General features: G+C 62.7%; 42 protein-coding genes and 1 tRNA gene. 21 read left to right on the forward strand and 22 right to left on the reverse strand.

The features are described 5' to 3' along the window. Positions 1-429: 429 nt before the first annotated feature. The 12 genes from QZY44_RS11880 to QZY44_RS11935 form a co-directional block, all read right to left on the reverse strand. The gene (locus tag QZY44_RS11880) at positions 430-1,887 is read right to left on the reverse strand and encodes a class I SAM-dependent DNA methyltransferase (RefSeq protein ID WP_295446457.1); all 1,458 of its coding nucleotides are present in this window, start codon (positions 1,885-1,887) and stop codon (positions 430-432) included. Positions 1,888-1,896: 9 nt separating this feature from the next. After that, positions 1,897-2,298, reverse strand: a complete 402-nt coding sequence (locus tag QZY44_RS11885; protein WP_295446459.1) for a type II toxin-antitoxin system VapC family toxin — start codon at positions 2,296-2,298, stop codon at positions 1,897-1,899. Further along, a complete protein-coding gene (locus QZY44_RS11890) occupies positions 2,286-2,549 on the reverse strand; it encodes a hypothetical protein (RefSeq protein ID WP_295446461.1) in 264 nt (87 codons plus the stop codon). Before QZY44_RS11890 ends, QZY44_RS11885 begins: the two co-directional genes overlap by 13 nt. 36 nt (positions 2,550-2,585) lie before the next feature. Next, positions 2,586-5,069, reverse strand: coding sequence for an EcoAI/FtnUII family type I restriction enzme subunit R (gene hsdR / locus QZY44_RS11895; RefSeq protein WP_295446463.1), 2,484 nt, complete (start codon positions 5,067-5,069; stop codon positions 2,586-2,588). A gap of 463 nt (positions 5,070-5,532) precedes the next feature. Beyond that, positions 5,533-5,688, reverse strand: a complete 156-nt coding sequence (locus QZY44_RS11900; protein WP_295446465.1) for a hypothetical protein — start codon at positions 5,686-5,688, stop codon at positions 5,533-5,535. Beyond that, on the reverse strand, positions 5,685-5,945 hold the full coding sequence (locus tag QZY44_RS11905; protein ID WP_295446467.1) for a hypothetical protein: 261 nt from the start codon (positions 5,943-5,945) through the stop codon (positions 5,685-5,687). Before QZY44_RS11905 ends, QZY44_RS11900 begins: the two co-directional genes overlap by 4 nt. A 482-nt stretch (positions 5,946-6,427) precedes the next feature. After that, on the reverse strand, positions 6,428-7,501 hold the full coding sequence (locus tag QZY44_RS11910; protein ID WP_295446469.1) for an MBL fold metallo-hydrolase: 1,074 nt from the start codon (positions 7,499-7,501) through the stop codon (positions 6,428-6,430). Further along, positions 7,498-8,088 carry a hypothetical protein gene (locus tag QZY44_RS11915; RefSeq protein WP_295446471.1) on the reverse strand — a complete coding sequence of 197 codons (591 nt, stop codon included), beginning with the start codon at positions 8,086-8,088 and terminating at the stop codon, positions 7,498-7,500. Before QZY44_RS11915 ends, QZY44_RS11910 begins: the two co-directional genes overlap by 4 nt. Before the next feature lie 3 nt (positions 8,089-8,091). Continuing rightward, on the reverse strand, positions 8,092-8,802 hold the full coding sequence (locus QZY44_RS11920) for a hypothetical protein (protein WP_295446473.1): 711 nt from the start codon (positions 8,800-8,802) through the stop codon (positions 8,092-8,094). Positions 8,803-9,376: 574 nt separating this feature from the next. Next, positions 9,377-9,820, reverse strand: a complete 444-nt coding sequence (locus QZY44_RS11925; RefSeq protein ID WP_295446475.1) for a hypothetical protein — start codon at positions 9,818-9,820, stop codon at positions 9,377-9,379. Continuing rightward, positions 9,795-10,187, reverse strand: coding sequence for a helix-turn-helix transcriptional regulator (locus QZY44_RS11930; RefSeq protein ID WP_295446476.1), 393 nt, complete (start codon positions 10,185-10,187; stop codon positions 9,795-9,797). The genes QZY44_RS11925 and QZY44_RS11930 overlap by 26 nt, the downstream gene beginning before the upstream one ends. Further along, on the reverse strand, positions 10,180-10,524 hold the full coding sequence (locus QZY44_RS11935; RefSeq protein ID WP_295446478.1) for a type II toxin-antitoxin system RelE/ParE family toxin: 345 nt from the start codon (positions 10,522-10,524) through the stop codon (positions 10,180-10,182). The genes QZY44_RS11930 and QZY44_RS11935 overlap by 8 nt, the downstream gene beginning before the upstream one ends. 509 nt (positions 10,525-11,033) lie before the next feature. Here QZY44_RS11935 and QZY44_RS11940 point away from each other — a divergent pair. The 15 genes from QZY44_RS11940 to QZY44_RS12010 all read left to right on the forward strand — a co-directional run bounded on the left by QZY44_RS11940 (position 11,034) and on the right by QZY44_RS12010 (position 21,515). Continuing rightward, positions 11,034-12,155 carry a site-specific integrase gene (locus tag QZY44_RS11940; protein WP_295446479.1) on the forward strand — a complete coding sequence of 374 codons (1,122 nt, stop codon included), beginning with the start codon at positions 11,034-11,036 and terminating at the stop codon, positions 12,153-12,155. 60 nt (positions 12,156-12,215) lie between these two features. Next, entirely contained in the window at positions 12,216-12,434 is a 219-nt protein-coding gene (locus tag QZY44_RS11945) for a hypothetical protein (protein ID WP_295446480.1), read from the forward strand. Then, positions 12,431-12,781, forward strand: a complete 351-nt coding sequence (locus QZY44_RS11950) for a type II toxin-antitoxin system PemK/MazF family toxin (RefSeq protein WP_295446481.1) — start codon at positions 12,431-12,433, stop codon at positions 12,779-12,781. The genes QZY44_RS11945 and QZY44_RS11950 overlap by 4 nt, the downstream gene beginning before the upstream one ends. A gap of 48 nt (positions 12,782-12,829) precedes the next feature. Continuing rightward, entirely contained in the window at positions 12,830-14,119 is a 1,290-nt protein-coding gene (locus tag QZY44_RS11955; protein ID WP_295446482.1) for a hypothetical protein, read from the forward strand. A 222-nt stretch (positions 14,120-14,341) separates the two neighbouring features. After that, positions 14,342-14,893 (forward strand): hypothetical protein, encoded by a 552-nt coding sequence (locus QZY44_RS11960; RefSeq protein WP_295446483.1) that lies wholly within the window; start codon positions 14,342-14,344, stop codon positions 14,891-14,893. Between the two features lie 116 nt (positions 14,894-15,009). Beyond that, positions 15,010-15,273: a hypothetical protein gene (locus tag QZY44_RS11965; RefSeq protein WP_295446485.1), complete on the forward strand. Its 264-nt coding sequence runs from the start codon at positions 15,010-15,012 to the stop codon at positions 15,271-15,273. Between the two features lie 2 nt (positions 15,274-15,275). Further along, positions 15,276-16,520, forward strand: coding sequence for a ParB/RepB/Spo0J family partition protein (locus QZY44_RS11970; protein ID WP_295446486.1), 1,245 nt, complete (start codon positions 15,276-15,278; stop codon positions 16,518-16,520). Then, positions 16,513-17,157, forward strand: a complete 645-nt coding sequence (locus QZY44_RS11975) for a hypothetical protein (protein ID WP_295446488.1) — start codon at positions 16,513-16,515, stop codon at positions 17,155-17,157. Before QZY44_RS11970 ends, QZY44_RS11975 begins: the two co-directional genes overlap by 8 nt. Next, complete coding sequence (locus QZY44_RS11980; protein ID WP_295446490.1) at positions 17,154-18,224, forward strand: hypothetical protein; 1,071 nt, start codon at positions 17,154-17,156, stop codon at positions 18,222-18,224. The genes QZY44_RS11975 and QZY44_RS11980 overlap by 4 nt, the downstream gene beginning before the upstream one ends. Beyond that, positions 18,217-19,716 (forward strand): DEAD/DEAH box helicase family protein, encoded by a 1,500-nt coding sequence (locus QZY44_RS11985; RefSeq protein ID WP_295446492.1) that lies wholly within the window; start codon positions 18,217-18,219, stop codon positions 19,714-19,716. Before QZY44_RS11980 ends, QZY44_RS11985 begins: the two co-directional genes overlap by 8 nt. A 73-nt stretch (positions 19,717-19,789) precedes the next feature. Further along, a complete protein-coding gene (locus QZY44_RS11990) occupies positions 19,790-20,185 on the forward strand; it encodes a DUF5681 domain-containing protein (protein ID WP_295446494.1) in 396 nt (131 codons plus the stop codon). Then, positions 20,182-20,385, forward strand: coding sequence for a hypothetical protein (locus QZY44_RS11995; RefSeq protein ID WP_295446496.1), 204 nt, complete (start codon positions 20,182-20,184; stop codon positions 20,383-20,385). Before QZY44_RS11990 ends, QZY44_RS11995 begins: the two co-directional genes overlap by 4 nt. Then, the gene (locus QZY44_RS12000) at positions 20,357-20,761 is read left to right on the forward strand and encodes a hypothetical protein (RefSeq protein WP_295446497.1); all 405 of its coding nucleotides are present in this window, start codon (positions 20,357-20,359) and stop codon (positions 20,759-20,761) included. The genes QZY44_RS11995 and QZY44_RS12000 overlap by 29 nt, the downstream gene beginning before the upstream one ends. 257 nt (positions 20,762-21,018) lie before the next feature. Then, positions 21,019-21,252, forward strand: a complete 234-nt coding sequence (locus tag QZY44_RS12005; protein WP_295446499.1) for a hypothetical protein — start codon at positions 21,019-21,021, stop codon at positions 21,250-21,252. Further along, positions 21,249-21,515 carry a hypothetical protein gene (locus tag QZY44_RS12010; RefSeq protein WP_295446501.1) on the forward strand — a complete coding sequence of 89 codons (267 nt, stop codon included), beginning with the start codon at positions 21,249-21,251 and terminating at the stop codon, positions 21,513-21,515. Before QZY44_RS12005 ends, QZY44_RS12010 begins: the two co-directional genes overlap by 4 nt. A gap of 443 nt (positions 21,516-21,958) precedes the next feature. Here QZY44_RS12010 and QZY44_RS12015 read toward each other — a convergent pair. The 5 genes from QZY44_RS12015 to rpsU form a co-directional block, all read right to left on the reverse strand. Then, positions 21,959-22,034, reverse strand: a tRNA-Ile gene (locus tag QZY44_RS12015). Positions 22,035-22,084: 50 nt separating this feature from the next. Continuing rightward, complete coding sequence (rpoD, locus tag QZY44_RS12020) at positions 22,085-23,941, reverse strand: RNA polymerase sigma factor RpoD (protein WP_295446503.1); 1,857 nt, start codon at positions 23,939-23,941, stop codon at positions 22,085-22,087. A gap of 151 nt (positions 23,942-24,092) precedes the next feature. Continuing rightward, the gene (gene dnaG, locus QZY44_RS12025; RefSeq protein ID WP_295446505.1) at positions 24,093-25,838 is read right to left on the reverse strand and encodes a DNA primase; all 1,746 of its coding nucleotides are present in this window, start codon (positions 25,836-25,838) and stop codon (positions 24,093-24,095) included. Between the two features lie 21 nt (positions 25,839-25,859). Further along, a complete protein-coding gene (locus tag QZY44_RS12030; protein ID WP_295446507.1) occupies positions 25,860-26,303 on the reverse strand; it encodes a GatB/YqeY domain-containing protein in 444 nt (147 codons plus the stop codon). 164 nt (positions 26,304-26,467) lie between these two features. Continuing rightward, positions 26,468-26,683: a 30S ribosomal protein S21 gene (gene rpsU / locus QZY44_RS12035; protein ID WP_100920841.1), complete on the reverse strand. Its 216-nt coding sequence runs from the start codon at positions 26,681-26,683 to the stop codon at positions 26,468-26,470. Positions 26,684-26,854: 171 nt separating this feature from the next. On the opposite strand from rpsU, the gene tsaD reads away from it, so the two are divergent. The 3 genes from tsaD to QZY44_RS12050 all read left to right on the forward strand — a co-directional run bounded on the left by tsaD (position 26,855) and on the right by QZY44_RS12050 (position 30,326). Further along, positions 26,855-27,892, forward strand: coding sequence for a tRNA (adenosine(37)-N6)-threonylcarbamoyltransferase complex transferase subunit TsaD (gene tsaD, locus QZY44_RS12040; RefSeq protein WP_295446509.1), 1,038 nt, complete (start codon positions 26,855-26,857; stop codon positions 27,890-27,892). Between the two features lie 344 nt (positions 27,893-28,236). Next, positions 28,237-29,088 carry a hypothetical protein gene (locus tag QZY44_RS12045; protein ID WP_295446511.1) on the forward strand — a complete coding sequence of 284 codons (852 nt, stop codon included), beginning with the start codon at positions 28,237-28,239 and terminating at the stop codon, positions 29,086-29,088. A 77-nt stretch (positions 29,089-29,165) separates the two neighbouring features. After that, on the forward strand, positions 29,166-30,326 hold the full coding sequence (locus QZY44_RS12050) for a nucleoside hydrolase (protein WP_295446513.1): 1,161 nt from the start codon (positions 29,166-29,168) through the stop codon (positions 30,324-30,326). 166 nt (positions 30,327-30,492) lie between these two features. Here the strand turns inward: QZY44_RS12050 and QZY44_RS12055 are convergent, their stop codons facing one another. From QZY44_RS12055 to QZY44_RS12075, 5 genes are all read right to left on the reverse strand, one after another. Beyond that, on the reverse strand, positions 30,493-31,707 hold the full coding sequence (locus QZY44_RS12055; protein WP_295446515.1) for an MFS transporter: 1,215 nt from the start codon (positions 31,705-31,707) through the stop codon (positions 30,493-30,495). After that, entirely contained in the window at positions 31,708-31,920 is a 213-nt protein-coding gene (locus QZY44_RS12060) for a type II toxin-antitoxin system HicA family toxin (RefSeq protein ID WP_295446517.1), read from the reverse strand. It abuts the gene before it with no gap. Further along, entirely contained in the window at positions 31,917-32,126 is a 210-nt protein-coding gene (locus QZY44_RS12065; protein WP_295446520.1) for a type II toxin-antitoxin system HicB family antitoxin, read from the reverse strand. Before QZY44_RS12065 ends, QZY44_RS12060 begins: the two co-directional genes overlap by 4 nt. Before the next feature lie 419 nt (positions 32,127-32,545). Further along, on the reverse strand, positions 32,546-32,992 hold the full coding sequence (locus QZY44_RS12070) for a hypothetical protein (RefSeq protein ID WP_365304137.1): 447 nt from the start codon (positions 32,990-32,992) through the stop codon (positions 32,546-32,548). A 46-nt stretch (positions 32,993-33,038) separates the two neighbouring features. Continuing rightward, positions 33,039-36,215, reverse strand: coding sequence for a DEAD/DEAH box helicase (locus tag QZY44_RS12075; protein WP_295446524.1), 3,177 nt, complete (start codon positions 36,213-36,215; stop codon positions 33,039-33,041). Positions 36,216-36,393: 178 nt separating this feature from the next. Here QZY44_RS12075 and QZY44_RS12080 point away from each other — a divergent pair, with 178 nt between their 5' ends. The 3 genes from QZY44_RS12080 to QZY44_RS12090 all read left to right on the forward strand — a co-directional run bounded on the left by QZY44_RS12080 (position 36,394) and on the right by QZY44_RS12090 (position 40,962). Then, positions 36,394-37,734 carry a heterodisulfide reductase-related iron-sulfur binding cluster gene (locus QZY44_RS12080; RefSeq protein WP_295446526.1) on the forward strand — a complete coding sequence of 447 codons (1,341 nt, stop codon included), beginning with the start codon at positions 36,394-36,396 and terminating at the stop codon, positions 37,732-37,734. Positions 37,735-37,737: 3 nt separating this feature from the next. Then, entirely contained in the window at positions 37,738-38,322 is a 585-nt protein-coding gene (locus QZY44_RS12085; protein WP_295446528.1) for a DUF3501 family protein, read from the forward strand. Between the two features lie 276 nt (positions 38,323-38,598). Next, positions 38,599-40,962, forward strand: coding sequence for an ATP-binding protein (locus tag QZY44_RS12090; RefSeq protein ID WP_295446530.1), 2,364 nt, complete (start codon positions 38,599-38,601; stop codon positions 40,960-40,962). The last annotated feature ends 64 nt before the right edge of the window (positions 40,963-41,026 follow it).

Raw genomic sequence — 41,026 nt, forward strand, 5'->3', positions numbered from 1 at the left:
GGGGCGCTTTGGGCCGCTGGAGCGGCCAAGACTGCATTCCCACGCTGGAGCGTGGGAACGAGGCAACGGGCCTCAGGGCGCCGGGCGCCCGACACATGCGTAACACCGCCGGAGCGGTGTCATGAGGAGAGAAAAGAAAATCGTCGCGCGCCGCGACGGGCCGCGGGGGTGGCCAGAACTGCATTGCCATGCTTGAGCGATTGGGCAAGTATTCAACGCCGCGACTTGCCGTGGCCGTAGCCCGGATGGAGCGCAGCGGAATCCAGGATGCTCCGGCAAGCCAGTGATCCGGTTTCCCGCGAACTCGTCCCCGGATTCCGCTGCGCTTCATCCGGGCTACGCCAGGCACGCTCCGAATACATTTACCCTTTCCGGAGCCTGGGGCCGAGATAGATATTTCTTGGCGTGCTTGGCGGCTTGGCGTGAGGCTCATCTTAATAGCGCCTCTGCCAAGATGCCTTTCAGTTGGTCGCGCAACTCGGCGGCCCTTTGTTCGTCCTGCTCCAGCTTGGCCAGCAGTTCCTCCGGGTCGCCGTGGTCGTCGGCGACGGTGTGCGGGTTCTTGCAGTCCAGGTTGTAGCCGCGCGCCTTGATCGCGTCTATATCGACCCGCCAGGCCTGCTCGGTCTCCTGCCGGCCCTGTCGTTCGGGTCCGCCCCACCAGTCCACGCAGCCTTGGAAGTGCTCGACCCGAATGGGGCGCGTCATGGAGTAGGCCTTCTGGCCCGCGGGGATCGGGTGCTCGTAGAACCAGACGTCCCGCGTCGGCTCGCCCTTCTCGAAGAAGAGCAGGTTGGTACCGATGCTGGCGTAGGGTTTGAAGACGCTGTTGGGCAGACGCACGATGGTGTGCAGGTTGCACTCCTCCAGCAGATGTTCCTTGAGCCGGGTCTTCACCCCCTCGCCGAACAAGCTGCCGTCGGGCAACACGATGCCGGCGCGACCGCCGGGTTTGAGCAGCCGGATGAAGAGTGCCAGGAACAGGTCCGCGGTCTCTTTGGTACGGAACTGGGCCGGGAAGTTGGACTCGATGCCGTCCTCCTCTTTGCCGCCGAACGGGGAATTGGAGACGATGATGTCCACCCGGTCGCCCTGGCCATAGCTGATATAGGGCCGGGCCAGGGTGTTGTCGTGGCGCACGAAGCTCGGGTCTTCGATACCGTGCAGCAGCATGTTGGTGACGCAGAGCATGTGCGGCAGTTGCTTCTTCTCCATTGCACGCAACCCGGCCTGCAACGCCTGCTCGTCCTCGGGCCGTTTCACATAGTGCTCGCGCATGTGGCGGATTGAGCAGGTGAGGAAGCCGCCGGTGCCGCAGGCGGGGTCATAGAGAATCTCGCCCGGCTTGGGGTCGATGCGATCGACGACGAAGCCGGTGACGGCGCGGGGGGTGTAATACTCACCGGCGTTGCCGGCGCTTTGCAGGTCGTTGAGCAGTTGCTCGTAGATGTCGCCGAAATGGCGGCGGGAGGACAGGTCGTTGAAGTCCACGCCGCTGATCTTGTTGACCACCTGGCGCAGGAGCTGGCCCGACTTCATGTAGTTGTAGGCGTCCTCGAAGACGGCCCGCACGACCCGGGCGCGGTTGGCATAGGCGCCCAGCGCGGGGAGGCCCTTGAGGGCGGGAAAGAGGTCGTCGTTGATGAAGTCGAGCAGCGTATCGCCGGTCAGGCCTTCCGGGTCAGCCGCCCAGGCGCGCCATTGCAGACGATCGGGGATGGGCGAACGGTAGTCGTCGCGCATGACCTCCAGTTCCTGGTCCTGGTCGTCGATGATCTTGAGGAAGAACATCCAGCAGAGCTGGGAGAGGCGCTGGGCGTCGCCGTCGACGCCGACATCCTGGCGCATGATGTCCTGGATGGATTTTACGGTCGTTCTTGCTGACATTAATCGACCTTATTTGAGCAGGCTGCCGCCGAGTTCCGGATAGTGGACAAAAAGCCCATCGACGCTGGCGAGCATGGCGCCATATTCTAAGGCCGTAGCGATAATCATTCGATCGAAGGGGTCACGATGGGCCGGGGTGAGATGAACTGCGCGCGTCGCTATGGCGGGCGTCAAAGAAAAGAGCTCAACCCCGGCCGGCTCCAATGCATCTGAGAACCACTCAGTCATCGGACACTTCAAGCTGATCCGGCCGCGGCTCTCCGCCAGGGCAATCTCAAAGCAAGAGACGGGCGAGACGGCTACTCGCGTAGCCGTGGCGATACGTTCGATCCATGCCGCGGGATATTTCCCCGTATTGCCGTTAACATACCAAAGCCAGACATGGGTATCCAGGACAATTATTTCAGACATTCCCAATCCTCCTCATCTACCAGAGGAGAAAGGATGTCGCCAAGGATTTCAACTTTTCCGGCCAGGGATGCGGGAGGAGAACGGCGTCTCGTCTTGGTACTGTTATCAAACATAATCGTGACGATAACCCGGGCCGACTCGACATTCGGTTGCTCATCGAGCCAATTCAAGTGCCCTTTTTCATAGATGGCCTCATAGCTCTTCAGCATATCTTTCACCTCTTTGGTGTTTATCGTCAGACGGGTCAGCATTTTCCTGCGCCTGCGCCTGAGCATGATGACTGATATTCATGCCACATCCTCATAGAGCGCCGCCTGAAGCTCATGCACGGCTTGCTCGAAGCCGGCCTTGGTGCCGAATGGCTTGATGAGTTGGAACGGCGTGCCCATGGCGCTGAAGGGCGGAATCTCCAGTACGCGGACGTTGTCCAGACCGGCGACGATGCCTTCGTCCTGGTACTTGGCGAGCAGCGTCTCCAGGACGGCGCGGGCCTGGGGACCGTACTTGGCGAAGACCGTGCCCTGGTTGAGCTTGCCGGCGCGCTCGCGGCGGGTGAGCGGGGGCTGGTCGAAGGCGATGTGACAGATCAGGTCGAAGGGGTCCAGGTCCTTGCCAACCTCATCCAACAGGGGGGCGAGCAGCAGCCCTTCTTCGGCCAGTTCCGCGATGATGACCTCCTTGCGCTCGGTGGAGCGCCAGCGCCGCAGAAATTGGTCAAGACTCGCGTACTGGCCGCGGATGGCGCGCCGCGAGTAGTCGCGCAGGCTCTCGGTGACGAGTTTACCGTCTTCGTCGAGATACTCGACACGCTCGGTGAGGACCGTGACCGGTTGGCCCTTGATGTAGTACTTGGCGGGCGCTTCAGCGACTCCGGGCGGCAGGCCGATGTCCGGCGGTTGCGGGTCATCGACGATCGTCTCGTCCGGGCCTGGCTCCACCGGGATGGGCTCCTCGCCCTCGTCGACCAACGGCACATCATCCGGCGGGATCGGGGGATCGCCCTCACCGGGCTCGTAGATTTGCACCGGCTCGCCGTCGAAGTCCGGGTCGGCGAAGTGGTTGGTAGCCTTGCGGAAATCGACCAGGGTGAAGTAATACTTGTTGGTGTCCTCGTGTACCCGCGTCCCGCGCCCGACGATCTGCTTGAACTCGATCATGGAGCCGGCTTCGCGATCCAGCACGATCAGGCGACAGGTCTGAGCATCCACCCCGGTGGAGAGCAGGCGCGAGGTGGTGACGATCACCGGATATCTGGACTCCGGGTCGATGAAGTTGCCGAGCTGGGCCTGGCCGTCGGGGTCGTTGCCGGTGATGCGCATGACATACCGGTTGTTCTGCTGGGCCAGGTCGGCGTTCTCGTTGATCAGGGCCTGACGCATACGGGCGGCGTGCTCGGTGTCGACGCAGAAGACGATGGTCTTCTGGAAACGGTCGCCGCTTTGCTTCAAATAGTCCGAGACCCACTTGGCGACGCGCTTGGTACGCTCGTCGATGACCAGGACCCGGTCGAAGTCCTTCTGGTTGTAGTGGCGGTCGTCGATCCGGTGGCCGTTCAGGTCGTGCTCGTCGGGCGTCGGGCGGTACCCCTCCACATCGACGTCCAGGTGCACCTTGATGACCTTGTAGGGGGCCAGGAAGCCGTCGCGGATGCCCTGCTTGAGGGAGTAGCAGAAGAGCGGTTCACCGAAGTAGTGGATGTTGGAGACATACTCCGTCTCCTTGGGCGTGGCGGTGAGGCCGATCTGGGTGGCGCTACTGAAGTAGTCGAGGATCTCGCGCCAGGCGGAATCCTCCGCGGCACTGCCCCGATGGCACTCGTCGATGACGATGAGATCGAAGAACCCGGGCGAGAACTCGCGGAAGAGTTTCTGCCGCTCCTCGGGGCCGGTGATCGCCTGATAGAGGCCCAGATAGATCTCGTAGGCGGTGTCGATGCGCCGGGGCTCGTTGCTGCCGCAGGAGCGCTCCAGGGCCGTGGTCAGCTCGGAGGTCGTGCCATCGGCGCGTTCGATCGTCCGGGCAGAGGTGCTGAGCTTCGCCATGGCGGCCCCGAAGGGCCGGAAGTCGTTGACCATGGTCTGGTCGATCAAGACGTTGCGGTCGGCGAGGAAGAGAATGCGCTTCTTGCGCCCGGCCTTCCACAGCCGCCAGATGATCTGGAAGGCGGTGTAGGTCTTGCCGGTGCCGGTGGCCATCACCAGCAGGATGCGGTCCTGGCCCTTGACGATGGCCTCGACCGTCGCATTGACGGCGTTGCGCTGGTAGTACCGCGGCTCTTTGCCGCTGCCGTCGTCGTAGTAGGGTTGCAGGACGATGGCCTGCTGGGCGGGGGCCAGGCCCTTCCAGGTGCAGTACTGCGCCCATAGGCTGAAGGGGCTGGGGAAGGCGTCCAGGGCGAGCCGGGTCTCCAACCGGGCACTCTGGCCGGTGCGGTCGTGGAAGACGAAGGCGTCGCCGTTGGTGGCGAAGACGAAGGGCACGTCGAGCGTGAGCGCGTAGTCGAGCGCCTGCTGCATTCCGGCGGCCACGGGGTAGCTATTGTCCTTGACCTCGATCACCGCGATCGGGATGCCGCAGTAGTAGAGGATGTAGTCAGCGCGCTTGCCCTTGCCGCGGGTCACCAGCTTGCCGCGCACGATGATGCGGCCCTTGGTGAAGTAGACCTGCCGGCGAATGTGGGTGATCTCATCCCAGCCGGCCAGGAGCAGGGCCGGATTGATGAACTTGACGCTGATGTCGTCTTCGCTCAGGGTCTTCTTGTTGACGGCCATACGACTCCGACACCCTTGTGGATTTCAGTCACCAGACGGCGAAGCGCGATTCTCCCACAAATGCGAGGGCAAGACCTATCAGAGTTGAGCTCGGCCGCTCGGACTAGGGGTGGAAGGCCCAAGCGCTGTCGGCCCAATGGCCGGCCTGACGGACTGACTGACGCCGTCCTCTACCGGTAGGCCAGGCCCCGCCCGCTTCCGCGGCCTTGGTCTGCGAATGGGTTGGAGGACCTTGAGGGCGCCCGCAAGGGCCTGGTCGAGCCGGGCCAGGACGACGAGCGCACCTTATGGTCGGGGCTGTCGCTGTCCGGCTTGGCAGGGGCCTATGGCGATGATGAACCGGACTATGGCCCGGCCGATGTGAGGCCAGCGGTTCACTCTGAAAATTCGATGGTCAGATTTTTGAGATCGAGAACGGCTCCAGCACGAAGCAATGCATCCAACCCTAATATCCCATTCATTCTTAAACCATAATACCAAGAGGGGCGACAGAATCAATGGACAGCAGCGTGGTGGCCGAACCGGTATCGACCAAGATATCATCGATCTCAAGTCTGACGCCGCGATAAACCAAGGTCACCGGCACAAACAGCAAAGCTTCGCGGAGTACCAACTTCATGCGCCTGTCCTGATACCAATCCAGCGCCGCTCCTCGATCCGTAAATCTTGGCGACTAGTGTGTACGAACACAAACTCCCGGGCGGGATAGGACCGATGAAGACGCCGGTAGGCGGCAAAGGCGGCGGCGCCATCGGGACATTTTTCAACCACGGTCATGTCATCGGCGACGAATACGTCTCCCTCCTCATGGAATTGAATCGCCTCGACGACCAGCCAGTCATTTGGATGCTCGGCTTGCACCTCTGTCCACTTCATTTCTAGCTCCGGGCGCTACAGAAAAGTGTCGATCTTTTTGGTCTCATTCTGCGGATGTCCGTGCACGGAAGTTAGGGAGATGATTTTTCCAGCGAAGTCGGGGGTTCCACCTTAAGCGACGAGCGACGAGGGGTCACGAGCGACGAGGGGTCAGGTCTTGCAATCCAACAGCGATGAGACAATGGAGGATGTATGATTGGAAGACCTGACCCTGCCCGCTTAAGGACCCGGCGCGGTTCGCCAGTGCTGACCACCCCCCGGTTATGGCACTGGCGCAGGACGGCAGCGCGGACTTGGCCCCGGAGTTCCTCACGGACCTGCTGCACGAGCGAGCCGTGAACGCCACGAATTGTAATGCGGCGCATCGGGAACACCCAGCAAGCCAGCACAAGGGTCTGTGGCATGTGTTTGCTCTGGATGACGGCCAGAGAAATCGTGTTTCCAGGTTCCGTCGCATGCCAGGCAAGATTTGCTTGAGCGAATCAGAGTCGCTGTGCATTAGCAAAGCACTCGACATTCCAATGCGCCCCTCCAAATGGCTTGCGTAGCCGTATAGTACCGAAGCCGGGGTTAATTTGGCTGAGATTCTTACAGCGGTCTGCAAGTCGCTTCACCTGAGTGCTATTCATTTTCGGCTTGCGAGTTACACCGGAACTAATATATCCGTGGGGTGTGCAGTTCCGAATTCTCGCTTTGTCATCATCCGTCGGAAGTTTATGTCGCCCGAGGTTAAAAGGAGTAAGGGCAGCAATTGGCAAAGGCTGCAAAAGCGTCGTCCAGATCCTCTCCATATCTCCGGTATAGGAGCCATGATGAGAAACCTTGTATGCAGTGGCCTGTTTTCGATTACTACACCATTTATCAGCAACCACTGCCGACCACCCTAAAGCATCGTGCTCCTCAAGATCTGAGCCGAGTAAAATCGCATCATCGCCAAGATCAATATGAGTGGCTATTGCTTCGATATTTGGATCAAGTTCCGGCGCATGGCTAATCGGAGTTCCACCACTTTTCCGCGGCAAATAATGCGCCATATGCGCAATAAATTGACTATGGGCGGCTTGTACGGGTGACAACGCGGTCGCCCTAATCGTTCTGCCCAACATCGGCACCTCAAGAATAATTGAGCGCTGATGCACATAAAAAACATTTTCACGCTGCTGAATGACTTGGTAAAGCTCGGTAGTGCCGCGAGCCTGTCCCGGAGCAACGCTGCCGCTATAGGCGGCCAGAAACGACGTAGCTTCTTTGTCGTTAAAAACGGATGAAATAATAAAATCCGCTAGCGGGTATCGCGCTGCGAGTTGGGAAATACCTCGAACATGATCATCGTGCCAATGCGAAGCTACGATGGCGCGAACGTGATGCGGGGATACACCCAGAGCCTCAAGGTAAGCGGCAGACGCTGGCGCGCATGAATGGTCAGCATCAATACAAGAATCAACCAGCATCCAGTTATTTTCACCAACGTGGATGGCGACTGCCTCCCCAAAGCCTGGGCCGAAGAGCGTGACCTCTACCTCGTTGACGGCAGGCCCCTTCCCATAGTCCGTCATTCGGCGAGTGGTCGTCCCTTCATTTTCGAAAGCATCAACTGAGCCTCGCACTCAATTTGCCGAACTTGCTGTCTGCTCCAAGAAGGCAGCCGACGGAACCGCAATTCTTGCGCGTTTTCGATGCTTCCGCTTTTTGTCTTCCTATAAAGAGTTAGATAAAATATTGCTCCTGGAACAACAAGTTCCCGATCCTGCTCATGCACCCACTGCAATTCAATTTCACCGGTATGGGCTGGCAAGCTACCGATCTTTGCATTTAGCAAAACGTCCATGACCCCCTCATGGAGACGCACACGGATGACCCTTCCTTCCCATAATTGAATTACAGTAGAATCCAAGGAGGCGGTAAGTTGCTTTGCGGCAATTACCGAAGGAGCGGAGATGGGTTTATCCGGTACGTCAGTTCTTGCTAGCAGCGCGTGTGGCGTCTGCTTTTCCGTGAGGTAAAGATCGAAATCAGTGGTCGTTACTTGACCACGCGCCGCATCGAAGCGCCGAAAAGACTTGCCCCGGCGGTGGAGCGGTATGGGGGCAGTCCCCCTGTTCGCCTCATTCGTAGTCAGAGGAAACTGCGTTAGAGTGTTCACTTACTACTCCTCTGGACTCGCAAGCGCTTTGGATATCACTCCATCAAAGACACGTAAAGCATCCTTCCATGATGACTCCCAGTCTAGGGTAACGATCTCTACAGCGCGCTCTGCGGATGTCTGATTATTGCTTTCATTAGCACTAACTTCATGGTGGTCGTTATATGACATAAGCACGCCAAACTTGATGCGCTCAGATGGCTGAACGGTTATGGCCTTCGCGTCGCCTGTCTGAGGCAGCTTTCCACGTTTCGTCTGCCGAATCAGAATTGTTAAATTACTAAGTCCAGCAGAACTGTTCTCGTCCGGGTAGAGTTCATTCCAAATGGTCTTGGGGGCCAGCACATCGCCGACGCGGTGATAGTCATTCTCGGTTTGAAGCCGGTAGTGCCCTACGTAATTTAATCCAATGGCGGTTATGGGCGTATGGGGCAATAGCGTCAATGTACCTGCCGCCAGATCAGTGAAAGCTGGAGACAGGGCGCCCTTACTTTGAAGTACAAACTGATTCTCCAGAACCTGTATCGTAAACCAATCCGTTTCAAACACCGATATCTGGTGAGAAACCATCATTGATGGCGCCTGACGAGCCGCAGACGAATCCTCAGCGCCTAAAAGCCCGTTATTCTCCAGCCAGTCGGGGGAGAATATTGCTGGGTTGAAGGCGCCGCGGGCGACGATCGTCGAACCAAAGATTTCAGGTGTGAGTGCCACTTCCTGTCCAAAACACGGCGTAAAGGGATTATCTTAATGTTAAGCCCGATTATTACCAGAAATGACTCAACCAAAACGGCAAATTTTAGAGGAAATTCGGCGCAGCTTATGCTCGAAAAAAGCGTGGGGCAATGTTACCCCCGAAGAGTGAACAATCAAGGCGCATGACAGATAATTCAAGGCTAGGAGCCTCCCGGACTCGCGGAGGCCCTTCACACGCTAAATTTGAGACGTTCGATCTGCGCGCGGAAGCCCCAAATTTCCCTTAGGACCACCAGAATCGATCACCGATTGACCCGATCAGCGGGATCGCCCCGAAAGTCCGACAGGCTGCTAGCATTGTTACCCGGTACCAAGGGATTAACCATCATAGTTTGTGTTACCTAAAGTGCATGTATTAAAAGGCTTAAAAGATTGCGCCACGGGTCCGTGGCGCACTCACGGCGCAGTTGAGAAAAAAAGGGGGTCAAAACCGGGCCGGGTTGCCAGTCTTGGGGCGGGTATCTCGGATGTCTCGGGTATCGCTGGGATCGCGGAACCCGGTCGGGGCTGTCGCTTGGGTGGAGTCTAAGGGTCAGCAGTCAGGCGAATCTTCCGAAGCCGGAATCTGGTTAAGGGCAGCGGTTTGCTGGTAAGTCATCGGCCCGAACAAAAAAGGACCCCATGGCCCGCGGGCCGTGATGCTAGCAAGGTGTTCGCGGATCGCCCCTACCAGCATGTTAAACCCGGTTGTTTGCGCCATTGGGAGCGCTGCCTCGCAGGGCAGATCAGGGGCGGCAACCAAGATAGCAAAGGCATTGATCGAAAAGAAGTAAGGTGGGTTTTCGCTTTTGGATTCGTCAAGCGTGACAGTCAATTCCAGGGCGAAAGCGTCCTCCCTGCCTTCGATCGGCGAGCACGACAGCGATGGCACGATCAGACTGCCGTCGCGCGGGCCGGTCGGGGCGTGGCCGGGGTTTGCCCTGACCACAGTTTCCGTGAAGAAATAGCGGTCAAGCCGCAACGGGAAGGTACCCATGCGCCCCCTTAGTGGCATGGCTCGCCCAAACCGACGCGGCAGCGGCAATTGGCTCCGGCTCGTTCCGCACGATACCTAACCACTGCACGCGCGCGTATCGCGGCGTAAGGTGTAAATGGAGCGTCCCGTCTACCGCGGCGGCAAGTTCGACCATGCTCTTGATTGTCAGGTTGCTGTCGCCGCGCAGAATTTTGGTGACATAGGCTTGACTGGTCCCTAGCCTGTGCGCAAGGTCGGTCTTGGATATGCCTTGCTGTTTCATGCGCTGCTCAACGCACACGGCAAACCCGATCTTAGCGTCTTCGGTCAGATAGTCGGTATCGTCGGCGAGATCACGATACCACTTAAGGGCGGCCATCTCACTCATTGTCCTTCTCCATAACGTTGATTTGTCCGACCTTCTTTGCGGTCAGATAGCGGTTTTTCGCAGCGACCGCCGCGGTTACCTCGGCGGGTTTCACCTTCTGGGACTTCTTGACGGTGCCGTGTGTCAGAACCGTCAGGTGTTCTTCGTTGTCCATGAAGCAGAACACACGCAAGGCGCCCTTGCGAAATTCCCAAATGCTCTCTTCGCGGTTTGCCAGGTGGAACTGGTCTTCCGTCAAGCCTTGGCGCCCATGTTCTGCGTACCGCCGGAACAGCGCTTTGAAGCCCTTTGCGCTAGCCGCCATGTTGGCTGGCTGCTCCTGCAAGAACGTCAGCACACAGTCATCGCCCAAGACGCAGGCGACAATCCGTCGATTTACATGCTCCAAGATCCTTAGGCGCAAAATCTTAACTCATAAGTTAAGTACAGGCGAAGAAAGTTTCAAGGGCCGGCGTCTTCCGTCTCTCCCGCCCCCCACACATGACGCGCGAGGATCAAGAGTCGCACCTGATCGGCCCTGGCGGTCTGTCAAGCTGGGCGCGCCTTGTGGTGGAGTGTTGCCCTTGAGTGCGCCCCAAGTGCGCCACGAACGGGCAACTTGTGAAAAATTGGTGGGCCGTCAAGGATTTGAATTTTGGACCAAGGGATTATGAGTCCGATGCCCCCTCAACCACTGCGCAGCTTACGGGGATATTTATCGGCCAAAGTACCAACTGAGGTACCACCACACTGTAAAAATACGCTATGCTTAGGCCATGCGCAACCACGCGAACGGGGGCGCAAGTGAAACCCCGAAGGGAGGCAACCCAACGGGGCTTCGGTCACCACCGGCTGAGGCAACAGCACATGGCAACGATCACGAAGTTACAGCGTCCCGACGGGACTGTCTACAAGGCCCGGATTCGCCGCCACGGCGCCGAGGGCGAAACCTCCCGGACCTTCAAGACCCGCAACGCCGCCGAACGGTGGGCGCGCAAGGTCGAGTCGGGCATCGAGCAAGACGACGCCGGCTTGGTCAGTGTGGCCCAGAAGCACACCCTCACCGAGGCGATTGACCGCTACCGCCGGGAAATCCTACCCGAGCACAACGCGAGCACGATCCCGAACTACACACGGCATCTGGCTTACTGGGACAACGCGCTTGGCCAACTGCGCCTGTCCGACCTGACCGCCGCCAAGATCGCGGCTTGCCGTGACGACCTGGCAACGGTGCCGATGCAGGGCAAGACGCCTGAGTCGGCCCCCACCTGCCGGACCCCCGCCACCGTGCGCAGATACCTCGCCACCCTCGCCGCGGTCCTCTCCGCGTGTCAGAAGCAATGGCACTGGCTGGCTGATACCCCCATGCGGCAAGTCAGCAAGCCGAGCGTCAGCAACGCCCGTTCGCGGTTCTTGAGCGAGGATGAATTGCACCGGCTGTTGACCGCCTGCAAGGAGTCGCGCAGTCCCGACCTGCTGTTGGCGGTCCTGCTGGCGGTGACGACTGGCGCCCGGCAAGGCGAAATCCTTGGGCTGCGCTGGAAGGATGTAGACCTGACCGCGGGTGTCCTGCATCTCCGGGTAGACAACGAGACCAGCACCAAGGGCGGGATTCGTAGCCTGCCGATCGTCTCCCAGGTCCGCCCCCTGCTGGCCGACCGACTGACCGCTTACCGCCAAGGCAAGGTCGCCGACCTGACGGGTTCAGGTCTGGTGTTCCCCAGTCGGGTGAGCCTCAACCACCCGGTACAACTGCGCAAGCCGTTCGAGAACGCCTTGGTGCGGGCCGGGATCGAGGGCTTTGTGTGGCACGACCTGCGGCACTCAGCCGCCTCCTTCATGGCCGCGAACGGCGCGAGCCTGCTGGAGATCGGCGCGGTACTCGGGCACAAGTGCGCGCAGACCACCAGCCGCTATGCCCACCTGACCGAGCAGGCGAGCCATGCCCTTGTTCGCGGCACGGCCGACAAACTCTTGGGAAGCCGGTAGCGCCGCGCCCAAGTCCCGCCCGCGTTCCGCATCACCCAACCCCCACCCCGAGATCAAGACATGCCCAGCGTCACACTCAAGGCCCACTTCGATGGGCGGTCGATCCTTCTGGATGAGCCCTACCAAATTCCGTCCAATGCCCGCTTGCTGGTCACTCTGGTGGAGCCGACGCAAGACGACGAGCGCACCTTGTGGTCGAGGTTGTCGCTGTCCGGCTTGGCGGGGGCCTATGGCGATGATGAACCGGACTATGGCCCGGCCGATGTGAGGCACCAATGAATGAGGGTGACGTGGTGTTGGCCCCGCTGCCGCAAGCCGACGGACGCCTGAAGAACCGCCCGGCCGTTGCCCTGCGCCGTCTGCCGGGCTTCGGGGACTGGCTGCTGTGTGGCGTCAGTACCCAGCTTCGGCAGGAGATCGCCGGGTTCGATGACCCGATCCGCCCGGGGCATGTGGACTTCAACGCCAGCGGACTCAAGGCGCCCTCGCTGATCCGTCTCGGGTTCCTGGCGGTAGCACCAGAGGCCAAGCTGCTGGGGAGCATCGGCGCCTTGGACCCTGAACGGCATCGGCGGTTGCTGAATCGGCTGTGTGACTATTTGGCGAACCGGCCGGTTGGGGCCTGATTCCGTGTCGATCCTGCACATCACCGGCAAATTGCATAGGCACCAAGAATGCAAACCTTCACGGCCGTAACGGATGAGAGTCTTGCCGCCACGATCGCGCGAGCCAAATCCCGCGTGGTCCTGGTTACCCCTGGCATCTCCGAAATCGTCGCCCAGGCAATCGACGCCCTGACCGCGACGCCGGACCAGCCCAAGGTTGTCGTGATTCTTGACCCCGACGAAGACGCCTACCGGGTCGGCTACGGCGATCCGAAGGGCATCGAACTGCTGCGCACCCTGGTGGAGCGGCCGAACATCACATTGCGTTCCCAACGGGGTCTGCGCATCGGCGTACTGATCGCAGACGACAACATCCTGTTGTGGGCGCCGACACCCAAGGCCGTCGAAGGCGATCGGGCCGCCAGTGAGCCGAACGGCATTCGACTCGACCGCACAGCGGATGTGTCGGCGCAACTCAATCAGGCCGTGGGGTCGGATGACTCTAACGCCGTACTGACCGGGGCAGATATCGGCCGTGAAACGCTCAATGCGGAACAGGTTGCAGTGACCGTGAAGGCACTCGCGGCAAATCCGCCGGCCCCGGTCGATCTGTCCAAGATTGCCCGGGTCTTCTCCACCAAGATTCAGTTCGTGGAGTGCACCCTGCGCGGCGCCCAGTGGACAGAACGAGAGACCAAGGTGTCCAGCCTGTTGCTGAACGCGGACGTTCCCGAGGGCCTCAAGGAACTGTTCGACACCAAGATTCGACCGTTCTCAAAACAGGCCGACGTTGCAGTAGAGGTTCAGGCGATGGTGCGGGGTCAATTGGCATTCGACGCAGCCGGAAAGCCCATCATGGATTTGCGCACTCAGGCCGAGATCAGGCAGGACTGGGATGACATCCTCAAGCGCTACCTGCGACGGATGCGCAGCTTTGGACTGTTGATCCGGCGCGCGGACAAGCCCGCATTCGAGGCCGAAGTTGCCGCTTTCCAGAAGGTCCTTCAAGCGTGGGTCAAAGGCTTCCGCAAGGAGATCGAGAAGGACGAAAAAACCCTGGTAGCGGAGATCACGGGGCTGATCATGGCCCGCATGGCGGCCAAACCCAATTCCGCAGCGCCGCAGATGAAGCGCGATGCGGTCGAGACGATGATCCGCGAGGGCATTCAAGGAATGCGGGTCATCGAGCCATCGGTGAAGCTGGTGTTCAAAGATGTGTCCTGGGAGTCCACCGGCGATCCGGAGTTTCGCAAGGCGCTCGGTGAGGTTCTGCCCAAAGAGGACGCACAGGGATGGTTCAAAGTCTACGCGGCGGCCCCGCAACGGGGGACGGCCGACCTGTTCTCGCAAGACGGCTAGCCCCGTTCCGGGCGCAACGGAAGGCACAGAAACCGGCCCCGGGGGTGCGCGACCCCCCCGAGGCCCTGACCACCACCAACCTGGACGCGAGGCTCGGCAATGGCTGAGGATGACTCTCACCCGCCTGGGTGGAAATCCCGACGAGATAGGATGGATCGAGGGCGGGCACTCGCGCAGGCTACCGCGCGCGTTGCAGATTTACCAGATTCCGAGATCGAGGAGTTGAAGGAACGTTTTGGATTCCATCCGGGTTATCAGGTCGGTTACCTGCGCTCGAACATCGAGCAGGCGGCAATTTTCTTTTTCAGTTATGAGCCCCCCGCAACCGCAAGGCAAGAAAAAACACGCCTGGAGCGCTTGAGCAAGGCAGTTGACGATCTTCTGAGGGAGCTGGGACCTAACCGCGTGGACTTCCCGGACATAGAGCCAATTGGCATTAGGCGCCCTCTGTTTGCGCTACGGGACGCAGCAAGGAAACGAGCGGCTGAATTGGCGCAGCATCCACCCAAGCGTGGACGGAAAAGAGAGCTAGGGATACAAAGTTGGGTCCTGCACCTTCAACATACCTATACGCAAGGCACCGGGAGCAAGGACAGATACACATGGGATGAAATCGAAGGCCGCTACCGTGGGGGGTTGGTGGAGTTCCTGGAGTCTGTGGCGTCTCTATGCGGAATCGATGAAGGCGTGTCCAATTCGTCAATCGGAGACACAATCAAAGACCTTTCGGCAGAGGGAAAGCTTTACGATAGCGCCAGGCACCGCCAAGGGTAGGAAATCGACCCGTTTGCAACGTTTTCGGGTCCTTAGACTTAATCGCTACCCGTCTCTACGCTACTCATCATGCACTGACGCGAATCCGCGCAGGCAAACCGATGAGGTAGCGACACATGGCCCACGCCATCAAAGCCCCCGCGGCTGCACCGACCACCACCAGCCACGCCCCCATTTGGCGCAGCGTCGCCGCCCTGGCCGACGCGCTCAACGGCGGGTCGAAGGTGCAGACTTTTACCGTCCATGCGCTGCGGCACTACGTCCGCTTTGCCGATCAGAACGGCTTGGCCCCGCACGTCCGACGCATCGGCTCGAAAATCCTGATTGATGAAACTGGGTTCCGGTCTTGGATCGACGCGCAAGGCCAGCGGGCGGCTTAATCATGAGAGCCACCCAAGCACCGGGCGATCATGCCCAGAATCCAGACGCCGGATATGACGAGGCCCTGCCCGGTCGCAACACCGGAACAGGGCCAGAGGGAGTATCGGCGAGCAACCGACCAAGCGATGATACCGCAATAGAACCCGCTGGCGACATTGCCACGCTGATTGAGACCGCCAAGACTGCAACCGGCCTAAATCAAGGCGCGCTGGCCGCGCGGCTTGGTATCAGTGGGGGGCAACTGTCCTCAGCTAAGACGGGACGGTACGGGCTCGGTTCGGATGCGCTCGCCAAGCTCCAAGAGTTGGCGGAAAGCTCCGATGCGCCGCCCCCTGCGACTCCTGCGCCGATCACCCCCGGCCCCGGTGCAGCGCCCACTCCGGCGCCGATCCGGTTGCCGATATCGGTCCTGATCGTTGACCCCGAGATTCAGCAGCGAGTCAGCATCAATGATGCCCTCGTGGCTGAGTACGCCGCCGATATCCACGACTGGATCGGCCGGGCACCCATCGACGTGTTCTTCGACGCCGACGGCAAGCGGATCGTAGCCGATGGGTTTCATCGGGTCGCCGCGTGTCGCACCGCTGGGATTGAGGATATCCCGGTGCGACTGCAGCAAGGCACTCGCCGCGACGCGCTCTTGTTCGCGGTTGGGGCCAACGCCGCCCATGGGCTGCGCCGCTCGAACGCCGACAAGCGCAAGGCGGTCGAGACGCTGTTGCAGGACCCTGAATGGTCGCAGTGGTCGGACCGCGCGATTGCCGCTCAGGTCAAAGTGTCGGACAAGACCGTTGCATCGGTTCGGCGCGACATACTCAACTGCGGAACTCCGCAGTTGGTGGCGACCGCTTCGGCCGATCACGACCGCCCCCAACTGGTAACGGCTACCAGTTGCCCCGATGCCTCCCCAATGCGCGCCGCTGCGCCTGCCGGTCCAGAGACACCGGTACCTGTGCCCCCGGCCGACAAGCCCGCTGCGACGCCAGACAAGCGGATCGGCAAAGACGGTAGGTCCCGATCCGCGCCAGCCGCCAAGGCTCCGGCCCCGGCCGCCGCGCCGAAGTCCAAGGCGCCGACCGCCAAGGATGCGATGCACGCGGCGCACGCCGTCCAGGTGGCCTTGGTCGCTCTGGAGCGGTTTTCGGGCGCACTGCTACCAGAGGACTGCGCAACGCTGGTAGAGCATCTGGAGCAGGCCCTAGAGCGGTATCGTCTGACGGTCGAGCAGGGGGCGGACCATGCGTAAGGACCACTACACCGCCCCAGTCAAGTGGACCCGGGAGTTTCGGCAGGCACTCAAGCTCAGCGACGCGCATTTCAAGGTGTACGCCTATCTTGAGGGCGGCCCCGAGTCGCACGCCACCGGGCTGTTTTTCATCCTCGTGTCGGCCATCGCCGAAATGGTCCGGGAGGATCGCGAGACGGTCGCGTCGGTACTTGAGGACCTGGAGCAGGTTGGTCTGATCCTCTGGGATCGGTCGGCCGATGTGGTACTTGTTCACGCGGTCTGCGCTGAGCAATACCGCTTTCCCTGGAAGAAAGCCGGACCCGAAAACCTGCGGATAATCGAGGCTCGCCGTCATCTTCATGCGCTCCCGGCAACCCCCCTGCGTGAGCTGTTCTTGGGACGCTGGCCGGTATTCCACGACGCCGCCGAAGGGGCTTCGGTAGGGGCTTCGGTAGGGGCTACCCAAGGGGCTTCGGTAGGGGCTACCCAAGGGGCTTCGGTAGGGGCTTCGGTAGGGGATAATACTTCTACCCGTTCCTACTACCCTCCCGATCCCCCGAATGGACGCCCAACCGACCCCGGCGCCGACCCCGACAAAACCGACGGGCAGTTATCCCCATCGGCCGACAAGCGCCGTGGGGGGGTTGTCGCATGAGCACGACAAGGGAATATCTCGATTGGCTGATTCGTGATGCCGGGTTGGTCGAACTGTGCCAGATGGACCACGGCAAGCTCGATGTCGGCTGGTACGACAACGCCGACCACCTGCTACACGACGCGCGGACCATGGCCGGGAGCGGCAATCTGTTCACCACGATCAACCGGATCGACCTGAACGCGATCAAGGCTCACTTGGAGGCAGAACGGCGGGTAGTCTTGAACAAAGTCTGCCGCACCCCCGACGCAGCGGTTACGCGCTACTGCCGGCTGTTCTTCGACTTCGACCCCGAGCGACCGACCGACACGAGCAGCACGATTGCCGATCTCGCCGGAGCGGAGGCCAGAGCGCACGGTCTGGCCCGACGACTGGCCGCGGTCGGCTGGCCCGCGCCCGCGGTCGCCATGAGCGGCAACGGGTACCACCTGCAATTCAGGACCGCCCTCCCGAACACTCCCGAGGTCAAGGCGCAGTTGGCCGCGATCTACCAGGGGTTGCACCTGGAGTTCAGCGACGACGTAGTGCAGTTCGACCGCTCGGTGAGAAATCCGGCCCGGCTGTGCGCCCTCTATGGCAGCGTCAAGCGCAAGGGCTCCGACACTCCCGAGCGTCCCCATCGGAAAAGCTGGATCAACCTTCCGGCCGACTGGCGGCAAGTCCACCCGCGCCAAGTCGCAGCACTCGCTGACCACTTCGCGCGCCAGACCGCGGCGGCAATGCCCCCCACACGCGATAGGCGGCCCGCAGACGCGCCCGCGGTATCAGGCCGGGGGGATTACGCCAGCCTAGACGTGGTGCGCTGGTTCGAGGCGCACGGGGCACACGTCGGCGCCCTGTCTGGCATCAAGCATGGGGTGCGCTGCCCATGGGGTGCCGAGCACACGAGCGCAAGCCCGCGGTCAGGGAGCGACACCATCGTTTTCGAGTCTGATGGAGGTTGGCCAGGGTTCCATTGCTCGCATTCGCACTGCACCGGCCGGACCATCCGCGACGTGATGGCACTCTGGGGCGATGCCGGCGCCTATTGCTCTGGCGAGTTCATCCGGGAGGCGGCCCATGCTTGAGCTTTATCCGCACCAAGCGACCTGCATTGACGAACTGCGCGAGGGATTCCGACAGGGACACAAACGACAGGTCTTAGGATTGGCGACTGGAGGCGGCAAGACCGTGGTCGCCTCACATATCGCCAAAGTCGCAGTAGCCAAGAGCAAGCGCGTCTTGTTCATCGTTGACCGTATTGAATTGGTGAGCCAAGCGGCCCGGACATTTCATGATATGGGCTTGCGAGTCGGCACCTTGCAGGGCGAGTTCACCAACTACTCAGCCGAGGATGATATTATCGTTGCATCCATTCAGACGATTGCGAGCCGAAGCGCACCGGATTGGGTGCAGCTAATCATCATTGACGAGTGCCATATCCTACACACCGCGCATAAGAAGCTAATGAATGATTGGAACGCGCTCCCGTTCATCGGTCTATCCGCTACCCCTTTGCGCAAGGGACTGGGCAAATACTTCACCAACCTGGTGCGCGGCCCATCGGTGCGGGAATTGACCGACAAAGGCTTCTTGGTTCCGGTTAACGCATTCGCCCCCGGCGCCGATCACATTAGCGCGATCCTGGCAGATGTATCGGCCGGCACCACGACGCACGGCTTTGATTATACGGAATCAGCATTAGGCGATGCGATGAACCGTAAAGAGTTGGTCGGCGATATCATTGCGACATGGAAAGCGAAAGCGGAGAATCGCCCGACTCTTTGCTTTGCGGTCAATATTGCGCACTCGAAAGCAATTGCCGCAGACTTTGAAGCCGAAGGGGCTAAGGTAGCGCATATCGACGCCCATACAAAGCGCGATGAACGCAAGCGGATAATCGCCGGCTTCCGTGATGGTTCAATAAAAATCCTATGTAGCGTCAACGTGTTGGGTATTGGCTTTGATGTACCGGACGCAGCTTGTCTTATTCTGGCCCGGCCCACCCTAAGCGAATCACTGCACATGCAGCAAATGGGGCGGGGCATTCGCACGGCACCGGGTAAGACCGATTGCATTATCCTGGATCATGCCGCCAATACGCTAAAGCATGGCTTGCCTATTCATTTCCAGGTTCCCGACCTTGACGACGGAAAAGGCGATGAACGGGGCACTCGAAAGGCCAAGGAAAAGCCGAAGTTTGTAGCCTGTTCCGAGTGCGGTGCAATCATGGAGCCGGGGCAATTCACCTGCCCAAGCTGCGGCATCGATAGGCCCCGCCGTGCATCGACGGTGCAGACGACGGACGGTGAGCTTGTGGCATTCGGCAATCGGGATGCAGACGACCGCGCCGATAAGCTCAATTGGTATTGTGCAATGCGCTGGCATACACAGAACCACGGTAAACCCGAGACGGCCGACAGTCGCGCATATCATCTGTTCGTCGCCAAGTTCAAGGTAAAACCCGAGTGGCGATGGAAGGATAGCCCGCCAGTTCAGCCGACCCATGAGCAAACGCGATGGATTCGGGGTGAGCAGCAGCGCAGCCGGATTGCATACCTCAAGAGCCGAGCGGCATAGGTACCCCGCCGCAAGGACGCGGCCCCGCCCGGCCCGCCTGACTTTCGCAGGACCTTTGCAGGAGAAAAACACCATGGCCAGATTCCAGCCGGGCCAGTCCGGCAACCCCGCCGGGATGAAGCCGGGGACCCCGAACAGGGCAGCCAAGTTGCGCGACGCCATCGCCAAAGACCTGCCCGAGATCGTTGCCGCACTGGTGGAGCAGGCCAAGGCTGGCGACGTTCAGGTTGCGCGGCTATTGATGGACCGCGCCTTGCCTGCCCTGCGGCCCGTAGCGGCCCCCGTGGCAGTGCCCCTTGGTAATGACCTGACCCAAGCATCCGGCGCCGTGCTGGCGGCTCTATCGACGGGTGAGATTGCGACCGATCAAGCCAGCGATTTAGCCGCGGTCCTTTCGGCATTGGCCAGAGTTCGAGAAATAACCGAACTGGAAAGCCGCGTCGCGGCACTGGAGGCGAGAGAGAAATGAAAGCAATCAAACCACGAATTGAGGCACTGGAGGCACAAGCCGACCCGGCGCAATCGGTCCTGCTGGTCATTGGCGAGCCGACCCCCGAGCGACAGGCCGCGATTGACTCAGGACGGGTTAGGGTCGCGGTTCACATTCCCGACAATGGCCGCGACAATTTGAGAGGCAACAATGAGCAAGCCGATTCGACGACGCATTGAGGATCTTGAGCAATCCGCACCGGCGGGTACCAGCAAGATCGACTTTTCCGGTCTGACCGACGATGAACGAGAGGTCTGCCGCTTCGTCTGCACCGAATTCGGGGAATCGACGGTCACTGCCGGGGAGTGGGCGGAACTGGCCGAACTGGCGGCCGAGGGCTTGCCGTTCCCGTACCCGATCCGGGGCGAGCCAGCGGCGCACAACCATCGTCTGCGGGTCCTGATCGACGGGAAAATCTCAAGGTTGCGCTGGTTCGGGTTCCCTGGACATCGGCCAAGGGGTTGCGAACAGTACCTCTACGTCGGGCCTGACGGGGCTTTGATGCGGACGGGCGGCACTGCGGTATACCCTGACGAGTCGCTGACATTGGCGTGACTGGCGATGCAGGGAGGGGCTTGCAGGGACGGTGGGACTTGGCGCAAGATTGGCGCCGTCGCTGGTGGCCCTGCGAAGGCCACCAGCACAAAGCCCGACCGCGAACACGGTTGAGCACCGGCACTACAGATTGTACAGCACCCCGGCCCGCTATCTGGCGCCCGTCGTGGTGACTGCCAGGACCCCGCCCGGATTCCGCCTGTCGTGCCTATGCCCGCCCTTCCGCGGTCAATCGCCAGCAACCGGAGATTGACCCCATGACGAACACGAACACCGAAGCCCCCGACCGCGCTACCGCCGCCCTACGCCTTGAGGACACGGCCGGCGACGCAGTTGCTCAACTGCTCGCAGTGTCCCGCATGAGCTTTGACGACCTGTCAGAGCGAGGGGTCTACGGGGTGTATCTGATCCTCACTCGCGTGGCCGACGACCTGACTACCGCTCTGGACGCCTTACAGGCCGTCAGGGACGCGCGAGAGGTGGCAGCATGAGCACCGACACCGCCGCGCCCGCTCTCTCCCTGCCACTACGGCACGCCTCCTATGCTGACGAGCTTGAAGACCGACTGCGCTATCTGTCCGCCGCCGCGCGGTCACTGTCTTTGGACGTGACCAACCACCTAGAAGACCGATGCTGTCTGCCGGCGATTGTCCGCGCTGACCTGGCGGGACTGGTTGACCTGCTGGCCGGCGAGTGCAGTGACCTGTTCCAGTTGGTTGACAGGGAGCGCGCAGCAGAACCCGCTACCGCCTGACCCCTACCGCTCCCAGCCACCGAGCCCGCCCTGTGCGGGCTTTTTGTTGGGCTGCACCTGGTGGAACTGCACCACGGTCGGGAGCGATACCCAGGGCAACCGAGCGACGGGTTCTAAATCGTGGTCGGGGTCGAGGTCCGCGCGATCCTGCCGGCTGGCGACTCCCAGGGCCTAGTGGTACCTCAGTGGTACCTGGACCACGCCAAGAACGAAGCCGACCACCACCATGGTGGAGCGGCAATCAGTCGGGATCGGTCAGGATGCGCCTAAGCCACTGTCGTACATGGCCCCAACATCAAAAGGGCACGCGACGCAGACCGAAGGAGTACGTTACAGGGTCGATTTCGGTCCCAGGTACCAACTGAGGTACCACTAGGTACCGCGAAGCTAGGCGAATCAGGGCGGTTTAGGCGACTCGTTTAGGAGCTAAGTCGCTGTTTTTATGGTGGGCCGTCTAGGATTTGAACCTAGGACCAAGGGATTATGAGTCCCCTGCTCTAACCGCTGAGCTAACGGCCCGGATAGCTGTAGTGAGCGTTGTTCGCCGGGGCGGAAGGCCCCGGCTGCTTTCAATCGGTATCGAGGAAGCTCTTGAGCTTCTCGGACCGGGTCGGGTGGCGCAGCTTGCGCAGGGCCTTGGCCTCGATCTGGCGGATGCGCTCGCGGGTCACATCGAATTGCTTACCGACCTCTTCCAGGGTGTGATCGGTATTCATGTCGATGCCGAAGCGCATGCGCAGCACCTTGGCCTCCCGCGAGGTGAGGCTGGCCAGCATGTTCTGGGTGGCCTCGCGCAGCCCTTCCATGGTGGCGGATTCTACCGGAGAGATGACACCCGCGTCTTCGATGAAGTCACCCAGATGGGAGTCCTCGTCGTCGCCGATGGGGGTCTCCATCGAAATGGGCTCCTTGGCAATCTTGAGCACCTTGCGGACCTTGTCCTCGGGCATCTCCATCCGCTGGGCCAGCTCTTCCGGGGTCGCCTCGCGACCCATCTCTTGGATCATCTGCCGGGAGATCCGGTTGAGCTTGTTGATGGTCTCGATCATGTGCACCGGGATGCGAATGGTGCGCGCCTGATCCGCAATCGAGCGGGTGATCGCCTGACGAATCCACCAGGTGGCATAGGTCGAGAACTTGTAGCCGCGGCGGTATTCGAACTTGTCCACCGCCTTCATCAGACCGATGTTGCCCTCCTGAATCAGGTCCAGGAATTGCAGACCGCGGTTTGTGTATTTCTTGGCGATGGAGATGACCAGCCGCAGGTTGGCCTCCACCATCTCTTTCTTGGCGCGGCGGGCCTTCGCCTCGCCGATGGACATCTTGCGGTTAACGTCCTTGATCTCGCCGATGGTGAGGAAGTTCTCGCGCTCCACATCCTGGAGCTTGCGCTGGGCGCGCTTCACGTCGCCGGCGACCTCATTGAGGCGCGCGGCATAGCGCTGACCGCTCGCCAGCTGCTGCTCCAGCCACGCCGCGTTGGTCTCGTTGTCCGGGAAGCTCTCGATGAACTGCTTGCGGGTCATGCCGGATTGCTCCACGCACAGCCCCATGACGACCTTTTCCTGGCCGCGAATACGCTCGATGGTGGCACGCAGGATCTGGGTCAATTCCTGGAAGACGGCGGCGACCAGCTTGAACTGGAGGAACACCTCGGAGACCTCGGCCATGGCGGCGCGGGAGCGGGGATCGTCTCGCCCGTGCTGCTCCAGACTGGCGGTGAGCAGAGCGAAGCGTTCGCGCAACAGCCGGACACGTCGCGCTACCTCTTCCGGGTCAGGCCCGGTATCGACGACGACCGCCTCTTCCTCGTCCGCCGCCGACTCCTCGATTTCCGCGTCGGCGTCGCCCTCGGCAACCACCTCCGGCACTTCCACCACGGGGGCGGCGGCGGGTGGCGGCGCGGGCTCGACGTCGGGGTCGTTGAACCCGGAGATCACGTCAGCCAGGCGGGTCCCCTCGCGCTCGACCCGGTCGAAGATCTCGATCAGCTTCTGTACTGAACGCGGGTAGACCGAAAGCGAGGACAGGACCTGGTTCAGGCCCTCCTCAATGCGCTTGGCGATCTTCAGCTCGCCCTCACGGGTGAGCAGTTCCACCGTGCCCATCTCGCGCATGTACATGCGCACCGGATCGGTGGTCCGGCCAAACTCACTGTCGACACTCGCGATGGCGGCAGCGGCGGCCTCGGCCGCATCGTCGTCCGAGACCGCGTTGTCGCTTAAGGTCTGATCGATCATGTCCGGCGCGGTTTCGTGGACCGCGATCCCCATGTCATTGATCATCCGAACGATGTCTTCGATCTGCTCGGGCTCGACGATACCGGGAGGCAGGTGGTCGTTGACCTCAGAGTAGGTCAGGAACCCCTGCTCTTTGCCCTTGGCGATGAGCTGCTTCAGCTGGGACTGTTGCTGTTCTTGATCCATGGGTAACCTTGCCATTCGCGGGTGGACGTATCGGACGGACCGAGCCGGTAAGGCGGGGTCAGCCGGACATCGTTATTTAGATTTTTAGGCCGTGCGCTGAACTAGCCATTCTAGCATAAGTCGGACAATTAGCCAATCCAGGCAATCCCGCTCAGCGCCGCCGGGTGCGTGCCTGCTCGGCATCCCGATCCATCTGCTCACGCATCTCATCACTCCAATCCGCGGTACTGCGCCGGTTCAGCGGGCGCAGACGGTCGGCATCCCGCACGTCTTTGCTCAGGCCCTGCAGGGCGCCGGTCAACTCCGCCGCCAGCCCATCAAGCGGAATATCGTCCAGGAAGGGCGCCACACTGAGCCGCCGCAGATAATCGAAGTGCGGATGCTCGCGCCAACGTTCGATCAGCCGCGCCTTATTGATGGCCGGATAGGCCGCGATGCTGTCCAACAACTCGACCAGGATCTGCACCCCGGGACTGTCAGAGCGGCGCCAGTCGGGCGGCTCGGCTGCCGCCTCCCCCGCCAGTTCCGGGTGATCGAGCAGCAGGGCGATGGCCTGGGCGACCCGGCTCGGACGCGTCGGTCGCCGGGGCTGCGCCGCGCCGCGTCGTGGTGGCGACGGCCGGCGCAACGGCTCCGGGCTGAGTTTGGCCAATTCCGCCAGCTGACCGTTCAGCATGTTCCGGTATATGCCGACGGGCACCTTTTCTATCAATGGCTCTGCCAGCGCGACCAGACGGGCCCGGCCATCGCCCGAAATCATGTCGCCAACGGTGTCTTTGAGCTGATCGAACAGGAAGGTCGACAGCGGGGTCGCGGACTTGACCCGCTGCTCGAAGGCCGCCTGACCCTCGGCGCGCACCAGGGTGTCAGGGTCCTCCCCGTCGGGCAGGAACAGGAAGCGCAGCGACTGGTTGCCGGTGGCCAGCGGCAGGGCGGCCTCCAGGGCCTTCCAGGCAGCGCCACGCCCGGCACGGTCCCCGTCAAAACAGAACACCAACTCCGGGGCCGAGCGCAGCAGTACCTGCAGGTGGTCGGCCGTCGTGGCGGTGCCCAGCGTGGCGACCGCATAGTCGATGCCGAACTGGGCCAGCGCGATCACGTCCAGATAGCCCTCGACCACCAGGACCCGCTCCGGCTTGCGGCGCGTCTGCGCGACCTCGTAGAGTCCGTAGAGCTCGCGCCCCTTGTGGAAGACCGGCGTCTCGGGCGAGTTGAGATACTTAGGCTTCGCGTCCCCGAGCACGCGCGCACCGAAGCCGATGACCCGCCCGCGGCGGTCGCGGATCGGGAACATGATGCGGTCGCGGAAGCGGTCATAACGCTTGCCGTCCTGCTCGGTGATCAGCCCGGCCTGCGCCAGACGCTCGCGCCCCGCCGGGTCGGCGCCGAGCCGCGACAGCAGAAAATCCCACCCGGACGGTGCGAAGCCAACGCCATAGCGGGCGGCGATCTCGCCGCTCAGCCCCCGGCTCTTCAGGTACTCGACGGCCTGCGGCGCCTGGGGGTGCTCGCGCAGTTGGCGCCGGTAGAGCTGTGCCGCCTGCTCCAGCACCGCATAGAGCGGCGCGTGATCCGGGCCGGCGGGCGCGGGCGCGCCCTCCGTGGGGACCTCCAGCCCGGCGCGCCGGGCCAGGTCCTCGATCGCCTCGCGAAAACCGAGACGGTCGTACTCCATGAGAAAGCCAATGGCAGTGCCATGGGCACCACAGCCAAAGCAGTGATAGAACTGCTTCTCAGGACTGACGGTAAAGGACGGGCTTTTTTCGTCGTGGAAGGGACAGCGGGCCTGAAAATCCTTCCCGCCCTTACGCAGTTGGATGCGCCCGCCGATCAACTCGACGATGTCAGTGCGGGCAAGGAGGTCGTCGATGAACTGCGGGGGGATTCTGCCGGCCATTGGTTAAGGCTAGCCTGAATGTCACACCCCAAGCCGGCGCTTGACCAGGGCGCTGACTGCACCCATGTCGGCGCGCCCCTGGACCTGGGGCTTGAGCACGGCCATCACCTTGCCCATGTCACTCAGGGCCGCGGCACCGCTGGCGGTCACCGCCGCCTCGACCAGCGCGGCCAACTCGGCCTCGCCCAGTGCCGCCGGCAGATAGCCCTGGATCACCTCGACCTCGAAACGCTCCACGTCGACCAAATCCTGACGGCCGGCCGCACCATATTGTTCGATGGAATCGCGCCGCTGCTTCATCATCTTGTCGAGCACGGCCAACACCTGGGTGTCGTCCAGCTCGATGCGCTCGTCCACCTCGCGCTGCTTGATGGCAGCCAGGATGAGCCGGATGACCCCGAGACGGGTCTTCTCGCCCGCCTTCATGGCGGTCTTCATGTCGGCCTGGACTTGGGACTTGAGCATGGGGACCTTCCGCTAACTGCACGATGGAACTGCGGGAAAAGCGAACATCGCCGACCTCGGCGCCACTAAGTGCGCGTGACCGGTTGGAAACCGATCCGAGGGGCGATGCCGGTGTCCCCGGGGCCGCAGCCACCGGGGTTTCCGTCAGGGAAATCGACCGTAACTTAGTACGGACGCTCCCAGCGACGGGACTCGCGCTGCAACTTCTTGTGATGGCGCTTCACTGCGGCCGCCTTCTTGCGCTTACGCTCGGAGGTGGGCTTCTCGTAGAACTCGCGGCGACGGACCTCAGCCAGCACCCCTGCTTTTTCGCAGGAGCGCTTGAACCGGCGCATAGCAACTTCAAATGGCTCGTTTTCTTTGACGCGAACGCTGGGCATGGGGTCCCTATGTCTCCAGAGGATGGGTTGGGCGATAATTCAGCCTTAGGATTTTAGCCGAAGGTGGGGGGCGATTGCAAAGCTTTCGCGGTAAAATGCCTGTTCACCCCCGTCCCTCCCCCAAAATCTTCCGCGCGTTCCGCGGTTGCCAGCCATCCGGAGCAGCACCCCATGCGCGTCCTCGGCATCGAGACTTCCTGTGACGAGACCGGTGTGGCCGTCTACGATTCGGTCGGCGGACTCCTGGCCCACGCGGTCTACAGTCAGACCGAGATCCACGCGCAGTACGGCGGCGTAGTGCCGGAACTGGCCTCCCGCGACCATGTGCGCAAAACCCTGCCGCTGATCCGGGAGGTACTGGAGACCGCCGGACTGACCGCGGCCGACGGTGTGGCTTACACGGCCGGCCCGGGGCTGATCGGCGCCCTGCTGGTCGGCGCCGCGGTGGGGCGCAGCCTGGCCTGGGCCTGGGGAGTGCCGGCCATCGGCGTCCATCATATGGAAGGCCATCTGCTCGCGCCGCTGCTGGAGGACCCGGCGCCGGCCTTCCCCTTCGTCGCCCTGCTGGTCTCCGGCGGCCACACCCAACTGGTGGACGTGGCGGGGATCGGACGCTACCGCATCCTCGGTGAGTCCCTGGACGACGCCGCCGGCGAGGCCTTCGACAAGACCGCCAAGATCCTGGGCCTGCCCTACCCCGGCGGCCCGCAACTCGCGCGCCTGGCCGAGCAGGGCGACCCGCGACACTTTCGCTTCCCCCGCCCCATGACCGATCGCCCGGGGCTCGACTTCAGCTTCAGCGGGCTCAAGACCTTCGCGCTCAATACCCTGCACCACGAGGTCCCGGGCGCCGCAGACCCGGCGCAGACGCGCGCCGACATCGCCCGCGCCTTCGAGGAGGCGGTGGTGGACACCCTGGTGATCAAGTGCCGCCGGGCACTGAAGGCGACCGGACACCGCCGCCTGATCCTGGCCGGCGGGGTCAGCGCCAACCGCTATCTGCGCCAACAGATGGACCTGGCCATCGCGGCGGTCGGCGGCCAGACCTACTACCCGCGCCCGAGCCTCTGCACCGACAACGGGGCCATGATCGCCTACGCCGGCTGGCAACGCCTGCGCGCCGGTCAGCACGAACCCCTGCGCTTCGCCCCCCGGGCACGCTGGCCGATGGAGTCGTTGCCGGGCTTGGACAGTGCCCCCACCCAATAGCGCACTGGCCGGACCTGCCACCCAATAGCAGACTGAGGCGGGCCGGATCAGGACCAACGGCGCCTCCCGCATCGCAGCGCTCATCAAGGCCGGAGCGACGATGCGCGCCACCCTGCAACACCTGGGCGTCGCCCCCTCCTTCAGCCGCCCGCGGTGAGCAACAATCACTCGTACTCCGAACCCCTGTTCACCAGCCTGCCCCAACCACAGCCGCCCTTGCCCCTCCCACAGAGGGGCCGCTACACTATGGCACTGACCGATCACGAGCGCTTGGCTTTGCTATCCGTTGTTGGCCCACATTCTAGTTGGCTAAAGCATGGCATCAACCGGAAGGAAACCCATTTATGCAAGACACACATGCCATCTACAATCAAGCGACGGGGCTTTACGAATCTGACGGCTATCACGCTCTCGCACCAGCCGGTGATTACAAAGAATTTACCGATGCCGGATATTGCGTTCTTTGCCAGCCCGATGCCGACCGCGTTTGCTTCATCGCACTCGATCCGGTGACGGGGCAATTCCACGATATCCTATCTCTGGAAAGCCTGGGGCGGTCGTTGGGTATCGTCAACCCGGCTGACCCCGAGTCCCACCGAAAACGCATTTTCACGGCAGGACATTGGCCTGTTGGTCCGATCGTTTACGCTTCCAAGATCGTCGAGGTGCAGGAGTTGCCAGTGGGAACTTTGGGCGCACCATTCCCGTGGCAAGTGGTGCGCGTGTCAAACAGTGTGGCATTCCTGGTCTACAATTCCACCAAGGATGAGCTCTTATTTGCCACCCAAGACCGTGCCCCAATGATGTCGCACGAAAATCCCAAGGGCACCATGATGGAGGTTGGCGCGGGCCGTTTCGATCGCAATATCGGCGTTGAAGGCCTCGTGGTCAAGGAACTGAAGGAGGAGTTGGGAGTGACGGTGACGGTCGACGAAGTTCAATTGCTCAACAACGGCGTGCCCGTTGCGCTGTCGCCGGGCGTGTTGACCGAGAAGCAATATCTCGCTTTTGTGGAAATCACGGATGACCGTATCGATCATCGTAAACAATTGTATGGTTTACGCGCAGAAGGCGAGAGGATCGCTCGTCGTTTCATTCCGGTGCAGGACGTGTTCAATAACACTATCCAGATTGAAGACATGAAAACCTGGGCGTTGGTGCAATGGTTTATGCAGCGGCGTCAGCGGACCCGCTAGTCCGTCAAGCCAAGAGACTGCTCGGACTGTTATCGGCTATTGGTTAGGACTCATCGCTTAACGGGGGCTGCCGCCTGATGAATGCCACACAACGCCAAGCGTTTGTTGATCTAATTCGCTCACAGTTGGAGTTTCCGCCCGTCGGTGCGGGACCGGACCAACGCCCCCCCTGCAATATCATTTTGATTACCGATCCCGGCAAGGACTTGGATGATGAGCAGGCAATCATCCTTGCCGCTGGCTTGTATCATGCCAAGATCATCAACTTGACGGCAGTCGTGGCAAACCTCGATCCGGCTGTCGAGCGTGCCAAACTGGCGCGCGGGACATTGAATCTATTGGGTTTGCCAACCATCCCGGTGGGCATCGGCAGCAACGTCTTTTGGGGCGGGAGCACCGAGAAGCACGAATGTGATTGCGATTACGGACAATCCGTTGATAGCTGCACCTTATTGAATGGACAAGCGTTATTACATCAGACATTACTGGCCGCTGAATCCCGGTCATTGACCTGGGTCTTGAACAGTGGATTATCGGATGCGGCCCTGTGCCTCATGTCCAATCCGCGGTTGTTTGTCGAAAAGACCAAGGAAGTGATCATCATGGGGGGGGTGCAAGACCCCCATGGCTTCAATCACAATGGCGTCTTCACTACCGGACCCGATAGGGTCAACTATCTCACACCAGATACCGCCGCGAACAATGCCTATGATTGGCCCGCCGCCATCTACTTGTATCAAGCATTACAGGAGCTGATGGTACCGCTGTGTATCGTGATGCGATGGATGCCTTACGCCTGTCAATTTCCGTTTTCTTTATATGAGAGATTCGCTGCAACGGGCAATCCGATCGGTGCGAATTTACTGCGGCGTCAAGCACATTCCATCAACTCTTTGTGGAAAGCCGCCAATTCGGGACCTGGAGCAGTCCGCGGCAAGTTGCCAATGGATCGTGACCGCCAGTGGTTTGTCGGTGTTTTCTGCAAGGACGTTGATCCTGGGGTCGACCGCGACGCGGAGATTTGGCCTTATGTTGGCGACTACAACCAATACGATGCGCTCGCCTTGGCGATGGCTGTTCCCGCACTGCGTGACCGTTATACGGAGCCCACCGGTGTCGCGGTCAAAGGTGTGCAACACCAGATTATCGGCATCGCGGAAGATCAGCCCGGGCTAAAGGATGGGGACGGCTTGCGCAAGCTGGTTGCCGAAATCCAAATTGGGGCACTGGCTTGGTAGTGGGGAACGCCGTGAGCGTCCTTACTGATCGTTCCGACCAGCGGCGATCCGTGGGCCACTGGAGGTCGAGGCTTTAGCCGGTGGCGGTTTCCGGCCTATCCAAAAAAGATCAGAGGCACCTGCACACCCGACCAGCTAAAGCCTCGACCTCCAATCCAGAGACGACTCAGCCCGCCGTCCCGGTCTGAACCACCGGCGCCTCGCGAATCGGCAGATTGAGGACGGCGGCCAGGGCGGCGAGCGCCATGTCGGCGTACCACATCCAGCCGTAATCGCCGAAACGGGTCATCGTCAGCCCACCCAGCCAGGCGCCGAAAAAACCGCCGATCTGATGACTCAGCAGGGTCAGCCCGAACAGGGTGGCCAGATAGCGGATGCCGAACAGCTTGCCGACGATGGCGGCGGTCGGCGGCACGGTCGCGAGCCAGGTGAAGCCCAGACCAGCGGCAAAGGCATAGAAGGTCCATTCGGTCCGCGGCATCGTGAGATACCAGGCGATCAACAGGACCCGCGACCCGTACATGGCCGCCAGGACATACTTGCTGCGATAGCGGGAGACGCAATAGCCGGCATAGAGACTGCCGAAGATGTTGGCCAGGCCGATGATGGCCAGCGACCAACTGGCGACCGCGGCCGGCAGACCGCACAGGTTCACCTCGCCGGGCAGATGGGTCACCAGAAACGCAATATGAAAGCCGCAGGTAAAGAAGCCGGCATGCAGCAACAGATAGCTGCGGTCCTTCATGGCCGTGGCGATGGCATGCCGCAGCCCCTGGTCGGCATGGGTGTGGACCACCGGGGTGGCGATCGGCGTGGTCAGCCGCCCGACCAAGGGCACTGCGGCCAGTGTCATCACCGCCATCGCCCACATCGCGCCGATCCAGCCCAGCCGCGCAATCAGCTGTTGCAGGATGGGTGCGAAGACGAATTGGCCAAAGGAGCCACCCGCGTTGATGACCCCGGAGGCCGCGCCGCGCGCGTGCGCCGGCAACCGCGCCGCGGCGGCACCCATCAACACCGAAAAGCTGCCCGCCCCGGACCCAATGGCCGAGACCAGCCCCAGCGAGACGATGAGCCCGAAGCCGGACCCCATGAACGGGGTGATGGCGCTGCCCAAGGCCATCACCAGAATGCCACCGATCAACACCGCACGCGGACCATAGCGGTCGGCCACGGCACCCGCAATGGGCTGGATCGCCCCCCAGGTGAACTGCCCGATCGCCAGCGCCAGGCTGATGGTGACGAGACCCAGCCCGGTTGTCGTATCGATCGGCGCCACAAAGAGCCCCAGCGACTGGCGGGCACCCATGGTGACCATGAGGATACCGGCGCCGGCCAGGGTGGTTGCCAGGACCTCGGGCCGTCTTAATGAACGCCACATTTATAGATCCGTTGGCTTCAGGCCGGTGTGTTTCGCGATTCGCGCAAGCATCTTTGGACCAATTTCGTCGCCATCGTGGAAAGCGAAGACGAAATAAAGGCTTCCCTTGCGACTCAGCGTCTTGTGCGAACTAGCCTGACACTTGACTTGCCAACCGATGCCCTGCAAAGCCGCGAGAACCCGCTTGGCCTTCGTGGACGGCCAATTGCTCATGCGGCAGCGGCCAGCGAAATGCGAATATCGTGGGCTCGCGCCTCGCCGTGCTCGATGCGGTCGGCAAGGACGCGCAAGGCCAGGACTTCAGCCTTCGCCATGGCTTGGCTACGCGACGCCCCGTAAGCGAGGACTCCGGGTAATTCCGGGACTTCCGCCAGCCACCGCTCGTCGTCTTCCTGCTCGCACTCAAGAGTAAAGTTCATGGATGGCATCCGAAAAGCCTTTAGCTTTCAATAGGTGATTAGAAGTTCGGGAAAATCGCCAACGCACCCAGTACCTCGCGGCAGCGGTAACATGAGACATTCGTCGCGGCCTGGGGGCCGCTCCTATGGGGGTAGGAGCGGCCCCCAGGCCGCGACGTGTTGCCGCAAGCGCCGGTCTAGCCGAAGCAATAACCCAATGCCATGAAGTTAAGGATTTTCCGTTCGCCCTGAGCTTGTCGAAGGGTGAGCGGAAAATCGTAAACCATCGGAAGTTAAGCCATTCATGGTTCGACAAGCTCACCACGAACGGCTTAACTTAACGACATTGGGCGATTACCACGGCCTGTACCGAGACGATGATAGCCCGGTTGTCGCTCGCAAAAGAACAATCCGGCCAATAACATGCAGCTGCTTGATCGCTACTTCCTGCTGCCATCAGCAGTCACTTCATACTTATTTGCAATTACGCCTGGTGGTATAACGCCGCAATCTTCCGCTCTGATCGAGACCTCTTGCTCGTCGGGATAGAGAGGGTCCGGGTATTCTTTGCTGGTTACCCCATGAGCGCCAAAAAGGTCTGGGGCTAAGACATACACCCACCCATCTTCTTTGTAATCCGAGGTAGCAAAACATATCGCTCTCGATTCACTTCTCGTGGTCGACACAAAGCATCCACCATATAATCCGGTCTCGATATGATGAGCCCTGGCAGCATTGTCCTCTGATTCACCATATGTAATTCTTCCATCATAAGTTATCTTGTTGTCGTGTCGCGCCATAACTTCTTTCTTATTGCCTCTTGGCTTAATTAGACCACCTTGTGCTTGATCCATTTCTTTCGATACTCCTCTGTATAGTAACGACATGTCTCTAGCTCCAGAAAAACAACTGTCCAACTTGCGTGAAGGCTAGTCAGGATGGGCGGCAGCCCTCGACAAAGTCGGCGCTCTCCGCCGCCAGCGCCCGCAGCAGCCCATCGGGCACGCCATCAGCCCCTTGGCCGAGGGCCAGGGCGCGCATGAGGAGCGCGGCCTCATCCTGGGTCAGAACGCCCCGCGGCAGGGCCTCGGCAAAGACCCAGACGCCAGCCTGCGCCGGGGTCGGCGAGACCTCCTGACCGGCACGCAGCGCCGCAGCGGCCAGCAGCGCGCCGACCAGCAGGTCCATGGCGGCACCGGGGCAGGCCTGGCCGATGAGGACCTCGGCACCGCGCAGCTTCTCCCGCGCCTGGCGCAGCAGACGCGGTTCGGCAGGGACCTGAACGGCGCCCGGGGTCGCCTGTTCGGCATCGAAGAGTGTGCTGGCACCGGCCACCGGGGAGGCGGCGCCCAGGCGACTCAGACTGCCCAGGGTGCGGCGGTCGATGAGTGCGACCGGGATGCGGCCGGGGATGGCGGCGGCGGCGCGGTCGGCCAGGTCGTCGACCTGGTCGAGGACGACCAGCAGGCCGCCGCCAGCGCCCAGGATGCGCTCGATACGCGCACCGAAGGCGGACTGGACGGCGAGAATGGCGTCGCGAATCTCCTGCTCCGCCTCGTTCGGAATCGGCTCCGCCAAGGGTTCAGGGACGGCGCGCGGGGTCGCGTCGGTATCGGGGATCGGCTCCGGCGCCAAGGCATCCGTGTCAAGGCCCTCCCCCGCCGCTGCGAGGGGCTCGGTCCCGACAGCGTCAGTCGCCCCGGCCTCGGTCTCTGCCTTGCCGCCGACCAAGCCCGGACTTCCCGCCAGGTCTTGGGCGAGGATCTCCAGTAGCTTACGGGAGACCCCCGCGACGTCCTCGGTGGCATTCGGGTCCACCACGTTGTCGAACAGGTGTCGCTTGCCGCCGACCAGTTCCAGCACCCGCCCCTCGTACGAGTCCGCGGCGACCAAGAGCAGGATCTGCACCCGCGCCGTCTGGCCCAGGCGGTGGATGCGCCCGATGCGCTGATCGAGCACGGCCGGGTTCCAGGGGATGTCCAGATTGATCAGCACGGAGGCGGCCTGCAGGTTGAGCCCCACGCCCCCGGCATCGGTGGAGATGAAGACCTGGGTCGCGGGGTCGTCGCGGAAACGGTCGATGAGCGCCCCGCGCTTGTCCGTGGGCACGCCCCCGTGCAGTCGCACGCAACCCAGTCCCATGGCCCGCACCCGCTGCTCGACCATCCGGGTCATCTGCTCCCACTGCGAGAAGATCACGGCCTTCTGCCCGGACTGGAGACAGAGGTCATCAAGCAGGTTGACCAGTTCGTCGAGCTTGGGCGAGCCCTCGGTCTCTTTGTCCACCAGGCCGGCGGCGTCGCAGGCCATGCGCGCCTCTTGCAGGGCAGAGAGCAGGCGCTTGGTCTCGGCGGGGGTGAGTGGCCGCCGTTTGGCGATCTGGGCCAAGATGCCGGCACGCTGGAGTGCGGCACCGTGCAGCTCCACCTGGGCGGCGTCCAATGGGATATCCAGGCGGCTCTCGATGCGCTCCGGCAGTTGGTCACGCACCAGTTGGCGATCACGCCGGAGCATCACCGGTGCCAGGCGGCGGCGCAGTTCCGAAAGGTTGCGGTAGCCCAGGATCTTGCCGCGCTCGTCGGTGATATGAAAATCCACCAGATAACGCCAGAGGGGGCCGAGCACCCGGTGGTCGACCACCTGCATCAGGCTGTAGAGGTCCTCCAGGCGGTTCTCCAGCGGGGTGCCGGTGAGCACAAAGGCATAGCGCGAGGGGATGCGCTTGACCGCAGCGGCGAGCTTGGTACGCCAGTTCTTGATGCGCTGGGCCTCGTCCAGGATCACGAGGTCCGGGCGCAGGGTCTCGTTGATCACGCTGACATCGCGCAGGACCAGCTCATAGTTCAAGATGAAGAAGCCGCGGCCCTCCCGGTATTGCACCGCCCGCCCGGCCGCCGGCCCGCCCACCACCCGCGTCTCCTGACCGGTGAAACGCTGGATCTCGCGCGCCCACTGCTGTTTGAGCGAGGCCGGGCAGATCACCAGGATGCGTTCGACCTCGGCACGCTGGCGCAGCCAGGCCGCGGCGGCAATGGCCTGGAGCGTCTTGCCGAGCCCCATGTCGTCCGCCAACAGGGCGCGGCCCCGGGCGACCAGGAAGGCGACACCGTCCACCTGGTAGGGATAGAGCCGGGCCGTCACCCCCGGGAGCCGGCCGCCCCCGGCACGGATCGCCTCGCCCAGGGTGCGCGCCCGCTCGCCCTGGGCCGCCTGCTCGGCCAGGCGGCGGGCATAGTCCAGTGCGTCCGCGCCCAGGTCGATGTCTGCCCGGTCGGCGACCAGTTCGGCCAGGCGCAGGAAGTCCTCCGGCAGGCGGCGGCAAAAGGCGCCGGACGCATCAAAGTGCTCGTCGAGCAACCGGGCCAACTCAGTGTCGAGGATCGCCGCCCGATGCAGGCGGATGCGCGGAGCCGGGTCCGACTCCCAGTCCAACCAGACGAAGGGTGCCGGTGGCGGCTGCTCCTTGAGTCGACGGAAATCACGGCGCTTGCCGATACGGTGCAGCACCGCCTCAATGTGTTTACAGGTACCGAGCTGATTGCTGGCGAAGTCCGGGCAGGTGCAGTAATTGGCGCGCCGGGTGAGTGAGCGGATATGGACCCGATAGCCGACCGGTACATGCGTGGATGAGGTGATGGAACGGGCGCTCCAGGCGCCGAAGGCGAGGTCACCGGAGATCTGCTGGACCAGGACCTCCGTGCGCCCACGCTTCACCCGCTCGTCGATCGCACCCTCCGCCGCGCCCAGCAGTTCCCGCACCCCGGCGCCCCGGTCCGCGGCCCCGTTCACATAGGCAAACAGGGCCGCCAGGGCATGAACGCAGGGCAGGCCTGGCTCGGCCGGACAGGCGCAGTGGGTCGCCAGGCGGCCTTCATCATCAATGGTCAGTTCCAGAGAGACCTGCTCCTCGGTATCCTCGTCCTCCACCGTCGCCCAGAGGCAGTTGCGCTGGCGATCCACCGCCACGACCCGGGTGTCCTTGAAGTGGCGCAGCCCCGCGCGGACCAGCTCGGCCGGGGCCAGGGACTCCAGGCGTTCCTGGTCCATAAGGAAAGGGTCCGCCAGCTGATTGGAGTCGGGGTCCGGGGCGGGGGCGTCGCTTGGATACATTGGCTTGAGAACCGGGGCGAGTTGCGAGGGTGGAATCTTACCAGCACCAAGCCGCCCCGGCGCCCAAGGCGCAAGCCCGCAACTCCAGTTTCATGACAGCTAACGATGGCACAATATACGTCGGTACACCATGGCGTCACAGTGCCCGGCACCCAGCCACCCCCAGGAGTCACCGCCCATGCCTGCACCGCCCCCCCGCGAGGGCAGCCTCGAGGCCCCCACCCGTCACCCGCTCGACTGGCAGAACCCCTTGTTCTATGACCAGGGGCGGCTCTTTGATGAGATGGAGCGGGTCTTCCACATCTGTCACGGCTGTCGACGGTGTGTCAGCCTATGCCAAGCCTTCCCGACGCTGTTCGACCTGGTGGACGAAGCCGAGTCCATGGAGCTTGACACCGTGGCCAAGGCCGATTACGGCAAGGTGGTGGACCACTGCTATCTGTGCGACCTGTGCTACCTCACCAAGTGCCCCTATGTGCCGCCCCACGCATGGAACCTGGACTTCCCGCACCTGATGCTCCGGGCCAAGGTGGTCAAGTACCAACAGGGCACGGTCAAGTTGCGCGACCGGGTGCTCACCAGTACGGACCTGGTGGGTCGGCTAGCCGGCATCCCGGTGGTGAGCACGGTGGTCAATGCCGCCAACCGCACCCCCCCCGCCCGCCGCGCGCTCGAGGCCGTACTCGCGGTCCACCGCGAGGCGCCGATACCGCCATACGAGGGCCGGACGCTGCGCCGCTCGGAATCGGCACGCATCGGCCGGGCAGCCACCGGCGAGCCGGCCGGCGGCACCACCGGCAAGGTGGCCCTGTTCGTCACCTGCTACGGCAACTACAACGAACCCGAACTGAACGCCGACCTCATCGCCGTCTTCGAGCACAACGGCATCCCGGTCACCCTGGCCCGCAAAGAGCGCTGCTGCGGGATGCCCAAGCTCGAATTGGGCAACCTGGCGGCGGTGCGCGCGGCCAAGGAGGTCAACATCCCGGTCCTCAAGGCACTGGTGGATCAGGGCTGGGACCTGGTGGCAATAATGCCGTCCTGTGTGCTGATGTTCAAACAGGAACTGCCGCTCCTGTTCCCGGACGACCCCGACGTGCAGACGGTGCGGCGCGCGATGTACGATCCATTCGAATACCTGATGATCCGCCACCGGCACGGCAAGCTGAAGCTGGATTTTGCGCAGCCGCTGGGCCGGGTGGTCTACCAGGCGTCCTGCCACCAGCGGGTGCAGGCGATCGGCCCCAAGACTCGCGAGGTGCTGGCCCTGGTCCCGGACACCCAGGTGGAGATCATCGAGCGCTGCTCGGGCCACGACGGGACCTACGCGGTGAAGACCGAGTCATACCCCTTCGCGATGAAGATCGTGAAGCCCGTGGCGGCCCGCATCGCGCAGGCCGCGCCCGACCACTTCGGGAGCGACTGTCCGATGGCCGGGGCGCACATCGCCCATGCGCTGGGGCAAGACGGGCGGCAGCAGCACCCGCTGACGCTGCTGCGCCTCGCCTACGGAATCTGAACCATGCAGCCCACGCGACTCACCCGCGCCGACCTGTACAGCCTTGAAGAGTACGCCGAGTATCGGGCGGCCTTCCGCGCCCGGGTCATGGCCCACAAACAGGACCGCCGGGTGCCGGTCGGCCCCCATGCCACCCTGTATTTCGAGGACCGCCTGACCATGCAGTACCAGGTCCAGGAGATGCTCCGGGCGGAGCGCATCTTCGAGGCCAAGGGCATCCAGGACGAATTGGACACCTACAACCCGCTGATCCCGGACGGGCGCAACTGGAAGGCAACCCTCATGATCGAATACACCGACGCGGATGAGCGCCACGCGGCCCTGGTGCGCTTGCGCGCAATCGAGGATCGGGTGTGGGTCCAGGCTGGCGGCGACCGGGTCTATGCCGTTGCGGATGAGGACCTGGTACGGGATGACGCCACCCGGACCGCCGCAGTCCACTTCCTGCGCTTCGAACTCACGGCCGTGCTGGCGGCGGCCGTCAAGGCGGGGGCAGCCATCGACATCGGAATTGACCATCCACACTACCATCACCAAGTCCAGGCAACGGCGCGGGTCCGCGACTGCCTGGTCACGGACTTGTCTTGAGTGCTGGCGACGCCGGGGGCGATCAACAGTGATGTGGTGGGCGAAATCGCCCGTCGTAGGGTGGATAAGGCGCGAGGCACGGCGTCGCGGACCGGGCAGGCGCTGCATCGCGCCGCATCCACCAGCCAAGGCATCGGCGGCGCTGGTGGACGCGCTGCGCTTATCCACCCTACGTCGTCTCCGAAGCCACATCAAGTCTTACTCGCGCCCGCGTGGCCGGACGCGGCACCATCAGCTAATCTTAGGCAAGGACCAACCCGCTCAGGACGCGCCACCATGACGACACCCAGTCCACCCCATCGCAATGGTGCGCCGAACAGGCCGCCAGGGATGCCGCTCGCGACCTTCCTCTCGCGGCTGATCTGGCTCTGCGTGTTACCGCTGCTGCTGCTGGCGACCTGGCTCGCAGTGGATAGCGTCCGCACCATCCAGGCCCAGCGTGATGAGGCGGCCGCCAATCTGGCCCGCAATGTCGCTGCCGCGCTCGATCAGGATCTGACCTCACGCATCAATGCGCTGCACCTCTTGGCCGTCTCGCCGCTGCTGGAGGATGCGGCACGCCGCGCTGAGCTCCAACACCGCCTGGATCAGGTGGCGCTGCCGTCCGGCTGGGCCATCGCGTTGCGCGACGGCCGCGGCGAGCCGATCGCGCAGCGCGCACCGCTGGGGTTCGACCCGGGGCGGGATACGGATTCGGGCGGGCGTTTCACCGTCCCCTCCAAGGTCTCACCCTGGTCGGTGGAGCTTGCGATCCCGCGCGCGGTCTATCGTGCACCGCTGCTGACGGCGGCGCTGGCACTGGCAGCGGGGCTGCTGGGGGCCACCTTGGTGGGGGTGGCGGGCGCCACCCTGGCCAGTCGCCGACTCGGCCGGGCGGTCCAGGCACTGGCGCAGCCGCCCGCGGCGCACGCGCCGCCCCCGGACATCGTCGAGGTCGCCGCGGTCCGCGACCTGCTCACGGAAGCGGCGCAGCAACGCCAGCGGCTCGACGAGGAGTTCCACCGCCACCGTCAGCACCTGGAGGCGGAACTGGCCCGCCGCACCGACCAGGCCGAGGCGGCCACCCGTGCCAAGAGCGCCTTCCTGGCCAATATGAGCCACGAGATCCGCACGCCGCTCAATGCCATCCTGGGACTGACCTACCTGCTGCGGCGCGACGGGGTCACACCGGCCCAGACCGAGCGACTCGGCAAGATCGACAGCGCTGGTCACCACCTGCTGGACATCATCAACGACATCCTGGATCTGTCCAAGATCGAGGCGGGGAAGCTGCAATTGGAACCGACGCAGTTCGCACTGGACACCCTGCTGGAGCAGGTCCGCGCGCTGATCGGCGAGGCGGCCCAGACCAAGGGACTCACCGTCAGCGTCGCACACGCGGGCCTGACCCTGCCCCTGCGGCTCCGCGGTGATATCACCCGCTTGCGCCAGGCGCTGCTCAACTACGCGGGCAATGCGGTCAAGTTCACCGAGCGCGGCGGCGTCACACTGCGCGCCCGCGGCCTGGCACAGGACGCCAACGGCATCCGAGTCCGTTTCGAAGTCCAGGACACCGGCATCGGCATTGCCGTCGAGCAGTTGCCGCGACTGTTCCGCCCCTTTGAGCAGGCCGACGACTCCACCACCCGCCGCTACGGCGGCACCGGGTTGGGGCTCGCCATCACCGCGCGCCTGGTGCGCTTGATGGGAGGGGAGACGGGGGTCGAGAGCACCCCGGGCGAGGGCAGCACCTTTTGGTTCACGGTGCCCTTGGCGTGGGGCCTGAGCGCACTGCCGGACACGGCACCGCCGCCGGTCGACGTGCAGGCGCAACTAAGCGCCCACCACGCCGGCACGCGCGTACTGCTGGCAGAAGACAACCCGATCAACCGCGACGTCACCCTGGACCTGTTGACCGGGGTCGGGCTCGCGGTGGACACCGCGCAGGACGGGGTCCAGGCCTTGGCGATGGCCCAAACGGGCGACTATGCACTGATCCTGATGGACGTGCAGATGCCGAACCTGGACGGACTGGCGGCCACCCGCGCCATCCGCGCGCTGCCCGCCTGGCGCGACAGACCCATCCTGGCCATGACCGCCAGCGCCTTCAACGAGGACCGCCGCGCCTGCCTGGACGCTGGGATGAACGGGTTCGTCGCCAAACCGGTGGAACCGCAGGCCCTGTTTGCCGCCCTGCTGCGCTGGTTCGGGTATCCGCACAAAGCACGCGAGAACCTGCCGACCACAGGACCGACACCGCAGCCGCTTCAGGCACCGGCGCCGGGCGCCGACCTGACCGACGACGCGGTCATGGCCCGTCTGACCGCCCTGCCGGGCGTAGATCTCGCCCGCGGTCTGTCACTGCTGCGCGGCAACCGGACCAAATACCTCAGCCTGCTGCGCCACTTCACCGCCGCTCACCAAAACGACCCGGCCCGCCTCTCAAGCGACCTGGCGGGCGGCGATCATCAGGCGATGCGACAACTGGCCCACGCGCTCAAGGGCGCGGCGGCCACCCTGGGCGCCGCTGCACTCGCGCAGGCGGCAGCCAATCTGGACGTCACCTTGCGCGACCCCGCGCGCCCCGATCCGCAGGAGCTCAGCGCCCTGATCGGGGCGATCGAGCAGGCGCTCGCACCGCTGGCAGCGGCCCTAAAATAGCCCCGCCACCGAGTGATATTGGTCGCGGCCTGGGGGCCGCTCCTACGGCGTAGGAGCGGCCCCC

This window comes from uncultured Thiodictyon sp. (assembly GCA_903837595.1).
Taxonomy (GTDB): Bacteria; Pseudomonadota; Gammaproteobacteria; order Chromatiales; family Chromatiaceae; genus Thiodictyon.

Excerpts from the sequence above, each read along its gene's own strand:
- QZY44_RS11880 (WP_295446457.1), bottom strand. The coding sequence starts at position 1,887 with ATGTCAGCAAGAACGACCGTAAAATCCATCCAGGACATCATGCGCCAG.
- QZY44_RS11885 (WP_295446459.1), bottom strand. The coding sequence starts at position 2,298 with ATGTCTGAAATAATTGTCCTGGATACCCATGTCTGGCTTTGGTATGTT.
- QZY44_RS11890 (WP_295446461.1), bottom strand. The coding sequence starts at position 2,549 with ATGCTGACCCGTCTGACGATAAACACCAAAGAGGTGAAAGATATGCTG.
- hsdR (WP_295446463.1), bottom strand. The coding sequence starts at position 5,069 with ATGGCCGTCAACAAGAAGACCCTGAGCGAAGACGACATCAGCGTCAAG.
- QZY44_RS11900 (WP_295446465.1), bottom strand. The coding sequence starts at position 5,688 with ATGAAGTTGGTACTCCGCGAAGCTTTGCTGTTTGTGCCGGTGACCTTG.
- QZY44_RS11905 (WP_295446467.1), bottom strand. The coding sequence starts at position 5,945 with ATGAAGTGGACAGAGGTGCAAGCCGAGCATCCAAATGACTGGCTGGTC.
- QZY44_RS11910 (WP_295446469.1), bottom strand. The coding sequence starts at position 7,501 with ATGACGGACTATGGGAAGGGGCCTGCCGTCAACGAGGTAGAGGTCACG.
- QZY44_RS11925 (WP_295446475.1), bottom strand. The coding sequence starts at position 9,820 with ATGGGTACCTTCCCGTTGCGGCTTGACCGCTATTTCTTCACGGAAACT.
- QZY44_RS11930 (WP_295446476.1), bottom strand. The coding sequence starts at position 10,187 with ATGAGTGAGATGGCCGCCCTTAAGTGGTATCGTGATCTCGCCGACGAT.
- QZY44_RS11940 (WP_295446479.1), top strand. The coding sequence starts at position 11,034 with ATGGCAACGATCACGAAGTTACAGCGTCCCGACGGGACTGTCTACAAG.
- QZY44_RS11945 (WP_295446480.1), top strand. The coding sequence starts at position 12,216 with ATGCCCAGCGTCACACTCAAGGCCCACTTCGATGGGCGGTCGATCCTT.
- QZY44_RS11950 (WP_295446481.1), top strand. The coding sequence starts at position 12,431 with ATGAATGAGGGTGACGTGGTGTTGGCCCCGCTGCCGCAAGCCGACGGA.
- QZY44_RS11955 (WP_295446482.1), top strand. The coding sequence starts at position 12,830 with ATGCAAACCTTCACGGCCGTAACGGATGAGAGTCTTGCCGCCACGATC.
- QZY44_RS11965 (WP_295446485.1), top strand. The coding sequence starts at position 15,010 with ATGGCCCACGCCATCAAAGCCCCCGCGGCTGCACCGACCACCACCAGC.
- QZY44_RS11970 (WP_295446486.1), top strand. The coding sequence starts at position 15,276 with ATGAGAGCCACCCAAGCACCGGGCGATCATGCCCAGAATCCAGACGCC.
- QZY44_RS11975 (WP_295446488.1), top strand. The coding sequence starts at position 16,513 with ATGCGTAAGGACCACTACACCGCCCCAGTCAAGTGGACCCGGGAGTTT.
- QZY44_RS11980 (WP_295446490.1), top strand. The coding sequence starts at position 17,154 with ATGAGCACGACAAGGGAATATCTCGATTGGCTGATTCGTGATGCCGGG.
- QZY44_RS11985 (WP_295446492.1), top strand. The coding sequence starts at position 18,217 with ATGCTTGAGCTTTATCCGCACCAAGCGACCTGCATTGACGAACTGCGC.
- QZY44_RS11990 (WP_295446494.1), top strand. The coding sequence starts at position 19,790 with ATGGCCAGATTCCAGCCGGGCCAGTCCGGCAACCCCGCCGGGATGAAG.
- QZY44_RS11995 (WP_295446496.1), top strand. The coding sequence starts at position 20,182 with ATGAAAGCAATCAAACCACGAATTGAGGCACTGGAGGCACAAGCCGAC.
- QZY44_RS12000 (WP_295446497.1), top strand. The coding sequence starts at position 20,357 with ATGAGCAAGCCGATTCGACGACGCATTGAGGATCTTGAGCAATCCGCA.
- QZY44_RS12005 (WP_295446499.1), top strand. The coding sequence starts at position 21,019 with ATGACGAACACGAACACCGAAGCCCCCGACCGCGCTACCGCCGCCCTA.
- QZY44_RS12010 (WP_295446501.1), top strand. The coding sequence starts at position 21,249 with ATGAGCACCGACACCGCCGCGCCCGCTCTCTCCCTGCCACTACGGCAC.
- rpoD (WP_295446503.1), bottom strand. The coding sequence starts at position 23,941 with ATGGATCAAGAACAGCAACAGTCCCAGCTGAAGCAGCTCATCGCCAAG.
- dnaG (WP_295446505.1), bottom strand. The coding sequence starts at position 25,838 with ATGGCCGGCAGAATCCCCCCGCAGTTCATCGACGACCTCCTTGCCCGC.
- QZY44_RS12030 (WP_295446507.1), bottom strand. The coding sequence starts at position 26,303 with ATGCTCAAGTCCCAAGTCCAGGCCGACATGAAGACCGCCATGAAGGCG.
- rpsU (WP_100920841.1), bottom strand. The coding sequence starts at position 26,683 with ATGCCCAGCGTTCGCGTCAAAGAAAACGAGCCATTTGAAGTTGCTATG.
- tsaD (WP_295446509.1), top strand. The coding sequence starts at position 26,855 with ATGCGCGTCCTCGGCATCGAGACTTCCTGTGACGAGACCGGTGTGGCC.
- QZY44_RS12045 (WP_295446511.1), top strand. The coding sequence starts at position 28,237 with ATGCAAGACACACATGCCATCTACAATCAAGCGACGGGGCTTTACGAA.
- QZY44_RS12050 (WP_295446513.1), top strand. The coding sequence starts at position 29,166 with ATGAATGCCACACAACGCCAAGCGTTTGTTGATCTAATTCGCTCACAG.
- QZY44_RS12055 (WP_295446515.1), bottom strand. The coding sequence starts at position 31,707 with ATGTGGCGTTCATTAAGACGGCCCGAGGTCCTGGCAACCACCCTGGCC.
- QZY44_RS12060 (WP_295446517.1), bottom strand. The coding sequence starts at position 31,920 with ATGAGCAATTGGCCGTCCACGAAGGCCAAGCGGGTTCTCGCGGCTTTG.
- QZY44_RS12065 (WP_295446520.1), bottom strand. The coding sequence starts at position 32,126 with ATGAACTTTACTCTTGAGTGCGAGCAGGAAGACGACGAGCGGTGGCTG.
- QZY44_RS12070 (WP_365304137.1), bottom strand. The coding sequence starts at position 32,992 with ATGTCGTTACTATACAGAGGAGTATCGAAAGAAATGGATCAAGCACAA.
- QZY44_RS12075 (WP_295446524.1), bottom strand. The coding sequence starts at position 36,215 with ATGTATCCAAGCGACGCCCCCGCCCCGGACCCCGACTCCAATCAGCTG.
- QZY44_RS12080 (WP_295446526.1), top strand. The coding sequence starts at position 36,394 with ATGCCTGCACCGCCCCCCCGCGAGGGCAGCCTCGAGGCCCCCACCCGT.
- QZY44_RS12085 (WP_295446528.1), top strand. The coding sequence starts at position 37,738 with ATGCAGCCCACGCGACTCACCCGCGCCGACCTGTACAGCCTTGAAGAG.
- QZY44_RS12090 (WP_295446530.1), top strand. The coding sequence starts at position 38,599 with ATGACGACACCCAGTCCACCCCATCGCAATGGTGCGCCGAACAGGCCG.